This is a genomic window from Paenibacillus zanthoxyli JH29 (genome assembly GCF_000520715.1).
Taxonomy (GTDB): Bacteria; Bacillota; Bacilli; order Paenibacillales; family Paenibacillaceae; genus Paenibacillus_AQ; species Paenibacillus_AQ zanthoxyli.
On the sequence record NZ_ASSD01000088.1, the window covers coordinates 1 to 50,770 of the forward strand.

Consider the following 50,770-nt stretch of genomic DNA (forward strand, 5'->3'; position numbering starts at 1 on the left):
CGCATGACGCCACCCGGCCAACGGCTCCGTGAACAGAAAGAGGCTGCAACTTCCTTTGCGAACATACTCATAATCTTCTCGCTGAACTTGTCCGGGTTTCATCGTTTGTGGAGGCCGCGAATGATCCAGCAATTGCACAGGCTGCTCGTCCATGCAGATCAGCGGAATTTCCGGGTCGTACGCAAGGGCATAGGTCTCCAGAATATCCTCCATACGAGCCACAAATTCGCTGCTTGATTTGGCGGGGATGCACCACTGTTTTTTCAAGTGAGGCTTAAGCCTTGTTTTTTTAAAGTCGCCCGAATGGTTTCTCGTCCCACAGACTCCAAAATATTCAGTTCGATCACCCGACGGGTCAACAGACGAATCGTCCAGCGAGCATATCTCTTTGGAGGCTCGGAACAGGCCAGCGCAATAATTCGGGCTTCCACCTCGCCAGTGATCGGCGAGGGACGTGCCGGTTCGGCGCGCGTCGGTAAGCGAACCGCCGAACAAATTCTGGCGGAAATCGGGACCGACATGACACGGTTTCCAAGTCCAGGACATTTATGTTCCTGGGCAGGAATGACTCCAGGTCACGATGAAAGTGCCGGGAAAAAGCGGTCAGCGAAGACCCGAAAAGGGAACAAAAAACTGCGAAGTGCCCTGGTGGAAGCGGCACGAGCCGCGGGACGAAAAAAGAATACCTACCTGTCGGCCCAATATCACCGGATCGCAGGCAGGCGAGGAAAAAACAGGGCAGCGGTGGCTGTCGGACATAGCATCCTGACGATCGTTTATATCTTGTTAACGCGAAAACAAGAATATAAAGAACTGGGATTTGATTATTTCGATCAACGAAACCGCGACATGGTGATGAGCCGTTCCATAAAACGATTAGAATCCTTAGGATACCAAGAATATCTGACGGAACAAACGGCCTGACAGCCGATTTAAAAAAATATACAATCCGGGGTTTGTTTTCGTATGCACATTTTTGTGTTCTAGAGCAACTTTATTTTCAGGGCAGACGTTACAGGAATTTACGGTTTGTGCCGAGAATTAATACAAAATGTGCCAAAATAATCTTACAAAATCGTCGGAATAAGCCCTTTTTAGTGCCAAGTTGAATTACAACTCACATCAGTCCTGATAATCAAGAATCCCTTGATTTTCAGGACTTTTGTTCTTTTAATAATGTGTGTTATTTAATGGAGTCCATGTTATGGGGCTTTAACCCACTATTTTGAAAGCGATTGCATATTTGGAGAGGGGGCATAACCCAACAAATAACGAATGAAAGATTTCGGCAGTGAATAGGATGTTTAACGTGTCAAAGTAATGTCCACATTTGCAGGGAAAGGTGTTGATTCCATTTTGAGTAAAAAGGGAAAAACGCTAGCCGCTTTAACACTGGCACTCGCCTTGGCATTTCCGGCTGGCTTGACCGCTAACGCTTCCGGGCAGGCTGCCGACTCAGACTATTACAACGAGGTTCACCGAAATCAGTTTCACTTCTCACCTCAAGCGAACTGGATGAATGACCCGAACGGAATGATTTATTTCGAGGGGGAGTATCATCAGTTTTTCCAATACGACCCTTACGAGAAGACTCAAGGACCCATGCATTGGGGACACGCGGTCAGCAAGGACCTCATTCATTGGGAGCAGCTGCCATTTGCCCTGGCGCCGGATGAAAACGGTGTTATTTTCTCAGGAAGTGCAGTCGTCGACTACAACAATACGGCCGGATTTGGCAAAAATGCGATGGTGGCCATCTTCACTCACGCCAATGGATCAAGGCAGGTTCAAAGTCTAGCCTACAGCACGGACAGAGGCCGGACATGGACAAAATATAAAGGCAACCCTGTTATGCCGAATCCGCCCGCTGCCGACTGGCGCGATCCGAACGTCTTTTGGCATGAAGAATCCAACCAGTGGGTGATGACTCTCGCCTCCAAAGACAGAATCATGTTTTACACGTCGCCCAACTTGAAAGACTGGACCTACCAGAGTGAATTCGGCCCAGACGGCGGCATTCAGGGAACCGGGCAAGCAGGGGGCTACTCCTTTGCCGTATCGACGCAGCGCGGGCAGTCGTTTGTGTACGAAGCCGACGTGATGCCTATTGAGAACAACACGCTAATCGGCGCGGGAGGACTGGTATTCCGGGCGGACCCGGAAATAAAGAGCGGCTATGTCGCCATGCTGAATACGGAAACCGATAAAGTTACGCTCGGAAAAATTGGAAACGATTCAATTACGGAAATTGTCTCCAAGCCCGCCGATCTCCGTGCTTCTACGACGTATCATGTAAAAGTCAAGACGATTGATGAACGGGTAAAAATTTATGTGGATGATAAGCTGATTATCGACCAGCAAGATTCGTCTTTCGGAAGCGGCTACTTCGGACTGTCGTCCTGGAACTCGTCGGCGGTCTTCCGGAACGTTAAGTTTACCAACACCTCAAATTTTGTGACCAATATTTCCGGCTGGACACCCGTTTCGGGAACTTGGGCGAACAACAATTTCGGGAAGCTCGGAAGCTCCGCGGACGATGCCTACACCATGAGCGGAGGGACCGCTTCCGATTTCAGTTATGAGACCGACCTGAGGATTTCCCAATATGACGGGGCCTCCGGCTTTGGCTCGCTTGTATTCCGGGCAGACGCGGACGGGAAAAACGGCTATGAAGCCGTGCTTGATGACGCGAACAACAAAGTCCGGCTGATCAAAACGGTAAACGGCGCAAGCACGGTTATCGCAGAGAAAGAGGCGGTCGTCGAATCAGGCAAAACGTACCATCTGAAAACAAGCGCAGCCGGCAGCGCGATTAAAGTGTTTCTAAATGGTACGCCGGTTATTGACGCGGAGGATGCAGCCTACTCCACAGGCCTGCTCGGTCTGCACGCTTCGGATGCTTCGGTCCAATTTCAGGGCGTATTTAAGACAAAGTATATTGTCACGAAAGCTACCGAGATTGAGAACCATGATTTTGAGACAGGCGATTTAACGGGCTGGAAAATTGTAAGAGGAGACGCTTTTACGAACGCGCATGTCTCGAAAGCGACGGAATATTGGGGCGGACCTTTCGGACAGCAGGGCAACAGCCATTTATGGGGAGCGGCGGTTCCTCCTTATGACGCTTTGACGGGCGAGCTCCACTCCAGTTATTTTAAGCTAAGCGGTTCGGGTGAAATCAACCTGATGATCGGAGGAGGCAATGATATCAATACCCGGTATGTTGCTTTGGTGAGAGCTTCCGACGATAAAGAACTGATCCGGCAAGAGAACAAATACTGGGCGGACGATGAAAAATATCGCCGATTCGTCTGGGACGCTTCGGATTATGTAGGCGAGGTTCTGTACATCAAGGTCGTCGATAATGCAACTGGCGGCTGGGGACATATCAACCTTGACGACGTCAATGTCTACAACACGGGAACAATACCCGCAGCAGTCGATAATAAAGCCCGGGAACCGAAGGAGCCGGAGCAGTACGAGAGCGGTACGATTACCGAATGGAAAGGAATCACCGGAGATTGGGTTCCTTCGACGAACGGCAGGGTGTCCGGCGTTTGGGAATGTCCGGCATTGTTTACCCTCCCGGTAGACGGCAATCCAAGCAACAAAAAGTGGGTGCTGCTGGTCAGTCTGCAAAACGGCTCGATCGGCGGCGGGGCCGGCATGCAGTACTTTATCGGAAATTTTGACGGCAAGCGGTTTGTAAACGACAATCCGGCGGATCAGGTGCTGTGGGCGGATTATGGCGCGGACTTCTATGCCGGTATTCCGTATAACAACATTGAAGGGAAAAACGGGGAGCGATACTGGCTCGCTTGGATGAGTAATTGGCAGTACGCCAAAAAAACGCCGACCACCACGTGGAGAAGCTCTTTGACGCTTCCGAGAGAGATGGAGCTGACTCGGACCAAAGACGGGCTTCGGCTCAAGCAAACACCGGTCAGCCTGGAAAAAATCCGCGACCTCAGCGGCAAAATTACGATGGAAAACCGGGTGATTCCGGCCGGAAGCGCACATGCCATTACCAAGACCTCGGATGTATATGAAATCCTAGCCGAGTTTGATATATCGCATTCGACCGCTTCCGAATTCGGATTTAAAGTGCACAAGGGCGCGATCAAGCACGGAGACACTCTTGAACAGACCTTGGTCGGGTATGATACTGCCAAGCAAAACCTGTTCGTCGACCGCTCGAAATCCGGCAACTTCAATTACGGCATCCATGTAAAAGGCAAACATGAGGCGCCGCTGCAGCCGGAGAACGATACGGTCAAGATGCATCTCTTCGTGGATCGTTCCGCGATTGAAGTATTCGGCAATAACGGTATCGCTGCCATTACCGATCAGGTCTTCCCCGACCCGCGCAGCACGGGGCTTGAAGTGTACAGTATCGGCGGGGACGTAAAGCTGAAGTCGCTGGACATATACCCGCTTAAATCGATTTGGGGCAAATCCCCGGTCAAAACGAACCTGAGCGGATGGACCACGGTAAACGGCATGTGGGCGGATACCCTCTATGGCAAACAGGGAGAAACGGCCGGTATGGACGCCATTACCATTTCGGGCAACACAGGCGGCGACTCTTCGTATGAAGCGGATATCCGGATTCTCGATACCGATTCTCACCCGAATGACCCGAATCAGGACTATGTTCCGAATCCGGTCGGCTCCGGAGATTTGATATTCCGTTCCGACCGGCTGGGCGAGAACGCGTATATGGTAAGATTGGATGTCCGGACGAATACGGTGAAATTGATCAAATCGGCCGGAGGCCAATCGGTGTCCCTCGCCGTTTATGGCGCGGAAGACGGACTCAATCTGACCGCTAACAAGACGTACAACCTGAAAGTAGTAACAGAGAAAGATTCGATTCAGGTCTACCTGGACAAAGCACGGATCATCACGGTCAGCGATCCTTCGTTCACAGGCGGATACTTCGGTTTGGGTGTATCGGGCTCCACAACCGCCTTTGATAACATCATTTACAAAAACAAAACGGATTTTGAGCCCGCTCCTCCGAAGCCCGTTGATACGACCGTCACAGATTTGGTTAATCCGAATTTTGAAACGGGTGACCTGACCGGATGGACGGTAGTAAGCGGCAATGCGTTCAGCGATAAGCATGTCTCGCAGGAGAAAACATTCTTTGGCGCCCTTCCTTTCAACCAGAGCGGCACTTATCATCTTTGGGGATACAATGGGGAAGAGGGCGGCGATAGCGCGACCGGCATCCTGAAATCAAACAATTTCAAGCTGTCGGGAAATGGGGAGATCAGCTTCCTGATGGGCGGCGGAAACGACTATGAGAACCTGTATGTCGCCCTGGTAAGAGCGTCGGATGATCAGGTGCTGCTGAAAACGACGAACGTCGGTTTTGATGATGATGAGACCTATCGTAGAATGACGCTGGACGCTTCCGCCTATCTGGGCGAAGTCGTATATATCAAGCTGGTCGATACCGCTACCGGAGGTTGGGGCCATCTGAACGTCGATGATTTTAAGGTACAATAAAGTCCGTTATCATGATTCGAGTGTTGACAGCCGCATAATGCACAAAGTTAGCGTCCGGTTACTTCTTGTAACCGGCGCTTTTTTGCAGCCTCGTTTCAGGGGTATGGCCTGAGCGTTTAAATCATTAAGTCAATTGTATGGTAGAAATACAGGTGTTGTCGTCTTCAAAAGTAGAGATTTCGGATTCGCTGCTTTTGCCGCCATGCTCAATTGTTACGTGGAAGGTTTGGTCGCGCGGGAGCCAAAAATCGATAAATCCATTGTCGAAAGATTGGAGTACATCTTTAATCACGACCTTGCCGTCCCGATCCGTTATGGTAACGTTGAATTTCTCATTCGCCATTTCTCCCTGGCAGCCCGTCAAGCTATGAGTGGCACAGGGATGCGTCTTATTGACATATGGAGCAATGGAAACGAAAAATTCGTTCTGGGGCAGGCTGTAGGTTGATTTGTCATTGTTGTCTGCGGTCACGGTAAGTTCATGCGATGTAATCGATGCAGATTTCGCGTCAAGTTTTCTCGAGCTGTAGTCATTCACCAATTGTTTGATGTTCGGGGCCGTCTGTTTTGCGGTCTCTTTTGTTTTGTCCCCGCCTGCGATGAGGTATGCTCCCAATACGACTACAATCAAAGCTGCAGCTATAAAAATCTTCTGTCTCATTCTCTAAACTCCTTTTCTCAGGTCGAACTTTTCTTCGGGATTATAACTCACACCCGCCTGTGAATTGTAATTTAGATTGGCACCGATTTGCAATATCGTTTAGCACAATAAAGTCCGGTCTGATCATCAAGCGGCGATCTTCCGATAGTAAATCTACAACCTTGCCGCTTGATGCCCAAGGCAGAAAGGTATGGTTAAGCACAAATAAGCGCCCTCTGCCTTTATGCAGGTTCAGGCGCTTATTTTTCATTTTACTTGAATCTCCGATAGAGAATGGATTAAAAAATCTGCATGCGGAGACAAATCCTTTTCCGAGCCTTCGTACGTAATGAGGCCGATTCCGACGCTGCCGGCAGCTTTCGCCATTTGGACGTCCGCTACGGAATCACCGACAATGGCCAGCTCCCCAGGTGAAATCTTCAGCATCGCGCAAGCTTTATGCACCATTTCCGGGTCCGGTTTTCCTTTGCTTACTTGCTCGGGGGTTATGACAAAATCAAGCAAATGATCGACTTTCAGCATCTGCATGAGCCGTGATGTGCGTTCATAAGCATCCGATGTCATGATCCCGGCAGATATCCCTTGGGAATGCAAATGATGAAATATATCAGGCACGTTATCCGTCGAGTGGAAAGCATGCTCCAATTGAAGCTGCCGGTCGGCGTTCGCGAAAATTTGCTGCGCCCTTTGCTTGCATTCGAACCAGGACCATCCCTTCAGACGATAAAGGAGCCCCGCAGTCAGAATGATTTCCTCCAGCGTCGTGGCTACCGCCAGCACCCCGGTGTAGTCAATGTGATCCGGTTGTGTAAACCCCATCATGGCGCTCCACTCATCACCGTATTCGGGACCTGCAAGACGTGTAAATTCGCTCTTTCTTAATTCATCAATGTAAGACCAGAATTTCACGGAATCGAACAAGGTGCCGTCTTTGTCGAAAGCTACCGCCCGAACATGTAAGATTTCGGAACCAACCCATATTTTTTTGCCATCCTGCATCTAAACTCATGCCTCCTTATGCTACTTGATGTGTGTCTGCAAATGCTGTTCGATGCGTTCTTTATCTCCACTGCGAATCAGTTGAAGCATCTCGCGGTGTTCTTCCACTACGGTTTGCAAGGAGGAATGGCTGTAGCCCTGAATGAGAAAACGTGCGTGGAGCTTGCCGGAGATGCTGTTCCAGATGCGGAACATGGCAGGTGAAACACATTGTTCTACAATCCTTTCGTGAAATTTCAGATCCAGATTCGAGAGACGGTCCAGATCATCCTGGTCGCTCGCTTCCTGCATATTCAGAATAATGTTGTCCAAAAAGGCAAAATCGTCGGCTGTCAGCACGCTGACAGCCTTCTGTGCCGCAAATAATTCGAAATGGCGCCGGGTAGGTACGAGCAAATGAATAACTTCCTCTTCGGAAAGGTCAACAACGACCGTCTCCCGGTAGGGATGGGAAATGACCAAGCCTTCTTGTTCCAAAATTCGGATTGCCTCGCGAATCGGACCGCGGCTGACGTTCATCTGCTTGGAGATCTCCACCTCGCGCAATCGGGCCCCCGGTTCGAGATGCCCCTTGATTATGGCTTCGCGAATTTCCTGGTAAACAAATTGACGCAAAGAAACGGTATCATTTTTTTTAAACTGAAAGCTTTCCAAATCATTGGGGTTTGTCATAAGAATCTCCGATCTGATTATTGTTTACAATAAACAATGTACTTGCTTCAATAAAATACTGTCAACGAGATTAATTACCCTGTGAACAGTGATAAGCATATTATACACCAAAATAGATTGTTGACAATCTACAAATGACACTCTATATTATTGTCATGAAACATCACACCCAGCAGGAGGAGATATGACGTGAAGATCACGAAGGTTGAAGCAATCCCTGTAAGACAAAGCAGCACGATTGAATTAATCAATGACAGCGCCCAGGATGGAATCATTATTAAGGTGCATACGGATGAAGGAATTACCGGGATTGGCGAAGTGGATTCGGCTCCGTGGGTAGTCAAATCAATTATTGATACGCCTTCCTCCCACCGCATTTGCCGAGGACTTGGGGAAATGCTCATTGGAGAGAATCCTTTCGAAATCGAACGCATCTGGGAGAAGCTGTATGTGGGAAGCACCTTCTATGGAAGAAGGGGAGTCGTCATCCATGCCATCAGCGGGATTGATATTGCGCTGTGGGATATTATGGGCAAGGCACTCAATCTGCCGGTGTACAAGCTGCTTGGAGGCGCTCAGCGCGGCAAGGTTCGGGCGTATGCAAGCACGCTGATGCCTTATACCCCGCAGGAAGCCTATGACGAAACGAAGAAGTGGGTCGAGCACGGCTACACGGCGATCAAACTGGGTTGGGGCGGATTTGAAAAGGGTAACCGGGAGATTGTGGAATTGGTAAAAGCGTCCCGCGAAGCGGCGGGCCCGAACATTGATTTGCTGTTCGACCTCGGCTTTATTCCCTCCGACGACCACCCGATCGACGCCGCCTCGCGTATGGCGCTCGCCAAAGAGCTTGAGCCTTTCACTCCTTACTGGATCGAAGAACCGCTCTTTGCCGACGATTACGAAGGATACCGCAAATTGGCGGAATCAACCTCCATCCGCATTGCCGGAGGAGAAAATGAAACGACGCGCTACGGCTTCAAAGAGCTGATCGAGCAAGGCGGAGTCGACATTGTCCAGCCGGATGTGACCCGCTGCGGAGGACTCAGCGAAGCGAAGAGAATTGCCCAGCTTGCCCATGCGCATCATATTACCTGTGTGCCCCATGCCTGGAGCAGCGGAATCGTTGTGGCCGCCTCCCTGCATTTGGTCACGGCCATACCGAACGGCGCTTTGCTGGAATACTGTGTAGCCGAGACGCCAATCCGTCAGGAAATGCTGCTCAGCGACGTTACCGTCAAGGACGGGTATGCCGAAGTTACCGACAAGCCCGGTTTGGGCGTTGAGTTGAATGAAGAGGCGCTGGAGAAATACCGCTGTGACCGATAGAACCAGGGGCTTATTTCCGTAAAACCGTCAATTGAAAGCCAGAATGCCAATGGAGGAGATATAATGGCGGGCATGATGAGAGCACTTATGTGGGAAGGGGACGGGATTCTGGCTCTAAGAGAGGTCCCGATTCCCGAGATTCGTCCCACCGAGGTACTGGTTCGTGTAAGTTATACCGGTGTCTGCGCCACGGATGTTGAAATCATAAAGGGCAAGTTCCCCTATTCCCCGCCTTATATATTAGGCCATGAAGTAACCGGGAAAGTAATTGAGACGGGCGGTAATGTCAAAGAATTGAAAGAGGGAGACAGGGTCGTAATTGATCCGGGAGTGCCCTGCGGCGAATGTTTTTTCTGCAAAGCTTCACAGCCGGAATTTTGCGCGAATTATTGTGAGCTTGGGATCAACGAAAACGGCGGATGGGCCGATTATGTCAGGGTTCCGGCAAAAAGCGCACACAAAATTCCGGTTGAAATGAGCGATGTTTCGGCTGCGATTTTCGAACCTATGGCTTGTCCCTTTGGAGCTGTGGATCATGCAGGCCTCCTGCCCGGGGAGCATGTGCTCATTTACGGAGACGGTCCCGCCGCCTTGTATTTTACGCAGATCGCCAAAATGATGGGAGCCGGACGCATCTGCGTCGTTTACAAACTTCCGGAGCGCGCGGAATTACTTCAAAGATTCGGAGCAGACGACCTGATCCCATTCGATGGACAGGCCGCCGCGCTCAAAGAGCATCCGAGCATACGTGACAGGGGCGGCTTTCAGTTGGTCATCGACGCCGTCGGTTTGTCGGATACCGTCAAAGATGCGGTTCAATATGCCAGCACAGGCGGAAGGATTATCTTGTACGGTTTTAATGATAGTCATACCGATCATTTTCCGCACAGAGAAATCATTTTTAAAGGCATCCGTATTTTTGGTCGGACCAATTCCCCTGCCGTCTGGTCCAGGGCGATCGAATGCGTGGCACGTAATCAAATCGAGTTGAATCCATTGGTCGAACGGGTGGTATCTCCGGAAGAGGCGAAAGAGATTCTGCTTGCCGGCAACCTTACCGGTCTAAAGACAATCATTTCTTGGGCAGATTAATTAAGGAGGAAGAACATGAAACTGAAACATGTACTGATTGTTCTGATGTCTGTAGTCATTCTGGTTGGGCTCAGCGGATGTGGCGGCAGCGCAAGCTCCACAAATGCAGGCGCCGGAACGGCAAGCTCTGCTGCTCCCGCAAATGGCGGCGAGGATCTGGCGAAGTTCAAAGGTGAGACGATTAATGTGCTGTCCTGGGAAGGATATCAGGAAGATGAATGGGTGAAGCCTTTTGAACAAAAATACGGCGTAACCGTTAAAGTCACTTATGCCGGCAGCGTTGATGAAATGTTCGCCAAAGCAGCGTCCGGTTCGGTAAAGTACGACCTGATTTTCATGGATGGCGGGTCCGTAAACCGTTACTACAAAATGAATTTGATTCAACCGATTGACTTGGCGAAGCTCACGAATACAAATCAGCTAATCGCAAATATGAAGTCGCTCAACGATAAGCATGTAGTAAAGGACGGAAAGACCTATGCGGTTCCGTTTGCCTGGGGTTCGCTGCCTATGATGGTTAACACGGATAAAATCAAAGAACCGATTGACTCTTGGAACGCATTGTGGGATCCGAAGTACAGCGGAAAAATCGTTACTCTGGACGATGCGGCTAATCAAACGGCAATGACAGCGATGCTTCTTGGCTTCAAAGATCCGTATAACCTGACGGACGAGCAGCTGGATCAAGTGAAGAGCAAATTGCTCGAACAGAAACCGCTGGTTCGTACCTATTACGCCGGCTTTGAAGACGGAAAAAATCTGATGGCAAGCGACGAAGGCTGGATCGGCTTCTCTATGGGACCGACAATGATTACAGATCTTCAAAAAGAAGGAAAGAACGTCGTGGAAGTGATTCCGAAAGAAGGGGCTTTGGTGTGGATTGACAATGCGGTCATCGGCAAGGATGCCAAAGATCCCGAACTGGTCCACGTATATATCGATTATCTGATTTCGTCGGAAGTTCAGGCGCAGCTGATCAAGAAGACGAGCTACGGCGGGGTGAATGCCGATTCGGCAAACAAGCTGACCGACGAGGAGAAAAAGGTTTCGCATATGGATGATCCGAATTATTTCAACAATCTTGTGTACGTAGCTTTCCCGGAAAGCTTTGAAAAACGCGTGAAGTTGTGGAATGAAGTCAAAGCGGCCCAATAACCGATTCATCTGCATGAAAGGGTGCGGCTTGGCGGCCGCAGCCTTGCTTTGGAAAGGAGAAACCTCATGATCAATCAAGAACAGGCTGTAGTGGAGCTGCGCCAGGTATCGAAACGATTTGGCAATTACGAGGCAATCAAAAATTTAAACTTGTCGATCAGAAGAGGGGAATTTTTTTCCATTGTGGGACCGAGCGGTTGCGGTAAAACGACAACGCTGAAAATGATAGCGGGATTCGATCATGCGACCGAGGGGGCGGTGTATCTATCCGGAACCTCGGCTAACCATATTCCTCCCTACAAGCGGAATGTGAACACCGTGTTTCAAAACTATGCCCTTTTTCCCCATATGACAGTCTATGACAACGTGGCCTATCCTCTGAAACTCAGGAAGGTGCCGAAGAATGTGATTCGTTCCAGAGTGATCGAAAGCTTGAAGATGGTAAGTATGGACCCATTTCTTGACCGTTCTCCGAATCAGCTCAGCGGCGGACAGAAGCAGCGTGTCGCGTTAGCCCGGGCACTCATTTCCAAACCGGAAGTTCTGCTGCTGGATGAGCCGCTTTCCGCGCTCGATTTTCATCTAAGGCAAGAAATGCAGCGGGTGCTGAAGCATCTGCAAAGGGAAGTGGACATCACTTTTGTGTACATCACGCACGATCAGGGGGAAGCGCTGAGCCTGTCGGACCGGATTGCCGTAATGAAGAACGGCGTGCTGCATCAAGTGGGTTCGCCAGAGGAGATTTACGAAATGCCCCAAACGAGCTTCGTTGCCGGTTTTATCGGAAAATCCAATCTGATTAAAGGAAGAATGGAAGGGCCAACCCGCTTTGTGAGTGACGCCGGGCTTCAAGCGATGACAAATGAGGCTTCGAATCTCTCGGGAGAGCCGCATGTTTACATTTCAGTCCGTCCGGAGAAGCTCCGGACCTCCAAAGACGATGAACGGTATGTTAACCGTCTCAGCGCGGTCTTCGTGGAAGAAACCTATTATGGCGCGGATAGAGAGTTGACGTTCAGAGAGGCCGGAGGAACACATATTCTATTGAAGCAGCAGAAGGATGGCGGGAACGTGAAATTCTCTGAGGGAGAGAGCGTGGATCTGTTCTTCCGTCCGGAGGATGCGGTTATCGTCAAAGATTGGAGGAGCTAAGATGTACGGGAAAAACCTGATGCTGATTATGATTTCCATGTGGGTACTCTTGTTCATCGTCCTGCCTGTTTCTGCGATGCTGCTGTTCAGCTTCTGGAGTATTGATAATTTCCAGATCGTTCACAGCTTTAGTATTCAAAATTACTCGAAAATTTTCCAAGATCCGATTTACTTGTCGTTGCTTTGGAAAACGATCAAGCTGGCTTTGATTGTCGCGGTGCTGTCGGCGCTTATAAGCTATCCGTTGGCATTGTTCGTCAATCACCGGAGAGGAACCTTGAAGACGATCCTGTTTCTTGGGGTGCTGGCTCCTTTGTGGGTGGGGTATTTAGTGCGGATCTATTCCTGGAGGTCGATTTTGGGAGAATCCGGGTTCATTAACTCGCTCTTGGTATTGACGGGGATCTTAAAACAGCCTTCCTCGTCGCTATTGTTCAACAGCTCCGCGGTCGTCATCACGATGCTGTGCATCGCGATACCGTTCACTTTTATCCCAATCTATAGTGCTATCGAGAAAATTCCCGGCAATCTGCTGCAGGCCGCGGCAGATTTGGGAGCAGGCGGATCAAGGGCATTCTGGACAGTTGTCTTTCCCCTCAGTATGCCGGGTGTCGTGACGGGGTTTATGTTCGCCTTCATCACCTCGTTCGGAGACTACATGACACCCTCACTGGTCGGAGGCACATCGGGAATTATGTATGGAAACATGATTCAAACGCAATTCGGCAACAGTTATAACTGGCCGCTCGGCGCTGCGCTTTCGATGATTATGCTGCTGTTCATATTGTTGGTTATTGCGGCAGCGCGCAAAATCGGGAACGTACAGGCTATCTTTGAGGAGTAGGGAGGCTGTTCATGAAGTATTTGAAATATGTAGGGGCGCTATTATTTGCGTTCATCGTATACACCTTCTTGTATCTTCCGATTCTGGTGACGATCCTGTTCTCCTTCAATGAATCGAAAGTCCAGGTGCTCCCGATCAAGAAGCTGACATTTGATTGGTACAGGGGGTTGTTCTCGAATACGGAGCTCTGGGTTGCCGCGAAAAACAGTTTAATAGTTAGCTTGCCTGCCACGTTGTGCGCCATTGTCTTTGGTACACTGGCGGCCTACTTGTTTCAGCGGTACCGGATACGCGGGGGAACATTCCTGCAATTTTTGATTCTTCTTCCGTACATTTTACCGGGAATTATTATTGGGACATCACTCAATCTGCTGTTCAAGTTTCTGAAGGTGGATGCTTCTCTGATGACTGTCATTATCGGGCATATCACGTTTATTACACCAGTTGTAATGTTTCTGGTTATGGACCGTTTGAAAAGATTTGATCGGAATCTGGAGTTTGCATCTATGGATCTGGGCGCCTCGCCGATGCGGACCTTTCTGCTCATTACACTCCCGAATATCAGAAGCGCGGTGCTGGCCGGAGCACTGCTCGGGCTGACGATTTCATTCGACGAAGTAGTTGTATCCTTCTTTCTGATTGGAACGGACAATACCCTGCCTATGCTCATCTGGTCCATGATCCGTCACGGCTATTCGCCGCAGATTAATGCGGTCTATACGTTGATCGTCTTATTTTCGTTAGGCTTGATTGCGATCGCGGGCAGCAGACTGTTTGCGCAGCGGAATTCGAAGGCTATTACTGAGGAATAACTTGCGAGGGGTTCAAAATGGCAGAGCTATGCGTGCGGCCTATTATTTATGGGAACTATGGAAAATGTGTGGAAGTTACAAACGGCACGATAAGGCTCGTCGCTACGGTAGAGTTCGGACCGAGAATTATCCGCTTTGGCTTTACTGGCGGCGATAATGTATTCTTTGAAGATACCGAGCGGCAGTTTAAAGAAACAGGCGGGGATTTCTCGGTTGTCGGCGGAGGCGAATGGCATATTTACGGAGGACACCGGCTGTGGACGAGCCCGGAGTCTGTCCCCCGAACGACATACCCGGATAATGGACCCGTGCGATGGCGAACGGCCGGAAATGGCATTATGCTGACCCCTGATGCGGAAACCTGGACCCATGTGCAAAAAGAGATTGAGGTGCAGATGAATCCCGAAAGCGGCGAAGTTACGATTCATCATCGTATTACCAATACGGGGGCCTGGCCGGTCACCTTTGCTCCCTGGGCTTTGTCGGTCATGGCTGAGGGCGGTAAGGCGATCATTCCCCAGGCGAAACGAGAGACGCTCGAACTTCCAAATCGTGTGCTCGCTTTATGGCCCGAAAGTCAAATGAACGACCACCGTGTCTATTGGGGGGAGCAATATATCCTGCTGCAGCAGGATGCAACAGCGAAACCTTTTAAATTCGGAACCAATAATGATGAGGGCTGGGCTGCCTATTACAACAAGGGCCATTTATTTATCAAAAGCTACCAGCACAACGTTCATGCGGTTTATCCGGATTATGGAGTTTCGTTTGAATGCTATACGAATCATCTTTTTCTGGAGTTGGAGTCGCTTGGTGAATTAAAGACCGTAGCGCCGCAGGAAACGGTATCGCATACGGAAAGTTGGAAATTGATTGGAAATGCAAGCTTGTCCATGGACAATGAAAACGAATTGGAATCGACGATCCGTCCGTATTTGAACAATGAATATAACAATGGCCCGGAACTAAAGAATCCGGATTAACAATAACCTGCTGCAAACCGCAAGCGTGAATGCCGTAAGAAGGCTAAGCCATGTGGTGCGGCAGGTTATTTTGTCGGGCTTATTAACCGGAGATTCTGAATTCAACAAATGCACATTTTAGTTTACATTTTATTTCGTTTTATTGTGCAAAACGGTCATGTTTATTTCTGCTAGTTTTAGAGGTATTAGGAGGATTTAATAGATTAATTTAGATAAAATATTGCATTTTTTGCACTTTAACGGAGAAAATTGCGCTTTTTAGTAAACGTTTTAATTGGCAAATGAACAATTCATTTTTTACAAAATGTATTGACGCCCGCTGAAGTCTTTGATAAATTGTAAGTGCAGAAGGAAATAAGTGTTAATGAAAGCCCTTTATTTTGTTCTCTTACTGCATTGAAATATAAAATTGTACAAGAATGGAGGTAAAGGCAATGCAGAACTCAGTACAAGTGGATTACAGAAAAAAAACGGTGATAAGACAAAAGAGCAACACGTTTGAATATTTGAAGAAGCATTACTTTCTTTATTTAATGCTCGCACCGGCTCTAATCCTGACCCTTATTTTTAAATACGGTCCTATGTATGGTGCAATTATCGCCTTTAAAGATTTCAGCCCGATCAAAGGAATTATGGGAAGTGAATGGGTGGGTTTGCATAACTTCGAGAAATTCCTATCTTCCCCTAATTTTACAGATATATTTATGAATACGCTTAAATTAAGTCTTTTTGGTTTGATTTTAGGCTTTCCCGTCCCCATCCTGCTTGCTTTGATGTTGAATCAGGTGCGCAGGGCTGGAGTCAAAAAGAACATTCAATTGTTATTGTATGCCCCTAACTTCATTTCCGTCGTCGTCGTGGTTGGGATGCTGTTCATCTTTTTGTCCCCGACAGGACCCATCAACCAGTTGTTTAGCTTGTTTACCAATGAACCGATTATGTTCATGTCTCGTCCAGAGTACTTCCGCTGGATCTATATTCTTTCGGATATTTGGACAGGGGCAGGATGGGCTTCAATAATCTATGTAGCCGCTCTTGCCAACGTTGATCCTGAGCTGCATAATGCGGCAAATCTGGATGGCGCTAATCTTCTTCAAAGAATCCGCCATATTGATCTACCAACCATTCGCCCGATTATGGCCATTGTATTTATCCTTGCGGCGGGGAACATTATGTCGATTGGTTTTGAAAAGGCTTACTTAATGCAAACGGCAACGAACCTGCCGACAGCGGAGATTATTCCGACTTACGTTTACAAGATTGGTTTACAGGCCGGCGACTATGCATACTCATCCGCAGTAGGGTTGTTTAACTCCGTCATCAACGTTATTTTGCTGGTCACGGTTAACTTCATTGTGAAGAAACTAAATGAGGGTGAAGGTCTTTACTAAGAAAGGAGTCACAAGTTATGTTCATCAAACATTCCCGGCTGGACCGTTTTATTCTCGCGCTGAACTCCACCTTTTTGATTCTGGCCGTACTGATGGTCGTTCTTCCGCTCATTTATGTGGTCATTGCATCCTTCATGGACCCGTCGGTACTGCTCAACCATGGATTATCGTTTAACATCTCGGACTGGTCATTGGAGGGATACAAAAAGATTCTGAGCAATCCGGCCATGATACGAGGTTTTGGAAACGCTGTCTTTTACGCCTCTGCATTTGCTATTCTTACGGTTATGGTCTCTATTTGCGCAGGATACGCCTTGTCGGATGAAAGGCTAAAGGGAAGAAGCTTCTTTATGACCTTGTTCCTCATTACGATGTTCTTTGGAGGAGGACTTGTTCCAACTTACCTGCTGGTCAAGAATCTGGGGCTTCTTAATACAGTTTGGGCTGTGATCATTCCCGGGGCGGTCAACATATGGAACATTATTTTGTCCAGAACCTTCTTCAAAGGAGTGCCCAAAGAACTGAGGGAAGCCGCTAATGTGGACGGGGCGTCGGAGATGAAGATATTCCTCAGCGTTGTATTGCCGCTCTCCAAACCCATTATCTTCGTGCTTGCTCTGTATGCCTTTGTCGGCCAGTGGAATTCCTACTTTGATGCCATGATCTATCTGGATAATCCGAGCCTTCATCCGCTGCAGCTCGTGCTGCGTTCCATCCTGATTCAGAATCAGGTCGATCCAAGCATGATCAGTGATCAGCTCGCCATGGCGGAAATGAAAAAATTGTCTGAAATCATCAAATATGCGGCGATTGTTGTGTCCAGTTTGCCTCTCCTTATTATGTATCCGTTCTTTCAAAAGTATTTTGAAAAGGGTGTCATGGTCGGTTCCCTTAAATAGGAATCGAGCTGCACATAGATGGAATATTTTCATTCATCCTAATTTGGAGGTCATATGCTATGAAAAGATTAAAGAAATCAAAAGTTTTAGCAAAAGCAGCTTCCGCAACCGTACTTGCTTCTCTCGTAATTCTTACTGCATGCAGCAGCGGAGGGGGAGGGAGTGCGGCGAGTGAAAAACAAGATCCCAACGGTAAAATAACCCTGAATTTTATTACGCAAAGCTCACCGCTTGCACCAGCCGATCCCAATGAAAAGCTGATCAATAAACGTCTCGAAGAAAAAACAAATGTGCATATTAATTGGAAAAACTTTACCAAAGATGTGTTTGTGGAAAAAAGAAATCTGGCGGTTGCAAGCGGCGATCTTCCCGATGCGATTTTCAATGCGGACTACAGCGACTATGAGCTGCTCAAGCTCGCTAAGAACGGCACCCTCATTCCGCTGAATGATCTGATCGACAAGTATATGCCCAACTTAAAAAAAGTGCTGGAAGAAGCCCCTGAATACAAGGCCATGATTACGGCGCCGGACGGCAACATTTATGGATTTCCATGGATTGAAGAGCTGGGTGAAGGAAAAGAACGAATTCAGGCTGTAGACAGCATGCCTTGGATCAATGTGGATTGGCTCAAGAAGCTTGGACTGAAAATGCCGACAACAACGGAAGAACTGAAGAAAGTACTGATCGCGTTCAAGACACAGGACCCGAATGGCAACGGTCAGGCGGATGAAATTCCATTGTCCTTTATTAACAAGCCGGGTGCGGAAGATCTGACTTACCTCTTCGCTGCTTTCGGAGAAGGCGAGAACCCTGACCATGCGATCGTAGGCAATGATGGCAAAGTGATCTTTGCGCCGGCGGATGAAGGCTACAAAAACGCGGTTTCCTATATCAATGAGCTTTATAAAGAAGGCTTGATTGATGTGGAAGCGTATACACAGGACTGGAGCACTTACCTGGCCAAAGGGAAGGCCCAAAGATACGGCCTTTACTTTTCCTGGGATAAAGCCAACATCTCCGGAGCAAACGAGTCTTATCAAGTATTGCCGCCGCTCGCAGGTCCAGATGGTCAAATTAACGTAGCCCGTACCAACGGTCTTGGCCTTGCCCGCGGTAAAATGGTTGTTACAAGTGCGAATAAAAACCTGGAAGCGACTGCAAAATGGGTCGATCAGCTGTATGATCCGGTTCAATCCGTACAGGACAACTGGGGAACCTATGGGGACACCAAGCAGCAGAATATCTTTGAATTTGATGAAGCCAAAGGCATGCTGAAGCATCTGCCGCTCGAAGGCGCGGCTCCCGTTGAGCTTCGCGAAAAAACGAGCATCGGCGGACCGCTGGCTGTCCTTAACTCCTACTATGGCAAGTACACGACCGTACCGGATGACGCAAAGGGCAGAATGGATATTATCAAGAACATCATGGCCCCGCACATGAAAGAGGAGAACGTAATGCCAAGCGTATTCAACTCGATTGAAGAACTGGACCGCCTCACAACAATTGAAGCAGACTTGTTCGCCTACGTGCTCAGAATGCGTACGGAATGGTACCAGAACGGCAAAGTGAACGAGCAGTGGGGAGATTACCAGAAAGAACTTAAACGCCTCGGTTTGGATGAATGGCTGAAGATCAAACAGGACGGTTATGACAGAGCGACGAAAAAATAAGCGATAGAACGATAAAGGCCGTGTTCCATGCAGTTATACTGCAGGGACACGGCCTCGTTCTATAGCTCGTATTTTCAATCCGTCTCAGTAAACCATAGAGGGTCATCGCAATCAACATCACCGTTATAATTGATTAGTATCTCATCCCCTGCATTTATCTCCGTATACGCATAGAAGTCAAATGTGTGATTCTTAAAGTTAATATCATACGTGGCGTTAGGGGTGTATGAATGGTTAAACAAACTGCCATATCCTAAAAGGACGGCAGTGTGGTTAGCGCCATACTCAAATACATAATCTGAAAGTATTGTTTTCTCTATGAACTCATGATCTTCATTAGGATAAGGAATGACCGGTGCTTCATGTATAAGTTCACCCTTTTCGATATCCCGTGTTGCAAATAATCCTCTGTTGAACTCCCCATTGCTAAGTTTGGAAATTTTTATCTCAATCATAATTTGTCACCTGCACGTTCTTTAGTGTATTGAATCCTATTGACCATTTGATCACGTTTAAGGAATAATTTTAACTTACTCTCGGCAGTACGGCAAGCAGAAGAGTCATTAACGGGAAACGAGAGCTGAATAACCCACACAGGATTGTTCTGTTAACCCTTCCGCCGGTAATAAGAAGGGCTTTTGCCTTCGACGGTTTTGAAAAAGCGGCTGAACGCGTGGATGCTGGAGAACCCCATGTTCTCGGCGATGATGGTCAGCGGGTCGGCGGTGAACTGGATCATGTGCCGGGCCGCGTGCGCGCGCATGAGCTGATGATACTGAATGGGACTCATGCCGAAAGCTTGCTGAAACAGGCGGACCAGATAGTGCTTGCTGATTCCGGACATTCTTGCGATTTCATCCAGGCTGACTTTGCGGTTCGTATTGTGCATCAGATATTGTTTAATGTGCATCAGGGTATGCATGTTGGTTTCGACATGGGAGTTGAGGCTCCAATAATTTTCGCGGAGCAGTTGAGTCCACAACTGAATGAATAAGCCTTTAACTTTGAACTCGTAAAAAGGCATTTTCGTTTCGTACTCGTAGATGATGTCCAGCAGCATTTTTTCAATAAACACCGGATTCTTCAGCCGGAGGTGGCTGGATAAGGGAACGGGCATTTCATCGATAATATCCGGGCGGAAATAAGCCAATTCCTCGGATTCGATTTCTTCAATCGGCCGAAACGACACTTTCACCTTCTCGCTGTCCTCCGTATAGAAGAAGTCGAAATGGATATGAGGTTGGCGGAGTCTCTGTTTGCCGACCTTCTTAATTTTATGCCGCTGCTTGGGACGGAACAGAAAAATATCGCCGCGAACCCCTTCATAGACCGTATCCTCGATCGTCACGATCACCTTGCCCTCCATAATATACAGCAGCTCATAATCGAACAGCTGTCTCTCTTTTATGACCCAAGAACCTTCAACAATATTATCCATCGCTACACGAATGTAAGGCGAAATTTGGTGCAGAATCATGATGATCAACTCCTTTCCCCTTTAATGAAAGCGTATCACAAAAGCAAGAAATGATAAATAAAAAATAAGCCATGCTAAATACGCGGCTTAAAAATAGGGTTACGATAAAGATGTACTTCAAAGGCATAAGCAATATTTGCCATCTTTGAAGAATAACGATCCAGAGGGGGATATACAAACCATGAAGAACAGATTTTCGATTATTCTGATGGCATGTTTGTTAATTCTCAGTTTGGCGGCCTGCGGCAGCAATTCCACCCCTAAAAATGAAAACGCTTCATCGGGGGCGGGTCCGGTTACGTTATCGATCGCCATGCACGTAGCCAACGTCAAAGAACAAGAACCTTATATGTATGGCATCATTCAAAAGTTCCAGGAGAAATACCCTGATATCAAGATCGATCTTACGGGTGCGGAAACCCAGGAGCATGTCAAGAAAATGAAAATGATGTCCCAGTCGGGCAATCTTCCGGATATTTTCTGGATGCTGCCGGCTCCGGCCAAGGAAATGAATAAGGCGGGATTACTGCTGGACTTGACCGATTTCCTGAAGAGCAACCCGGAGGTTGCCGCAGGCATTGATTCCCAAATGGTAAGCGATTACCAGGATGGGGGTAAGCAGTTCGGGCTGCCTTATCAGGCGCTCGTGACCGGGTTATGGTACAACAAGGCATTGTTCGATCAATACAAAGTCAAAGTGCCGGAAACATATGAGGAGCTGCTGGCGGCGGCAAAAGTGTTCAAAGCGAACAATGTCGTTACCATTGCGAAAGGCTCGAAGGATACGTTCAGCACATGGGCTTTCCTCGGCATGCTGACCCGGTATGGATTCTTTGACAAAATCGCCGATATTGAGAGCGGCAAAGAGAAATTCAACAATCCCGACTTTTTGAAGCTATTCAACAAGATTGACGAGCTGCGGGTGAACGGGGCTTTCCCGGAAAATGTCTCGACGCTGTCGTATTTTCAGGCGGTCGAAATGTTTACCGGAGGCAAGGCCGCCATGCTGGATGCCGGTGTGTGGGAGACGAAGAAGATTGAAGGCAGTCCGATTGCCAAGACGGCAGGCTTCTCCTGGGGCCCGACCTTCTCCGACGGCGTCGGCAACCAGAAAATTGCCATGGCTGTCGCCGCAGCTCCGCTGGTCGCAAGCGCGAAAGTGAAGGATGACCCGGCCAAGTATGATGCGGTTCAGAAGTTTTTCGCTTTCTTTTACAGCCAGGAAGGCGCGGCGGTGATGGCCGAGAATGAGGCGCCGCCGGTCGTGAAGTATACGGGAACTGTGGACAAGGCGAAATATCCGGTATACGCGGAAGTCATCAGCAAGCTGAATGAGCCGGGATGGGAGCGGCCAAAGGCGCAGCCCGACCTGGTGGTGAGCGAAGCGGTGGCCAACCAGCTTAACGACAGCATTTATGGCGTCATCAACGGCATTTACAAACCGGAACAAGCGCTCGATCTGATCGACCAGAAAGTGGCGAAGTAACAGGAAAGCATCGGCTGCTGCCTTCATTCAGGTGCCTGGCGGCAGCCAAATAAACCTTCGGAAAGGCGGTTGATGTCATGATTAGAAGCTTTGCTCTGGGAGCGCTGATCCTCTTACTTCTTGCAGCGGCGAGCTCCATGCGATCCGAAGCCATTTTACAGGTCTGGGGGAGAAAAAGATGATTTGGCTCAGTAAAAGAAGAACCATTTTTTTCATGCTGATCCCCACGCTGATTGTCTATTTAGGCTACATCATCATGCCTGTACTGATTTCCTTCTATTATAGTCTGACCGAGTATACGGGAATCGGGGCGGCGAGATTTATCGGATTGGATAATTTCAACAGGCTTTTGAATGATTCTCTATTCTGGATATCGCTTAAGAATACGCTGATTGTTCTGGCCGTCGCCTTGCTGCTGCTCCTGCCGGGAGCTTTCCTGCTCGCCCTGCTGCTTAACGTAAAGGTTAAAGGAGGCAATGCCGTAAAAGCGCTGAATTTCGCCCCCAGCATTGTCGCTCCGATCCTGGTGGGCCTCATCTGGGTGTTTATTCTCGACCCGCAGATGGGGATGATCAACGTGATTTTGACCAAGCTGGGTCTCGGGCAGTTCGCCCTGTCCTGGATTGGTGGGAAGACTTTGACCCCGTATTCGATCGGCATTGTGTTTACTTGGCAGATGATCGGATTTCTGGCAACCATTTTCCTGGCCGGACTCAAGATGATTCCAAGGGATGTCTACGAATCCAGCTCCATGGATGGGGCCAGCAAGGTCCAGCAGATGTTCAGGATCACCATTCCGATGATGAACGAAACGGTCAAGATTAATGTCATTCTGATCATTACAGGCGTATTCAAAATCTTTGAAACCGTGCTGCTGCTGACGAACGGAGGACCCAACCATCTATCCGAGGTCATGGTTACCTACATGTACAATGTAACCTTTACCTCGGGCGAGTATGGTTACGGCATGGCCATCGCCACCGTTACCTTTCTGCTGACCTTGATCTTTTCCCTGGTCTATATGAGCTTGAGCAGAAAGAGCATTGAGGAATAGGGGGAGAGCCTGATGAATTCTATATCCGGTGCTACGACAAGCTCTGTTGCGAAGGAAGCGAAACGTATGAAAAAGGGGCGTATAAGCGGCAATGCGGGTATGACCGTCTTAGCTTACATCATCACCCTGCTGATGTTGTTTCCTTTCCTATGGATGCTTCTGCTGTCGTTCAAGACGAACAGCGACATTCTGAATAATCCGTTTAGCCTGCCCGAGACGCTGAGCTTTGACAATTACGAGCGGGCGCTTACGACGCTGAATATGGGACTGCTGTATAAAAATACGTTCATCATCGCTGTCATCACCATCGTAATCGAAGTCTTGATTACGTTTATGAGCTCTTATGCCTTGACGCGGATGGTGTTTCGCTCCGAACGCTTGAGACGGTCCGTAACCGCTTTCCTGCTGGCCGGATTAGCCATACCCGCGTTCATCCTGCTGTTCCCGGTATACCGGCTGACCCTATCCTTCGGGCTGCTCAATACGTACGCTTCGCTAATCATTCCCTATATCGCGACTTCGATTTCCTTCAATACGCTGCTGTTTACCGGCTTTCTCTGCGGATTTCCGAGAGAGGTAGAGGAAGCGGCGATTATCGACGGAAGCGGTCTCCTTACGCTGGGCAGGTCGGTCGTATTCCCGATTATTATGCCGGTGGTCGCTACGGTGTTTATTTTTAACATGCTGTATATCTGGAATGAGTTCCCATTCGCGGTCACCTTAATCAGCGATGAGACGATGACCACGATCTCGCTTGGCATTTCCCAGTTCAAGGGCCGCTTTAACATTGATTACGGCGGCATCATTGCGGCGAGCACGCTGCTCATTATTCCGCAGCTGGTGTTCTTCGCCGTCTTTCAAAGATTCATTATCGAAGGCATGACAGCCGGGGCCGTAAAGGGTTAACCGGCAGCCTGCCGGGTGCGTGCTAACAACCTGCGGCAACAACTCTTTTAATATAGAAAATTTATTTATCGCAAAGGAGAAATCACGCATGCATACTCAATCGTTGAACTTGCTAGGTCAATTAACCCAGGTGAAGGAGGTGCGCTCGGCGCGCGTATCGAGCTGGGATCAGGACGGGCGAAATCAGGACTATTGGATGATTCCGGCCGGCGGCACCGTCGTGCTTGGCGATATGGACGGACCGGGCAGCATCAATCATATCTGGATGACCTCATTCTGCCGCCGGGTACATGGTCCAAGCGTAATGCATCCCGAGTGGGGCGGTAATATCGCGCCTGTTAACGAGATTCACAACGCGCTCGGCGTCACCTGGGAATCGGCCGATCCGGCCTGGTACCGCAAGGTGCTGATCCGCATGACCTGGGACGATGAGTCTCATCCAAGCGTGCTTGTGCCGTACGGCGATTTCTTCTGCATCGGCCATTCCATGCCCGGCAACTTCGCCTCCCTTCCGTTTACCGTGTCGGTGAAGCCGGAGGAGCAGTTCAAATTCGGCGGCGTCGCTTCGGTCAACTGCTATCTGCCGATGCCGTTCAACAAACGGGCCAAGATTGAGATCATTAACGAGAACGATGTGCCGTTCGGCTTGTACTTCCATATCGATTATGAGCTGTACAAGCAGCCGCTTGGGGATGATACCGCTTATTTCCATGCGCAGTGGCGGCGCGAGAATCCATGCGACGGCTGGGGGCCGGATCTTCAGGTGAATACGCCGGAGGTCAACCGGGTCGCCAATCTGGACGGTGAGGGCAACTACGTCATTCTGGAGGCGGAAGGCAAAGGCCACTATATCGGCTGCAACCTCTCCGTTACTCATTTCCAGGGCAGCTGGTGGGGCGAGGGGGACGATATGATCTTTATCGACGGAGAGAAGCTGCCAAGCATCGTCGGCACGGGCGCCGAGGACTATTTCAACCATGCCTGGGGGATGCAAAAGAATGCGTTCCCGTTCCACGGCTCCATTGTGCATGAGAGCGATGTGCCGGGCTACCAGGTATCTTACCGGTTCCATATCACCGACCCGGTTCATTTCTCGGAGAGCCTGAAGGTGACGATTGAGCACGGCCATGCCAATCACCTGTCCGACGACTGGTCGTCGACCGCTTACTGGTATCAGACTCTGCCTTCCAAGCCGTTCGGCATTCTGCCGGTGGAAGAGCGGATTCAGCGGATGCCGCAATTCCCGAGCCCCGGCGAGCTTAAGAAGGCCATCCTGAACGAAGAGATGGAGGAGTCCTACAGGCTGGCCGAAGAACGAATGGACGGCTATGCCAAAGGACGCGAAGAGCAGGTTCAGAAAAAAACGGACCGGGTGTCCTGGCATTCCGAAGGCAATATCCTGCAAAGCAAGAGCGTGCGAGATTCATTCTTGTCTAAATAAAAGAGAAGGTTGGGCGGAGCCTTTGCAGGCTCCAGATTACCAATTGGGAGGGATAACGGTGGAGCTGCCAACACAAGGAGCGTTATTGCATCGGGAAGCGTTGTTGAAAGCGGAACAGTCCATTTCCAGGATCAAGGACATTGTCGGCAAGGACCCCAGCCGGCTGAAATATCATTTTATGGCCCCGGCCTATTGGATTAACGATCCGAACGGCCTGATTTTTTACAAAGGTGAATATCATCTGTTCTATCAGCATTATCCTTACGCCGCCAAATGGGGAGCCATGCACTGGGGCCATGCCAAAAGTAAGGATCTCGTCCACTGGGAGCATCTGCCGATCGCGCTCGCCCCAAGCGAGCCTTATGATCTGGATGAGCGGGGAGGCGTCTTTTCGGGCAGCGCGGTGGACGACAATGGTGTTCTGTCCGTCCTCTATACGGGGACGATCATTAAAGATGGCGCTCTGATCCAATCTCAATGTCTCGCCACCAGCCAGGACGGAATCACCTTTGAGAAATACGAGCGAAACCCGGTCATTGCCGGTCCGCCGGAGGACGGCTCCGCTGATTTCCGCGACCCGAAAGTGTGGAAGCATGACGGAACGTGGTACATGGTCGTTGGCTCCAGTAAAGACGACATTGGAAAGGCCCTGCTTTACAAATCGCCGGATCTTCGCGAATGGAACTACATTGGCGTGCTGGCCGAAAGCGACGGAACGATGGGGACGATGTGGGAGTGCCCGGATTTCTTCCCTCTGGATGGCCGCTATGTGCTCATGTTCTCGCCGATGGGCATGGGGGAACGCAAGACCATCTATCTGGTCGGAGACATGGACTATGAGACCGGCCGCTTCACCTGGGACACGATGGGCGATGTGGATCACGGCTTCGAATACTACGCTCCGCAGTCCTTCCTGGACGGCCAAGGCAGACGGATCATCATCGCTTGGCTGAACGCCTGGGACTGGATGCCGTGGTTCAAAGACTTCGGACCGACCGCTGAAAACCACTGGTGCGGCGCCATGTCGGCGCCGCGCACTGTGGAGCTGGACAGCGACGGCCGGCTGAAGTTTATGCCAGTCAAGGAATTGAAGGTTCTGCGCAGGGAGCATTACCATATTGAGCAGACCGCGGTCACACCGGGAGTTCCGGTGATCCCCCGGTATGTGGGCAGCGACTGCCTGGAGATTAAGGCGGAGTTCGAGATGTCCAACTGCACCGCCGAAGAAATCGGATTCGTGCTGAGAGGCGCAGGTGACAGCGAACAGCAGACGCTGCTTGTGTATAATACGAAGACCGGCGCACTGCGTTTTGACCGCACCCGCTCCGATGGTTGGAGCGAAGGCGTCCGGTCAGCGGTTCTGGAGAGAACGGGGGAAGAGCCGCTCAGGCTGCATATTTTTGTCGATACCTGTGCAGTAGAGGTTTATACCGATCAGTATCGTACCGCCATGACCAATAATATCTATCCCGAGCCCGCTAATGTCATGCTGGAAGTCTTCGCAAGCGGGGGCAGTGTCAATCTCGCGTCGCTGGATGTCTGGAAGCTGCGGTCGGCGTGGTAATCGGCATCATATTCCAGTAACGATCTCACTTTGTGACATTAGCGCAGTCAGCCCGCTTTCCCGATAAGGAAGGCGGGCTGCTGTGCGCTTGGCAGCGCATCACATTAACGTGGTAATTGAGCTCCTTTATCACTAGGGGCAGCGCAAATCTTTGATATGTGATCGAGAACGTCAAAGGGGAGCTTCCGTATTTGCACATGGCGTCACAATCGCAGCGAAGATCGGAGAACAAAATATAGGAAATGGGATGGACGTTCTCCTGTCGCAGTGATGGGCGGAGCAACTGAGCTTGGACTTCTTTTTCCCGGTTATCGGGGCAAATCAGGTAAAGCCGGCAATTGTGATTTCCGAGCGATAACGATAAATCATGCAGCCTTAGTCAAATATTTGCTTCTGTTCACATATCGCCGCCAGTACAAATTCAAGCGGAGACCCTTTAAAATCATTTTCCTCCATAATGAGACTTGAAAAACCATACTCCGAATTATAATGCGGAACTTGCGCGGCAGCTGTGCGTTTTAATTATCTTGAAAAACATTCTTTCCTCATGGTTTCTTCATACTTTCCCCAAAGTGAATTGGTATTCTTGAGCTGCAAACAAGACATCGATGTACTCTACATAAAAAGGAGGTGAGCATGTTTTGAAAACCATTCGGAGCATTATTGGTTTTGTTCTCATCATCATTATTTTATCCGGCCTTGGCTATATCGGATGGTTCGTTTCAAAGAGCGGTCTCATATCTTGGAATAACTTTGGAGCCGCGGCAAATGAAACAAGCGCGCACAGCCAGCACGCTGCCATGCAGCAAGCAGAGACGACTTCGAATATGGATGTGAATCCTTTGGATGCGCTGCAGGAGAAAGTATCGAGCGCGAATCAAACGGTTAAGCAGATGGCGGATTTGATGTCGGAATACCCTTATGCTATCCCGGCGAGTGCAGCTACTTATGGTAACAATGGATCAGGCGGAACCGGCGGTCAGGCGGAAGTACAGCATCCGGTACAGGTTCAGAACAATCAGAAGGGCATTTATATTTTGTCTGAAAGTGTATATCTGTTAAATCAGCTGGATCAAACGCTAAAATCTCAGACCGGATCGACCGAATCAGCCAGTCCAACGTATCAGACGTATGTTAACCGCTACAATTTGCTGGTTCAGAGCCGGACGACGCTTAACAGCGTATATCTGAAGCTCAATGATGCCAAAGATTTGTTCCTGTCCAACGTCTCGGGAGCACAAGCAGCAGCTTATAGTGGGCTCAGTGATATCCAGCAAGCGAACAAAGCCATTTATCAAATGGCACAAACCGTTATGGAAATGGATAGCCTGAACCGGTGGGTCAACAATGAAATGGAACAAACCGTTGTACAGGCCCGGAATCTCTCTGCCGGAGAAGCATCCAATGCAGTTTCCCAGAGCCAATCCAACGGATTCAGCATTAAGGGCATTCAAGTTCCCGGGCTTATGACGTTGATTGCCGTATTCTTCATTGTTTTGCTGGCGGTCGGAATCATTGGAATGATTCGAAGCCTGGCCGTACCCCGGCCGGAACCGGCTAACTCGGAAGAGAACTTTTGACTTAGAAGGAGGAGAAACAAGAAATGATGGATATGGATATGTCCGGAAATGTTCAAGGCTCAATGAATATGGGGGCTTATGGAGGCACAGGGAGCGTCATCAGCGGAATACTCTCGGCTGTAACTCAACTGCTGTTGGTGGCTTTGGTCATCAGTCTTGTTGTCGGACTTACCGTATGGCTTAAGAACACATACTTCAAAGAGTCCTATAACAAAGGAAAACAGGTGATTAGCAATGATCCGATGTTGAAAACGATTTTTGTGCTGGCATCCACGTTTATCGGGGTAATCATCATTTTGTATCTGCTGGGCATTTTGATGAACGGCGGATTTAATCCGAACCGGATCGGGTTTGTATCCGCTTGGAGCGTTGCGGGAATATTGACCTTTTTTATAAAACTGCTGACCGTTCTGTTTGTAGTAGCGTTGATTGCGTTCTTGTACAGTTATGTGAAGGACAATATCAATAAGACTCCTGTCGCCTCTTCTAATGGGGCAGTACTTCCAGCGGGAAATGAAGTGAAATCCGATCAAAACGAGGAAGCGCCAGGTAATGAAGTTTGATTTTATCCTTCACTGGCTATGGGCGCTTGTGTTCTCCATCTTGGCACTGAGCGGAATTGCAATGGCGGGAGCGAAATATGGTTGGGTGATGCAGTATGATATTGCGACGGCGGATATCGTACACCGTTTGGCTGCGGTTGTGTATGTCTTGCTGACCGTGATTGTCATCCTCTACGAAATTATTCGTATCCTAAGACGGGATAAGACCAAAAAGCCATGGCTTGTGTTCGGCCCATCCGGTTATGGACTCTTTACCTTCATTACCACTCTGATTTTTATTGTTACCGGGGCTGTGATCTGGCTTTTCATGGACAGCAACCACGCCGCAACGGCTTTTACACTATGGATTCATGAAAAATTGACTTATCTGGCAGTTGCGAGCGTGATCTGGCACATCTATATGAAGTCCCATGCATTAAAGTGGCCTAAGAACAAGGAACGGAAGGCAAGATGATCGAAGAAGGGAGGGGCCTTTGTCATGTGGATGCAGAAAAAATGGTTTAAGCTGTTTACCTGGTATGTGACTGCCTCATTTTTCTTTGCTTTTGGCGCAATAGTGATCTCGATGTTCCGCTTCGGACCGACGGAGCAGGAGACTATGAACTTCATGATGGGGATGATGAAGGCCATGGAAACCTCCTTGATGGGCTTGTCAATGCAAGTGAAGGAAGATGCAAATGTACAAAGGTTGGTGTATGAGAGCGTTCAATTCGCATTCCCTCTATTAGCGATCAGCATTGCAGGCGGCGTCTACGTACGGTGCAGAAGAAAGGTGTAACCCATGTTCAACAAACAAAAACGTCCGTTCTGGCAGCTCAGCTCCGTGTTTGCAGTTATCATCGTGCTAGTGCTGGCGCTTTCCTGGAGCAATCGGGCAGAAAATGCGGCGCAAATGGATGCTTCCATGGCAGTCATGATGAGCAATGAGATTTTGGATTCTGCGACCATTCCCGACCTGTTCACAATCGGTACAATAGAGAGTCCGGAAGCATTATCAGGCAATGGCGAGCATGCTGGTCACCATGACCAATCAGGAACACTATATGCCATCCATCTGATAACAACAGGATTACTTCTGTTTACATTGCCTGTAATTCTGGCGGGGGCCTTATTTCTTGCCATCGTATGGCCGAACTCAAGCAAACGGAGGAAAACAAATTGAATGTTCTCGGAGCCTTTGGAAACTTGTATATGGCATCTCTGCTGATTCTTCTCGTCGTTGGTTTGCTCTTTGCGGTTTATTATCTGTTAAAAAAAACGTATGGCTATATTAGCGGTGCAAGCGAACAAAAAGGAAGTAAAACAACGGGCACAATTGGAGGAATATCAATAATGAAAACGAATGGTTGGTTGAAATTGGCAATTTTCTCGTTCGTCGGTTTAATTATCTCTGTAGTACTGCTTAATGTAACGAATCCTGCAAACGCTGGTTCTACTACGTCAACGAATAATCTGCATAATGCTCATGTTAACGGAACGGCCGGAGTCGGAGCGACCATGCAGGGGACAATGGGCGGCGCCGGATCGATGGATCAAATGAATGAAATGATGCAGCGTATGAACCAATTGCAGCAGGATATGATGCGGATGCAGCAGCAGTACATGAACGGCGGGCAGTCCAATATGAATATGGGCAATTCGGGCGGTATGGGATCGTCCGGCAGCATGGGCGGCTCGGGCGGTATGATGGATGACATGGACATGATGAATATGGGCGGCGGCAGCAACATGAACAACGGCGGCATGAACAATATGAATAACGGCGGCAGCATGAATAATATGAATAGCAGCAGCGGCGGCGGAATGGGAATGATGTAACTGGAGGTATGAGGCTTGAGCAATAAAACACTTATTGTATTGTTCTTCTTGGCCTTGATCATCGGCGGGACGGCAGCCGGTATCTTTATCACTGAAACAAACCAACCGATGAACCATAGTTCCCATGCCATGACCAATACAGCTGCACCTGGCAGTGAAGGTGGAAAGTACGATCATGAAGGATACCGTTCTAGTTAAACCGGCGATAAAATCGTTGTCGCTTTCAAGGCCGATAATCCCGGAAACTGGATGATTCACTGCCATGAGCTTCACCATGCCGCGGGAGGAATGGCGCAACAATTGGTGTACACCGATTATAAGCCCGCTTACGCTCCTCCTTCTAATAAAGCGAATAAACCGGAATAGAGGATAACAAAAACCGGAGGCCAATTAGCCTTCGGTTTCCTGTTTTAAGCGGCGTATTAATCATACGGTTTATTCGGATTTAACACGAGTCTGCGGACGATGGAGCCCATCAAGGTTACGTTCTCCTCAATGATAAAACCTGCTTTTTCAATATTTTGCAGCGTTCTGCGGTTGATGTTAGCTCCCCAGAGTCTGACTGTAATTGGATTGAACACATCCATTAACAATCCTGCAAACGGCTGCTCGCTGCGCATATGCTCCAGCAGAAGCACCTTGCCGCCCGGCTTGCATACTCTTCGGATTTCCAGTAAACCGGCTACAGGATCAGGCACAGAACAAAAGACGCAGGTCGCTATAACATAATCAAATGAATTATCGGGAAAAGTCATATGCTGGGCGTCCATCTCCAACAGGGTTACCGGAAATGGAGCGTGGATTGCTTTTGGTTGGGCATAGCGAAGCATGCCCGGACTGAAATCAATACCGGTAACGCCCGCTGTGTGAGCCGGGTAATAGGACAAATTGGCTCCAGTTCCCACGCCTACCTCCAATACCTCACCGTCCACACTATTAAGCAGTTCAGTTCGCCATTCTTTTTTGATCATCCGGTCCATTAAATCAAAGATTCCCGATATCCGGTCATATCGTTTTCTAATAGTGTCAGATCTATTTGTTTTCATGCTTCATGACTCCTCCTGCTACTTGTCAACGGGAATTATTTCATGTTCATCATAGAATGGTTTGGATGCTTAGGGCTAGGAATTATTGTATCGGGTGAACTGCCGGTAGAGTAAAGAAAAATGAAAGCAGCAATAGCCAGATACATAAGGAATGGAGTACGAAAGATCCAAGCGGAGCGTTTCAGAACGGATTCCTCGATCTGACCTTGGAGCATCAGAGTGTGAACAAATTGAAGGAAACCGCTAACGGCCATAAAAATAAAAATCACTCGATTCCACTCGGACGAAGGCAGCATAACAATGAGCATCGCCCCCATCAACCCGGCCATCATGCCGGATAGTGCCCCGTTCAGAAATGCTCCGATATGGATAATCGAGCCGATGATCCCTCCTGCGAGAATGCCGATTAGCACACTGTATAACATTGACAGGAAGATGTCCGATGAAACCCCCGCGCCAATGATCGTCCCGCTGCCAAAGCCAGCAATCATCCCGTTTGCCATTGGCGAAATCATTGCAATTGTGCCCGTTACGGCGGAACGGAAGCGATAAATAAAGCCAAACGACCAGCCCATAATAAAAGTATAGAAGATGGCTGCGATTATCCAGTTGGACATGAGTACAACCCCCTGCTTGTTTATGTTTTATTGTATGAGCCCAAGTACATGGATACCTCATTTTTTCAACATATTTTCTCCATAATCACTCCTTACAATAAGGGTATAAATACAAAGCGTATGGGAGGCATTTATTATGAATTGGTCTTGGCTGCTGACGCTGATTTGTCCGTTAATGATGATATTTATGATGTTTGGAATGCGTGGCGGACATCACCATGGAAGCCATAAGAAGCAGGTGACGACAGAACAGCTTCAGGAAGAACTGACGGAATTGAAGGCACAAAATGAGCTGATGCGCAAAGAAATACAGAGCTTGAAATCATAGAGAACGAAGAAGGTGGGCATTGTGCCGAAGCTTCAAGTGCTGATTGTGGATGATGAATGGAATATGAGGAATCTGCTCCGGATTTATCTGATGAAGGAAGGATTCCAGATTCAGGAGGCGTCTACAGGGCTGGAGGCGTTATCCATGGTCAAGAAGCATTCCTTTGATATTATTTTGCTCGATGTCATGATGCCTGATATGGATGGCTGGCAAGTATGCAAGGCGATTAGAGAAACGGAAACGGTTCCGATATTAATGCTGACGGCGCGTACTGAAACCAAGGATAAGATTCATGGATTGGGGATAGGTGCGGACGATTATTTAACCAAGCCGTTTGATTCGGAAGAGCTCCTGGCCCGAATATATTCGTTAATCCGCAGATCCACGATTACACAGACTTTGCTGCCTCAGCAGTGGGTGCTGGAATTTCCGCAAATGACCATATTCCCCGACGCGCGGGAGGTTCGGATTCAAGATGAATTGATTGAGTTTACCCCGAAAGAGTTCGATCTGCTGGCTGTATTAGCCCAAAGCAGGCAGCGCGCCTTCAGCAGGGAGGAGCTCGTCGAAAGGTTATGGGGATATGACTACGAGGGCGAAGTCCGGGTGGTGGATACCCATATCAAGAATATACGTGAAAAACTGCAGAGAGCGGGAATGACCTACAATCCTATTCAAACGGTGTGGGGAGTTGGCTATAAGTTCTATGTTTCCGGAGAACAGGATTGAGAAACCAGCCGTAGCGGATTGCCTTGAAATCCGGTGTGCCCTGCAATCAGGGTATGGGGAGGGGAGCACATGAAAAAAATAGAATGGCTGATTGCCATTCTGTTCATAGGGATGGGTATAACGTGCATGGCCATACCTGCGCTATCTTACCAAAGCGATGCTCTAATGCATGTTGGCGGTTACATCAAAACGTTCTTAATCTGCGCTGTAATGCTTATCGCACTTATATTTCTGCTGGCAAGCTGGATTCGTCAGAGGAAAAAACGTTGAAAGAGGCCCTTAAAGCCGGCCAAATGGCTGGAAGGGCCTCTTTTGGACGTTCAGTTCTTATTTATACGTTTTGGCAATCGCGTTGGCTGTGACAATCGCGTTATAGACATCCTCCGGTTCGACTGGGAACGGCATATTGCCCATGGTATCCCCTTCCGCGCAAGCAGTTTCCGCTACCTGACGCCATTCGGATTCGATGAATTCCGTGCATCCCAGATCTTCGAGCGTCAAAGGCAGACCTACATCCTTAACCAGCTTAATGACCGTTTCGAGCTCATCGAGCGGCGCATTCTCAAGCACAAGTTGGGCTAGAAGGCCAAAGGTTACTTTCTCGCCATGCTGGGCTCTATGTAGTGAATGCACAGCTGTCATCCCGTTGTGAATGGCATGTGCGGCCGCCAGGCCGCCAGATTCCGCCCCGACTCCGCTCAAATAAATCGTTGCTTCGATCGTTTCTGCAACCGCGCGGGTATACACCTTTTGCTCGACAGCGCGTTGTGCCTTAACCGCATGCTGAAGCAGCGTTTCATAGCACATTTTGGCGATGCCGAGCCCTGTCGTGGAAGGCTTCATGAGCACAAGGTTATCGCCATTTGCGGCATAGCAAGCGCGGGCTTCAAAATAGGTTGCGAGCGCATCGCCGATGCCTGCGGCAAAGAACCGTGCCGGCGCAGCCGACAAGATGCCTGTATCGGCAAGCACAATATCCGGATTACTCGGCAGGAAGAGGTATTCGTCAAAGGAGCCGTCTTTCTTGTAAATGACGGACAGGGCCGTACAAGGGGCGTCTGTCGATGCCAGAGTAGGAAAAATAACAACCGGTAATTTTTCGTAATAGGCCGTTGCTTTTGCGGTATCCAGCGTTTTTCCCCCGCCGATTCCCACGATAATATTGGCCCCGGCTTTACGGGACAGCTCACGATGAAGCTCAATTTCTTCCTTGGTGCATTCATAGTTGAATTTTTCAAACGTTGCCTTATTGCCCGCCGCAGCAATGGATGCGCCTGCTTCGTTCTTTGCGCGCTCCAGGATGAACTCGTCGCAAATGACATAGGCGTTGTCGCCGAAGCTTTGGATGTGTTCATTCAAATGGGCAAGCAAACTATTTCCGCAAATAAACTTTTTGGGTGAAGTGATAGATCGTACAAATGATGTCATGGTTACCAATCCTTTCAATTCAATTTTGTGTATTTAAACATTTTTTATTATAAAACTTACCAATTGATCTGGCAATTATTGTGTTATATATTTTTTCTACAAATTAATATATTTGTCACAAAATGTACCATTTTTCAGTTTTGGGTTCCATCCAGCTGGAATCATAACAAAAAAACTGCCGAACTCTGATGAGGGCGACAGTTTTATAAAAAGATAAGAAAGTATAAATTTTTTTAATAGGTGCATTAAGATGGCGGTAGCCGGGAGAACGAGGGGCTTTGAGGGGGATAAACCACGAACGAAAAACTGTTCTCCCACTGCCTCCAATGACCATGATTGAGCTGGTAGGGGCAATAGATCCCGCATCACAAGCGAAGCTATGGGTTTGGAACTATCGTGGGAGTGCCGGCGAATACATCAAGAGTAGAGAAAACATAGAACCGGTAATTGGAGTGGATGTGTCGAAGGGAAGCAGTGTGTTTCAAGCCTTTACAGGGCGGAACGAAGCGTTAGGGAAAACCGAGGTCATGATTCATGATGCGAAAGGGTTTGGAAAGCTACAAGCATGTGCAGAGCGGTTACACGAACAGAGCGGCCAAATGCCCATGGTTATTTTGGAGGCGACCGGGCATTATCATGGAGGACTTGTAACCATCTTGGTTCAGGAGGGGATTCCGCACTGCATCGTCAATCCCTTGCAGTCCAAGAGAGCGAGAGGAACTAAACTGCGATTCTTTCCTTTCAAGAACAGCTAAAGCACCTGGAGAAGCGGATGCAGGAACTTTCGGCAAAGTTCCCGGAAGCGGAGGTCGATATCCTGGAGAAAGGGATTGGTCGGAAGCTATATAAGTAAAAAAAGCCAACCCCACCCGACGTGGAATTTGGCCTCTATCTAATTTATACCATGTTAACTATCAAATCCCCGTGGGGGTCTGCAAAGCTAATGGAGAAACTCCTTTTGTAGAAGGCCCTTACCACGTTATGCAAATGCCACCACCACTCGTCTTCTGGCTTATTGCTATTCTGAAAGTCATGAATGAGCTTCAGTTTATCGTAGAATCCCTTGACGTTAGACAGGAGGATCAAATCATATCGATTAACTTCCAGCTTCTCTTCGTCGGTCAATTCTCGGAAATACGAATGAATCTTGCTCCGCAGCCGGAGCATCTCGACCATTTCAAAGGGGCTGGCATCCAAGTCTTTCACATCCATCCCATAATGGTCAATATCATTTTGCCTAAACATATCGGAGCACCTCCTTGATTGTTCCTAATAATTGATAGCCATCTTCCGGGGCCAAGTAATTGGAGTAGGAATCCGGCGGAAATGCTGTCTCCAGTACTCCATTCTCTCCAATGATAGCGATCCAATAAACCCCGTCACCGAACACATAATAATCCTGATCAAAGCCCTGCAGGTGATACACATAGGCTTCATGCTCATCGGACGTACATAGCTTTCGAATCAAGCTGTTATAGTTGTCCATCGTAAAGTCATCCGGAAGATGACCCTTACGCTTTCTCCGCTTCAAGTGATGCTGATCTGAACCCGGCTTCCATATGGGATCATTCTGCTTCATCAAGGCTACAAGCTCCGCGGCCTTCTTCTTTTTATCAACCAAGTTCATAATAAGCATCATCCTGTTACGGGGAATAGATTATCTCCATTATATCATCGGAGAGAACTCACGCCTATTATGAATCCAAGAATGCCATGCGGCTCAACTACACTTTTTGGTGTTATCATATTATGATGCCGCTTCCCTAAGCTTTGCAGGTCAGCACCCGTACGTTTAAATCAGACCCCGGACCCAGATGAATCGACCGGTCGCTGATCGCCTCGACATCCTGCTGGTCATGGGTGACGAACAGGCAGGTCATCTGCGCTTTCTTCAAAATCGTCCGCAGCTCGGAACGGATCGCGTCCTTCAGTCCCGCATCGAGGTTGCTGAAGGGCTCATCCATCAGCAGAACGGCCGGCTTCTGCGCCAGCGCCCGGGCGAGCGCTACCCTCTGCTGCTGTCCGCCGCTCAGCTCATGCGGGTAACGATCCTTGAATTCGCCGAGCTGGACTAGACCGAGCATGTCTTCCAGCCGTTTAGCCCGCTCTTTGCGGGGGAGACGGTGCAGGGCGAACTCGATATTTTTGCGGACGGTCATATGAGGGAACAGGGCGTAGTCCTGGAACACCATGCCGACGCCCCGCCGCTCCGGCTGGATGTAGCAGCCTTTATTCACAACGGGAGCCCCATTGATCCGAATCTCCCCGCCCGAGGGGATCTCCAGACCCGCGATCAGCCGCAGCAGTGTGCTTTTTCCGTTACCGCTTGCGCCTACGATCCCGACGATATCCCCTTTTTCAATGGAACAGGAGAACCGGTCGATCACCGGGGACTTGCCCCGCTCATAAGAGAAGGATAAATTACGGATGTCTACGATACTCATTGCTCCCACCTCCTGTCTAAATGATGCATAACGTAAACCGAGATCAAGCTGATGCCAATGATAAGCAAAGAGGGAATGGACGCCTCGAAAATCTGTTCATCGCTCGCATACCGGTAAGCTTTTGTAGCCAGGGTCTCGAAATTGAAGGGTCTAAGGATCAAGGCCAGCGGCAGCTCCTTGCAAATTTCCACAAAAGTCAGGATGCATCCGCTCATCACCGCCCCTTTGATTAAAGGCAGATCCACTTTGAAAAAAGTACGGGTCATTCCGTGCCCCAGCATGCGGGACGCTTCCGTAAATTTTCGGCCCATTTTCTCAAACCCGACTTCCACGGCGTTGTACCCCGTAGCCATAAACCGGATCACATACCCCGCGATCAGCATCGCGAGAGTCAGGCTGAGCACCAGAGGGATTCCCCCAAGCGTGAGCTGATGATGGAAGGCCGCCCAGAGTTTATCCAGCTTCAAAAAAACAACCAGCACACCGATGGCGATAATAGCCCCGGGCATCGAATATCCGGCGGTTACCGCCTTAGAAAGGACAAATGATACCGTGGAACGTGTCCGGTTCGCCGCTGCGGCAATCAGCGAAAAAATCATGATGATCAAGGTGGAGACGACAGCCACGAACAGGGTTTGGTAGATCAGCCGGAACAACCCTGCGTTCCACATGCTGTCAAACGTCCAGCCCGCCCATACGATTAACTGCAGAAGCGGGAACAAAAACGCCGCACACCAAACGATCATACAGAACAGGCTAGCCGTCCACCCGCGAACTCCCGTTAAACGCCTCGGCACAAGCGGTCTCGATTTACTCGTCGTCGAACTGTAAGCGCGCCTTTTGCGCAGCAGCATTTCGACCAGGAACAAGCCGAGGACAATAATCATGAGCCAGGCGGCAAGGCGCATCGCCGAATCCGCATCATACATCCCGAACCAGGTCTGGAAGATCGCTGTGGAGACGGTCTGTAGGCCAAAATAGCTCGTTACCCCGTAATCGCTCAGCACCTCAAATATCACCAGGCTTACACTACCGGCAAGCGCCGGCCGGGACAAAGGAAGCGCAATTCGCAGGAATATCGACAGGCCGTTCCTTCCGAGCAGCCGGGCGTTCTCAATATATGAAGCACTCTGTTTTTCCAGAAACGATTTAGTAATCAGGTATACATAAGGAAACAAAAACAAGGTGAATACAAGAACAGCGCCCCGCATGGAGGAGATGGTAATCAGCTCCTGATTGGGAACAATCCCGAACCGGTTCCGAAGCGTTGTCTGGACAACGCCGGTGTAGCTGAACATCGTGCTGTATGTAAAAGCGGCAATGTATGGAGGAATGGCTAAAGGAAGAACCAGCGCCCACCTTAAGAACCGTTTTCCCGGAAAATCATAGACCGCCGTAAGCCAGGCCAGCGTTACCCCGAGCAATGCTGTCAGCACGGCAACCGTCAGCGTCAGCTGAACCGTCTGGGCGATATAATCTTTTACGAGGTACTGCCTGATTTGAACCCAATTGTCATTCGGCGGATTAAAGATCGAGAGCAGTACAAAAAGAATGGGCAGCAAAATAACTGCCGCCCCCGCCAAGCTTACGATTCGCCAACCGCTAAGGCGTCTTTTTATCTGTACCTTAACTGTGTTTAGATGCATATGTTATTTCCAACCTGTTTTGTTCATGATTTCAATCGCTTTGGCATTATGAGCGCCCAATTTGTTGAAGTCAATTTGCTGCGTTTTGAACGTTCCCCAGGATTTGAGCAGCTCGGGTAGCTCGGCTTTGGCATTGACTGGGAACTCGAAGTTTTCATTGGTAACCATCGTCTGCGCTTCGGCGCCAGTCAGGAATTCGATCAGCTTGACAGCGTTGTCCTTGTTCTTACTGTACTTGGTTACAGCCGCGCCGCTGATATTCACATGGGTGCCTGTCGTTTTCTGGTTCGGGAAGAAGACGCCGATGCTTTTTCCGACCTTCACTTCTTCCGGATCATCCGAATTGATCAGCAGGCCCACGTAGTAAGTATTCATCAGCGCCACATCGCCTACACCGGCGACAATTGCCTTAGCTTGATCGCGGTCGTTGCCTTCCGGGGTACGAGCTAGGTTGGCGACAAGACCCTTGGACCATTCTTCCGCTTTTTCTTCACCGTTCAATTCAATGAAGGAGGACAGCAGGGACTGGTTGTACAAACTTGCGGCAGGACGGACAAGCACTTTGCCTTTCCAGGCCGGGCTGGTCAGGTCCTCATAGGTGGAGAGCTGCTCCGGCTTTACGCGATCCTTGGAGTAGACGATGACGCGGGCGCGGGTGGAGAGTCCAATCCATTGATTATCCGGGTCGCGCAGCTCTTTCGGAACATTCTGGTCGATCGTTGCCGAAGTGACCGGCTGAAGAAGTCCAGCCTGCTTGGCATTGTTCAACACGCCGCCGTCGACGGTAAGGAACAGGTCGGCCTGCGTGCTTTCGCCTTCACGCTTCATGCGCTCAATCAGTTCCTCCGCCTTGCCTTCGATCACGTTCACTTTGATTCCGGTTTCTTCCGTAAATTTCTTATACAGCAGCGCGTCCACATCATAGTTCCGGGCGGTATAGATATTCACTGCTTGTTCCGTTGCCTGTGCGCTCGGCTTAACCGTCGCTTCTGTATTCGCCGCACCACCGGCTTCACTCGCCTTGTTCGCTCCGCATCCGGCCAACAGACCGGCAGCAAGTACTCCCGTAAGCAATGGAGCAAAGAATTTACGCTTCATCATGTTCAAGCATCCCCCTAAAGATAATGATTATTATTCTCAATTAGCAACATGATAACTTCAGTACTTTCTTTATGTCAATAAGATTAACTTTAAATGTTTTAGAATTTATTATAGTGATTTTAAATAAGCACATTTTCGTCACAATCTCGCCAACGGAATTCCACATCCTGGGGTTAGGGGGATATAGTTTACAATTTTGTTCTTTTTAACGAAATGAACATATGCCTGGACAGTGCCGTTTTCCTTATAAAAAACGAGCTTACAAAGAGATTGACAGTCTTGTTTTCCATAGATTAAAGTATTAATAGTTACAAAATATTAACTAATTGAAGCCCTCAGCTAACGCCGCAGGCATAGAAAGGGAGAACAACTCTGAAGAAAGTCATCCTATCGCTGATAGCAGCCGCTGCTATATTTACTTCCGCCGCACCCAGTACATATGCAAGTGAAGTTAAGCTTGCGAGTGTCGTGAACCAGGTTTTGGGGACACCTTACCAATATGGCGGCACTACAACCTCAGGTTTTGATTGTTCCGGATTTATCCTGTATGTATTAAAAAAATTTGATGTTGATGATCTGCCGCGCACCTCCCAGTCCCAGGCTAGGATTGGAACTTCAGTGGCCAAAGACGATCTGCGTGCCGGTGATTTGGTGTTTTTTGATACGTTCGGCAAGGGGATTTCCCATGCAGGAATCTACATAGGCGATGGTCAGTTTGCTCACTCATCCAGCCGCAAGGGAGTCAGAATAAGCAAGCTGTCCGATTCGTATTACCAGGACCGTTATGTTACCGCCCGCCGGGTGGTTGATGAGCAGAGTTATTCTAAGATGGTTAGTGAATAGAAAATAAGGACAAGCCTTTGGCATTTCACCGGGCTTGTCCTTTTTAAATTCCACGGGAATCCCGGTCTTGTTCAAGTTCCGGATTCTCCCGGTCACACCTCTCCGACAATCTCTCCGCAGCTTGAAAAATCATACCCGCCGAGCCCGCTTACTTCATGCTTGAATTCGGGAGACCGCAGAGTTGCCAGAAGCGTCTGGAAATGCGGCTTGTCCATATCCTCCTTGTAAAAGACCAGATCATACCGCTCCTTCTTGAGCGGAATGAAATCGACGCCGGACACCTGCTGCGCCGCTTTCTCCGTGCCGATCCCCACATCGGCAATTCCCCGCGCGACAGCGCTGGCCACGGCGATATGGCTCATCTCTTCATGCCCGTAGCCCTGAATGGAATGAGCATCCGCGTTCATACTACGCAGCCATTCGTCCAGCATGATGCGGGTGCCCGAACCTTTTTCCCGGTTAGCCATGACGATTCCCGGTTTAAATAGACTCTCCCAGGAGCGCATATTCTTCGGGTTGCCGGGAGCGACATAGAATCCCTGATTGCGGAACACCAGATTAACGATGACGCACCGGTGCCCGGGCAGCAGTCTCCTCTCTTTGGGTGATGTTGTTCTGGTAAACACCATTCTACCAAAGATTTGGAGGCCTTTTTCGTTTTTTTAGCGATGGTTACTTTCGTAATTCAGGTTTAATCTTTTTTATTTTCTTTTTTGATTGCCTTTAATAGTCATTATCATAACCACAAAAATAATAATTAAAATTATAATAATCAAATTGAAGTCACCCAATTTAATTCAACCTCCTTAAGTCTATTTAATCATTATTTAAAATTAATATCCGAAATGAGCCTATTGCTTGTTGACTTTTATAATTTTTACTACTCACTTGGTAAGGATAAGGGAATGCTATAAATTGAAAATTCGTATCTTTTGTTACCTTCGGGATTTTGAAATTATAAATATTTCTTTTATTAGGTACTACACTTGAATAAAAGACTTCTTCTTTATTATCTATACTAGGAACCTGTTCCCAATTATTCAAGGCAATTATGGCATATTGAATTGGATACTTTTGATCATTTCCTACAGACAAAAACAAATTACTTTGTTCCTTATCCGCCTCGATAAATTGTAATACTTTTTCTTTTTTACTAAGAAACAGACTTTCGTTGATTTGCGTCTTTAAAACCTCATTAGGAACTGCATTATTGATTTGTTTTTTTTCAGTATCCTTTTTAAGAGGAAATCTCAAACTTAAGACTTCCTCAAGTATACCAGCTTTAGTTAAATCTTTTTCTCTCAGCTCATAACTAGGCTTTTTAATTATTAAAAAAGCAATATCAATCGCGTCTTTACTTATTGGAACCATTACTTTTATATCTTTTTCAGAATTGGCTTTCATAGTAAAAAGAAACTTATCAATTTTCTCATTATTTATAATTTTAAACTCAGTTTGCTTATAGTTTTCTAATACAATTAATCCATATTCTCTTTCTTCATTCATTAAATGCTGTAATGAAACTATTACATTTAACTCATTATTATGTATGTATCCATTAAGTGAACTTCCATTATCTATAATCTCATTATTTAAGTTTTTTAATCCATAAAAAATCATGTTTGAGTCTTTATTATTACTCGATGAAGTTTTAGGGACAATTGTTTTTTTATTAACTACTGGTGACAGGTTTTCTTTGTATGGCTTATATACAAAAATCATCAATATTATAATTAATACACACAGTATTGCTATATGATATTTTGGTTTCTTTAAAAAGGACATTTTTTTGATTTTATGTAGTATGCTCATTTTTCAAATTTCCTTCTATAAAATTCAAATATTAATTCGAAGCCGTGCCAAATATATTATTATCAAAGTAAAAAAGATATGCTTTTGTTGCATATCTTTTTTACTTTGATAAACATTTAAAAATTATTCTACCATTCGACACGTGTTTCCTTAACCATGTCTGAGTAACCAGCTTGTTTAAAGGTATGATTTCCGATTGCATAATCATCACCGTAATAAAAGTCAGTAGGTTCTGCTTTAGCACTTGCTATAGAAGACCCCTTTTGCTCATCCAACTTAGTATCCAGAAGTGTCTCATCATCATCAAAAACTCTTGCTTTGGCACTAATGTAATCAATAGGTGCGTTAGCAGTCGATTGGCTAACCACATACGGATCACCCAATACTGGATCATATGCATTCAATTTCCAGTAGTAATGCAAGTCCTCTGAAGCAGTAGCCGCAAAAGACAAAGTTTCTGAAGTTTTATCGATGTTTTGAACAGGTACACCACTTCCACTATCAAAATCAACAGTTACTACTTCGTCGGCACTTCCTTCATTAACAATACTCGCTGCGCTTGCAACACCTGTCAATGAAAAAGCAGCCACTCCCAAAGCGAAGCCTAGTAAAACTTTGTTAATCTTCAAAACATACACCATCCTTTATAATATTTGTAATAATATTCCATAATGTTACTTTTTATTATTTCTTTCAACATTTTCCTTTACTAGATATAGTTAAATTTCTGTGACATTCATCTATTTTAGTAAAAAACCGAACTCTCATAAATATTAAGGAATACTATTATCTTGGTTATAAATAGCTATAGAAATATATCAATATTTCCACAAAATATTTTTTTAATTAATATGATAAACTATACTTATTATTTTAAGTATCACTTACACAATCTATTGGGTAGAGACCTATCTAATAGATTGTGGTATGGACACATTTTGCTTATGAATTACACAATCCACTCAACAGACTGCGGACATAAGGAGTATTGAATTCGTCGGTCTCTGCGTCCCATAAATGAGCGGCGGCGAGATTCGCAGTCCCCCGGTAAAGGGAGAGAAGGCCGTCAAGACTGCCCACATAGGAACGGAGGGAGCGGATGGAGGAATTTCTTTTTTCAATATGCCGGGAAAGCACGTCAAGAACAATGTCCTGACCGCATATGATGAGTCCGTGATTATCCAGAATCAGCTTCTCCATGGAAATTACCGGCGCTTCGGGCTGATGCTTTGGAGCGGCATAGGAAGGGCGGGTGTATGCCTCCAGATCGGCTGGGGCGACCCGCAGTTTTTTTCCGATCCGGTAAGATGGAAGCTCCCCGCGCTTAATGAGATCATACACGGTGCCTTTGGAAATTTTGAGAATTTTGGAAACCTCTTCGGGTGAATAGGAAAGGGTGTTATCGGACATGTGGAAGATCACCTCGTCAATATTCGTTCAAATGTTGCTCTTGTCAATTATTATAGGCTAGGATACACTTTTTTTAAATCCGGTTTTGTTGTGTTTCGTAGCGTTTTGTTCGGTTTTGTAAGAGAGGAGCCGTTATTAATGAATGAAAAAGGAAAAAAATCACTGCTTGCACTGCTAACGGGAGCGCCAATCGGCTGTCTGGGCGGGTTAATCGGACTCGGCGGGGCGGAATTCCGTCTCCCTGTGCTGGTAGGATTGTTCAAATATTCGACGCGGCAGGCGGTTGCATTCAATCTGGCCGTCAGCTTGATCACCCTGATCTCCTCGCTGGCCATTCGTCTTCCTCAGGCTCCGCTTAAAGAGCTGACGGCCATTCTGCCGGTCATTGCCTCTTTTATTGTCGGGGGGATGATTGGCGCTTATACGGGGGCGAACTACTCCAAACGGCTGTCCGAACGGACGCTTGAGAAAGTCATTCTCATTCTCCTTGTTTCCATTGGCGTACTCCTTGTTGCGGAAGGCATCTCTCCGGTTGTCTCCAGCGGTATTCCGATGCCGCTGCCGGTTGCTGTACTGGTCGGGATTGCTTTTGGGATAGGCATCGGGATTGTAAGCAGCTTGCTCGGGGTTGCCGGAGGGGAACTGATCATTCCGACTCTGCTGCTCGTATTCGGGGTGGATATCAAGATAGCGGGCACCGCCAGCGTTCTGATTAGTCTGCCAACGGTGGTGATCGGGATGATCAAGCATGCTGCCAACGGGGCCTATGCGGAGAAAAAAGAATGGAGGGAACTGGTCGTTCCCATGGGGCTCGGTTCGATTCTCGGTTCGTTCATCGGCGGGCTCTTAATCGCTTACATCTCTTCCAGCCTGCTAAAATTGGTGCTGGGCTTCATTCTGATTCTGTCTGCTATCAAAATGTTTACCAAAGCGCTCAAATCCGCACGGATAAGCACGGTTGCCGTTACGCCTCCCGCCGATGGGAAGCGATGATTTCCCGGACGCGCTTCAGCGTCTCCGTGAAATCTGTGCCGTCGTTATTCCACAGGACGGCGTCCGCAGGCTGCATATAGGCTTCGGTGAGCTCCTGCTCACGGGCCTTGCGCAGTCTGTTTGCCGTTTCGGCCGAGTCTCCGCCTCTTTCGGCCAGCCTTCTGGCAAGAGAGGAGAGGTCCGCGCCGATGTAGATCACAAGGATATGCTCTTGGTAGCGCTCTTTCAGCGCAAGCACGCCGGCAAGATCCAGGATGATATTGGCGTTCGCCGGACCGTTTATAGCTTCCTCGATGCTCAAACGCAGCGTTCCGTACCATTCTCCGTTATACTCGGTCCACTCGATCAGCTCCCCGCGCGTCATTTTTTCCCGGAAGCTCTCTTTGTCCAGGAACAGGTAATGCACGCCATCGAGCTCTTGCGCCCGCGCCGGGCGGGTGGTCGCCGTGATGATTCGTGGAAATCCGGGACCTGTAAGCTGCCGCTGAATTTCGCTTTTCCCGGAAGCGGACGGACCGTACAGCACAACAATGCGTCCCAATGCCAACACTCCTTTGTAGGGAAATGGATGCGGAAAGTCGTAATCGGGTTAGTTATCCAACCGGACGGACAGACCAAACGGCTTATTCTTCCGGCGAAAGAAGCATTTCGATATGCGGAATTCCGTCTTCCAGAAAGACGTCCGACACCGGCTCGAAGCCAAAGGAAGCATAGAAGTCTTGAAGGTAAGCCTGCGCGTGGATTTTGACGCGGGTTTCCCGTAAATGCTCCCTGACAAAAGCAAGCCCCCTGCCGAACAGCTCTCGGCCAAGACCCGTTCCCCGGAGCTTCGGATCGACGATAAACCGGCCGACGGACGCTTCGGGATAAGCCACGCCGGGGGGCAGAATGCGCAGGTAGGCGATAATCTTGCCTTGTTCCTCCAGGAACAGATGATGGCAGGCCGGGTCCTTGCCGTCCACCTCGGAATAAGGGCAGTTCTGTTCAACGACGAAAATATTGGTTCTTGCCTTCAAAATATTGTACAGCTCCATATTGGACAGCTCGTCAAATGCTTTCAGATGCCAGTTCATCAGCGCTCACCTCGTAAAGTCTTGGGATTTCAGGCCGCAGTTCAAAAATTGCCGCATCCGCTTCTGGCTTTCCGCTTCGGATCGGGTCATAATGGAACTAAGGGATGTCTTAATGTCTAATAGTATAAGTCTATTTTGTTGTATTTACAACAAAATATCGGAAATAGGAGCGTTGAAATGAGCGAAGTTTTACGTGAGATCGGGATGATTGCCAGAGCGTTCGACTCGATCAGCAATATCGAATTCAAGGAATTGGAGCTGACGAAGGGGCAGTATTTGTACCTGGTCCGCATCTGTGAGCAGCCCGGGATCATCCAAGAGAAGCTGGCCGAGATGATCAAGGTCGACCGCACGACCGCAGCGCGCGCCATTGCCAAGCTGGAGCTTCAAGGGTTGATCGAGAAACGCAGCGATCCGGACAACCGGAAGATCAAGAAGCTGTACCCAACCGCTAAAGGGGAAGAAGTGTATCCTTTTTTGAAAAGAGAAGCCGACTATTCCGACCAAACAGCCCTGGCGGGCTTGTCCGATGAGGAGATCGAGACGCTATACAAGCTCCTGAAAAGGGTAAGGCGGAACGTGGAACAGGACTGGGAATATGTAAAAAAAGGCAACAAGCGCAGCTATTAAGCTGTCCGCGCCTGCGCTTGACCGCGCTTGTCCGCAGAGGAACAGCTAGGGGCGGGCAGCGGCTTTTGCGGCAAAAATAAAGACGATGGCAGCCTCGCGGCCAAGCTCCATCGCCTCCGTCCAAAAGGAAAACCTATTCTTCCTTTGGAATCAGTTCAAAGATTTTACCAGTTTCGAGAGCCACGATCAGCTTCAGCAGCCAACGGTAATATTTCATCGCGTCCCCGATTTTGTCCTCATCCTTAGTAAGCAGAGCAGCCAGCGCTTCATCCCCGCTGTACTCTTCTTTAATCGCCCGGATCTCGTTCAGAGATTTGGCTAGAGCATTCATGTTGCTTTCTACCGCTTTTCTCCACTTAATCGAGAAATAATCACTGAAATTCTGGTACCAATCGGATGAGGCCTCGAACAAATCCTTCCGTGTTCCTTTCCCCCATACCTTATCGATCATCTTCAGATCAAGCAGCGTCCGGACACCGGTGCTCATGGACGTCTTGCTCATGCCCATCGATTGGCTCAGCTCGTCCAGCGTAACCGGACCCTGCTTGAAATACATATATCCATACAAATGGCCGATGGACAGAGTCACGCCGTACAGATCCATGTTCTTGCCGATGGAATCGATGACGCGCTCGCGGGCCTTGCTTATTCTCTCTATTTGCTCGGGCGCCAGCCCTTCTAAATCATTCATGCTGTCTCCTCCTGCAGGAAGCTTTATAACTGCACAATCTCTCCTAGTGTATTGTAATCAGATCCCCCAATGAAGTAAAGAACCCGAACCGGAACGGAATTTGGAGTAAAGCAGAGTTTTCTTTATGAAAAGTACGTAAAGTAAAAACTGTACGTTAAATTATAACGGTATATGCGCTTTGCTTCTCCTTCCGGTCGTCCGTTAGACTGAAACGAGTGAATTGACCCGGAAAAATACGGGAGAAGGAGGTCCATATGCCTATACTTGAAGTGAAGCAGCTTACGAAAATATTCGGTCAGGACGCCCGCAAAGGGCTTACGCTGCTGGAGCAGGGATGGTCCAAGGAAAAAATCGCGAAGGAAGCCAAGCTGACGGTCGGAGTGAATCAGGCCGATTTTCATATTAACGAAGGAGAAATATTCGTCATCATGGGTTTGTCGGGCAGCGGCAAGTCGACGCTTGTCCGGCTGCTGAACCGGCTGATCGATCCTACGGCGGGGCGAATCTTGTTCCGGGGGCAAGATGTGGTCAAGATGAATGCCGAAGAGCTCCGTCAGTTCCGCCGCAAAAATATCGGCATGGTCTTCCAGAAGTTCGGCTTGTTTCCGCACCGGACGGTGCTCGGGAATGCCGAATACGGCCTTGAGGTGCAGGGTGTCGATAAAAAGAAACGCAGAGAGCTGGCGCAGCAGGCGCTGGAGCTGGTCGGCCTCGGCGGCTGGGAGAACCATCGTCCCGATCAGCTGAGCGGTGGGATGCAGCAGCGGGTCGGGCTGGCCCGGGGCCTTGCGAACGACCCGGACGTTCTGCTGATGGATGAGGCGTTCAGCGCGCTTGATCCGCTGATCCGCAAGGATATGCAGCAGGAGCTTCTGGAGCTGCAGGACCGGGTGAAGAAGACGATTGTCTTCATTACGCATGATTTGGATGAAGCGCTGCGGATCGGCGACCGGATCGCCCTGATGAAGGACGGCGTTATTGTGCAGATCGGCACGCCGGAGGAAATTCTCATCCAGCCTGCCAACAAATATGTGGAGCGGTTCGTGGAGGACGTGGATTTGTCAAAGGTGTTGACCGCAGCCCATGTGATGAAGCAGCCGGAAATGATCCGGCCTGAACGCGGACCTCGCGTGGCGCTGCAACTGATGCGCGACAGCGGCGTGTCCAGTCTGTATGTGACCGACAAGGAGATGAAGCTGCTGGGCGTGATTACCGCCGATGACGCTGCGCGGGCAATTAAAGAGCAGCAGTCGATTACGGATGTGATGCGGCGGGAAATCCCGCAGGTTCGACCCGATGTGCTGCTGAACGAATTGTTCGAGCTTATGGCGGAGTCGCATTTGCCGCTCGCCGTGGTTGATGAACGTGACCGGCTGAAAGGTATTGTGATTAAGGGAGCCGTGCTGTCCGCCCTTGCAGGCAACGCGGTGCCAGAAGGAGGGCTTGCCTGATGAATATTCCGAAACTGCCGCTCGGCAGAATGGTGGAGAAGCTGGAGGAATGGCTGACCTTGTATTTCGGTCCGGTCTTTGACTTCATCCATTCTGTCATCGGAGGGATGGTCGTGGGGATTGAAACGCTCCTTACCTTTCTTCCCTCACTGGTTGTCATTCTGCTAATAACGGCGCTTGCTTATTGGATTGGCAAATGGCGGCTTGGGCTGTTCGCGCTGATCGGTCTGCTGCTCATCGACAATCTCGGGTTGTGGGGGCCCTCGATGCAGTCATTGGCGCTCGTGCTGGCATCATCCGTGCTGGCCGTGCTGATCGGTGTACCTATCGGCATCCTATGCGCGCAGAGCGGGAAGGCAAGAAATATCATCACGCCTGTTCTGGACTTCATGCAGACGATGCCTGCGTTCGTTTATCTGCTTCCGGCAGTGTCTTTTTTCTCGCTGGGCGTCGTTCCGGGCGTAATCGCTTCAATTATATTCGCCATTCCGCCGACGATTCGCCTGACGAATCTCGGTATCCGCCAGGTCTCAGAGGAGCTGGTTGAGGCCGCCGACGCATTCGGCTCGACACCGAAGCAGAAGCTGTTCAAGCTGCAGCTTCCGATTGCCATGCCGACCATTATGGCCGGGATCAATCAGACGATCATGCTGTCTCTCTCGATGGTCGTCATCTCGTCCATGATCGGCGCGCAGGGAGTCGGAGCCTATGTGTACCGCGCCGTGTCGCAGGCCAAGACCGGCGCCGGCTTCGAGGCGGGACTTGCGATTGTCGTGCTCGCTATCCTGCTGGACCGCCTGACGCAGAACGTGCTTAAAATCAAGCATAAATAGGAGGATTTACATTAATGAAAAAGAGAAATCGCCGAAAGCTCATGTCCATCACCCTGCCTTTGCTCCTGCTGGCCGCTGTTATACTGGCAGGCTGCTCGTCCTCAGGTAGCGGCTCGCAAACCGTCAAGCTGGCTTACGTGGCCTGGGATTCCGAAATTGCCAGCACCTATGTCGTCAAGGAAGTGCTGGAATCGAAGCTGAACAAGACGGTTGAGCTGCTTCAGGTTGACGCCGGGCCGATGTTCGCCGGGGTAGCGGGCGGAAGCGCTGACGCGATGGTCGCGGCCTGGCTGCCGAGCACGCATGCTTCCTACATGGAGAAATACGGTAAAGACCTCGAAGATCTGGGCGCCAACCTCAATGGAACGAAAATTGGACTGACGGTTCCGGCTTATATGAAAGTGGATTCGATTGAAGATCTGACTGATAAAGCGGTCGCAGATTCGCTGGACCATAAAATTATCGGCATCGAGCCGGGCGCAGGCATTATGTCGGCAACGGAAAAAGCGCTGAAGGATTATAAGCTGGACGGCTATACGCTGGTGGAAAGCTCGTCGGCGGCAATGGCGCAGGAGCTGCAAAAGGCATATGACGCCAACAAGCCGATTGTCGTCACCGGCTGGGGGGGGC

General features: G+C 48.8%; 56 protein-coding genes and 3 pseudogenes. 36 read left to right on the forward strand and 23 right to left on the reverse strand.

The window, feature by feature from the left end:
• Window positions 1-267, reverse strand: a pseudogene (locus L691_RS27705) (IS630 family transposase); the annotation flags it as partial.
• A complete protein-coding gene (locus L691_RS31020) occupies window positions 264-521 on the reverse strand; it encodes a helix-turn-helix domain-containing protein (protein ID WP_232229081.1) in 258 nt (85 codons plus the stop codon). The pseudogene L691_RS27705 and the gene L691_RS31020, both read right to left, overlap by 4 nt.
• Here L691_RS31020 and L691_RS0103260 point away from each other — a divergent pair.
• From L691_RS0103260 to L691_RS33310, 3 genes and pseudogenes are all read left to right on the forward strand, one after another.
• Window positions 472-924, forward strand: a pseudogene (locus tag L691_RS0103260) (transposase); the annotation flags it as partial. The gene L691_RS31020 and the pseudogene L691_RS0103260 overlap by 50 nt on opposite strands.
• 396 nt (window positions 925-1,320) lie before the next feature.
• Window positions 1,321-2,424: pseudogene (locus L691_RS34050) on the forward strand (GH32 C-terminal domain-containing protein); the annotation flags it as partial.
• A gap of 30 nt (window positions 2,425-2,454) precedes the next feature.
• On the forward strand, window positions 2,455-5,514 hold the full coding sequence (locus L691_RS33310) for a glycoside hydrolase family 32 protein (RefSeq protein ID WP_332249025.1): 3,060 nt from the start codon (window positions 2,455-2,457) through the stop codon (window positions 5,512-5,514).
• Between the two features lie 124 nt (window positions 5,515-5,638).
• Here L691_RS33310 and L691_RS0103270 read toward each other — a convergent pair whose 3' ends face one another.
• The 4 genes from L691_RS0103270 to L691_RS0103285 are packed head-to-tail and all read right to left on the reverse strand — an operon-like array spanning window position 5,639 to window position 7,846.
• Window positions 5,639-6,175, reverse strand: a complete 537-nt coding sequence (locus L691_RS0103270) for a CueP family metal-binding protein (RefSeq protein ID WP_025688767.1) — start codon at window positions 6,173-6,175, stop codon at window positions 5,639-5,641.
• A gap of 40 nt (window positions 6,176-6,215) precedes the next feature.
• Entirely contained in the window at window positions 6,216-6,425 is a 210-nt protein-coding gene (locus L691_RS0103275) for a hypothetical protein (protein ID WP_025688768.1), read from the reverse strand.
• The gene (locus tag L691_RS0103280; RefSeq protein WP_025688770.1) at window positions 6,422-7,174 is read right to left on the reverse strand and encodes an HAD family hydrolase; all 753 of its coding nucleotides are present in this window, start codon (window positions 7,172-7,174) and stop codon (window positions 6,422-6,424) included. Before L691_RS0103280 ends, L691_RS0103275 begins: the two co-directional genes overlap by 4 nt.
• A 21-nt stretch (window positions 7,175-7,195) precedes the next feature.
• Window positions 7,196-7,846, reverse strand: a complete 651-nt coding sequence (locus tag L691_RS0103285) for a GntR family transcriptional regulator (protein ID WP_025688771.1) — start codon at window positions 7,844-7,846, stop codon at window positions 7,196-7,198.
• A gap of 189 nt (window positions 7,847-8,035) precedes the next feature.
• Between L691_RS0103285 and L691_RS0103290 the strand changes: the two genes are divergently transcribed.
• The 10 genes from L691_RS0103290 to L691_RS0103335 all read left to right on the forward strand — a co-directional run bounded on the left by L691_RS0103290 (window position 8,036) and on the right by L691_RS0103335 (window position 19,176).
• Window positions 8,036-9,175 carry a mandelate racemase/muconate lactonizing enzyme family protein gene (locus tag L691_RS0103290; protein WP_025688772.1) on the forward strand — a complete coding sequence of 380 codons (1,140 nt, stop codon included), beginning with the start codon at window positions 8,036-8,038 and terminating at the stop codon, window positions 9,173-9,175.
• Window positions 9,176-9,238: 63 nt separating this feature from the next.
• Complete coding sequence (locus tag L691_RS0103295) at window positions 9,239-10,267, forward strand: zinc-dependent alcohol dehydrogenase (protein WP_025688773.1); 1,029 nt, start codon at window positions 9,239-9,241, stop codon at window positions 10,265-10,267.
• A gap of 15 nt (window positions 10,268-10,282) precedes the next feature.
• Window positions 10,283-11,422: an ABC transporter substrate-binding protein gene (locus tag L691_RS0103300; RefSeq protein WP_025688774.1), complete on the forward strand. Its 1,140-nt coding sequence runs from the start codon at window positions 10,283-10,285 to the stop codon at window positions 11,420-11,422.
• A gap of 66 nt (window positions 11,423-11,488) precedes the next feature.
• Window positions 11,489-12,574 carry an ABC transporter ATP-binding protein gene (locus L691_RS0103305; protein ID WP_025688775.1) on the forward strand — a complete coding sequence of 362 codons (1,086 nt, stop codon included), beginning with the start codon at window positions 11,489-11,491 and terminating at the stop codon, window positions 12,572-12,574.
• 1 nt (window position 12,575) lies between these two features.
• Window positions 12,576-13,418, forward strand: a complete 843-nt coding sequence (locus L691_RS0103310) for an ABC transporter permease (RefSeq protein ID WP_025688776.1) — start codon at window positions 12,576-12,578, stop codon at window positions 13,416-13,418.
• A gap of 11 nt (window positions 13,419-13,429) precedes the next feature.
• Window positions 13,430-14,230, forward strand: a complete 801-nt coding sequence (locus L691_RS0103315; RefSeq protein WP_025688777.1) for an ABC transporter permease — start codon at window positions 13,430-13,432, stop codon at window positions 14,228-14,230.
• Between the two features lie 17 nt (window positions 14,231-14,247).
• Window positions 14,248-15,213 (forward strand): hypothetical protein, encoded by a 966-nt coding sequence (locus L691_RS0103320; RefSeq protein ID WP_025688778.1) that lies wholly within the window; start codon window positions 14,248-14,250, stop codon window positions 15,211-15,213.
• A gap of 533 nt (window positions 15,214-15,746) precedes the next feature.
• Complete coding sequence (locus L691_RS0103325; protein WP_408634729.1) at window positions 15,747-16,604, forward strand: ABC transporter permease; 858 nt, start codon at window positions 15,747-15,749, stop codon at window positions 16,602-16,604.
• 17 nt (window positions 16,605-16,621) lie between these two features.
• The gene (locus tag L691_RS0103330; protein ID WP_025688781.1) at window positions 16,622-17,503 is read left to right on the forward strand and encodes a carbohydrate ABC transporter permease; all 882 of its coding nucleotides are present in this window, start codon (window positions 16,622-16,624) and stop codon (window positions 17,501-17,503) included.
• Between the two features lie 59 nt (window positions 17,504-17,562).
• Window positions 17,563-19,176, forward strand: coding sequence for an ABC transporter substrate-binding protein (locus L691_RS0103335; RefSeq protein ID WP_025688783.1), 1,614 nt, complete (start codon window positions 17,563-17,565; stop codon window positions 19,174-19,176).
• 74 nt (window positions 19,177-19,250) lie between these two features.
• Here the strand turns inward: L691_RS0103335 and L691_RS0103340 are convergent, their stop codons facing one another.
• The gene (locus L691_RS0103340; RefSeq protein ID WP_025688784.1) at window positions 19,251-19,631 is read right to left on the reverse strand and encodes an SET domain-containing protein; all 381 of its coding nucleotides are present in this window, start codon (window positions 19,629-19,631) and stop codon (window positions 19,251-19,253) included.
• A gap of 152 nt (window positions 19,632-19,783) precedes the next feature.
• The gene (locus tag L691_RS0103345; protein ID WP_025688786.1) at window positions 19,784-20,653 is read right to left on the reverse strand and encodes an AraC family transcriptional regulator; all 870 of its coding nucleotides are present in this window, start codon (window positions 20,651-20,653) and stop codon (window positions 19,784-19,786) included.
• Between the two features lie 181 nt (window positions 20,654-20,834).
• On the opposite strand from L691_RS0103345, the gene L691_RS0103350 reads away from it, so the two are divergent.
• The 13 genes from L691_RS0103350 to L691_RS31025 all read left to right on the forward strand — a co-directional run bounded on the left by L691_RS0103350 (window position 20,835) and on the right by L691_RS31025 (window position 31,431).
• The gene (locus L691_RS0103350; protein WP_025688787.1) at window positions 20,835-22,139 is read left to right on the forward strand and encodes an ABC transporter substrate-binding protein; all 1,305 of its coding nucleotides are present in this window, start codon (window positions 20,835-20,837) and stop codon (window positions 22,137-22,139) included.
• Window positions 22,140-22,317: 178 nt separating this feature from the next.
• Window positions 22,318-23,193 carry a carbohydrate ABC transporter permease gene (locus L691_RS0103360; RefSeq protein WP_025688788.1) on the forward strand — a complete coding sequence of 292 codons (876 nt, stop codon included), beginning with the start codon at window positions 22,318-22,320 and terminating at the stop codon, window positions 23,191-23,193.
• Window positions 23,194-23,205: 12 nt separating this feature from the next.
• Complete coding sequence (locus L691_RS0103365) at window positions 23,206-24,099, forward strand: carbohydrate ABC transporter permease (protein ID WP_025688790.1); 894 nt, start codon at window positions 23,206-23,208, stop codon at window positions 24,097-24,099.
• An 88-nt stretch (window positions 24,100-24,187) separates the two neighbouring features.
• Window positions 24,188-25,540, forward strand: coding sequence for a glycoside hydrolase family 172 protein (locus L691_RS0103370; RefSeq protein ID WP_025688792.1), 1,353 nt, complete (start codon window positions 24,188-24,190; stop codon window positions 25,538-25,540).
• Window positions 25,541-25,598: 58 nt separating this feature from the next.
• Window positions 25,599-27,104 (forward strand): glycoside hydrolase family 32 protein, encoded by a 1,506-nt coding sequence (locus tag L691_RS0103375; RefSeq protein ID WP_025688794.1) that lies wholly within the window; start codon window positions 25,599-25,601, stop codon window positions 27,102-27,104.
• A gap of 641 nt (window positions 27,105-27,745) precedes the next feature.
• Window positions 27,746-28,684, forward strand: coding sequence for a hypothetical protein (locus L691_RS0103380; protein ID WP_025688795.1), 939 nt, complete (start codon window positions 27,746-27,748; stop codon window positions 28,682-28,684).
• A 23-nt stretch (window positions 28,685-28,707) separates the two neighbouring features.
• Window positions 28,708-29,247 carry a hypothetical protein gene (locus L691_RS0103385; RefSeq protein WP_025688796.1) on the forward strand — a complete coding sequence of 180 codons (540 nt, stop codon included), beginning with the start codon at window positions 28,708-28,710 and terminating at the stop codon, window positions 29,245-29,247.
• Window positions 29,237-29,701 carry a cytochrome b/b6 domain-containing protein gene (locus L691_RS0103390; RefSeq protein WP_025688797.1) on the forward strand — a complete coding sequence of 155 codons (465 nt, stop codon included), beginning with the start codon at window positions 29,237-29,239 and terminating at the stop codon, window positions 29,699-29,701. The genes L691_RS0103385 and L691_RS0103390 overlap by 11 nt, the downstream gene beginning before the upstream one ends.
• 24 nt (window positions 29,702-29,725) lie before the next feature.
• Window positions 29,726-30,025 (forward strand): hypothetical protein, encoded by a 300-nt coding sequence (locus L691_RS0103395; RefSeq protein ID WP_025688799.1) that lies wholly within the window; start codon window positions 29,726-29,728, stop codon window positions 30,023-30,025.
• Window positions 30,026-30,028: 3 nt separating this feature from the next.
• Window positions 30,029-30,409, forward strand: a complete 381-nt coding sequence (locus L691_RS0103400) for a hypothetical protein (RefSeq protein WP_025688800.1) — start codon at window positions 30,029-30,031, stop codon at window positions 30,407-30,409.
• Between the two features lie 170 nt (window positions 30,410-30,579).
• Entirely contained in the window at window positions 30,580-31,065 is a 486-nt protein-coding gene (locus L691_RS0103405; RefSeq protein WP_156934147.1) for a hypothetical protein, read from the forward strand.
• Between the two features lie 15 nt (window positions 31,066-31,080).
• Entirely contained in the window at window positions 31,081-31,263 is a 183-nt protein-coding gene (locus tag L691_RS0103410) for a hypothetical protein (protein WP_025688803.1), read from the forward strand.
• Between the two features lie 51 nt (window positions 31,264-31,314).
• Window positions 31,315-31,431, forward strand: a complete 117-nt coding sequence (locus L691_RS31025; protein WP_084653790.1) for a hypothetical protein — start codon at window positions 31,315-31,317, stop codon at window positions 31,429-31,431.
• A 56-nt stretch (window positions 31,432-31,487) separates the two neighbouring features.
• Here L691_RS31025 and L691_RS0103415 read toward each other — a convergent pair whose 3' ends face one another.
• Complete coding sequence (locus tag L691_RS0103415) at window positions 31,488-32,111, reverse strand: class I SAM-dependent methyltransferase (protein ID WP_025688804.1); 624 nt, start codon at window positions 32,109-32,111, stop codon at window positions 31,488-31,490.
• A 35-nt stretch (window positions 32,112-32,146) separates the two neighbouring features.
• Window positions 32,147-32,728, reverse strand: a complete 582-nt coding sequence (locus L691_RS0103420) for a hypothetical protein (RefSeq protein ID WP_025688806.1) — start codon at window positions 32,726-32,728, stop codon at window positions 32,147-32,149.
• Between the two features lie 136 nt (window positions 32,729-32,864).
• On the opposite strand from L691_RS0103420, the gene L691_RS0103425 reads away from it, so the two are divergent.
• From L691_RS0103425 to L691_RS0103435, 3 genes are all read left to right on the forward strand, one after another.
• Entirely contained in the window at window positions 32,865-33,056 is a 192-nt protein-coding gene (locus L691_RS0103425) for a DUF2933 domain-containing protein (RefSeq protein ID WP_025688808.1), read from the forward strand.
• 21 nt (window positions 33,057-33,077) lie between these two features.
• A complete protein-coding gene (locus tag L691_RS0103430; RefSeq protein ID WP_025688809.1) occupies window positions 33,078-33,785 on the forward strand; it encodes a response regulator transcription factor in 708 nt (235 codons plus the stop codon).
• A 69-nt stretch (window positions 33,786-33,854) separates the two neighbouring features.
• On the forward strand, window positions 33,855-34,055 hold the full coding sequence (locus L691_RS0103435) for a hypothetical protein (RefSeq protein ID WP_025688810.1): 201 nt from the start codon (window positions 33,855-33,857) through the stop codon (window positions 34,053-34,055).
• A 57-nt stretch (window positions 34,056-34,112) separates the two neighbouring features.
• Here L691_RS0103435 and L691_RS0103440 read toward each other — a convergent pair whose 3' ends face one another.
• Complete coding sequence (locus tag L691_RS0103440) at window positions 34,113-35,213, reverse strand: glycerol dehydrogenase (protein ID WP_025688811.1); 1,101 nt, start codon at window positions 35,211-35,213, stop codon at window positions 34,113-34,115.
• A gap of 278 nt (window positions 35,214-35,491) precedes the next feature.
• On the opposite strand from L691_RS0103440, the gene L691_RS0103445 reads away from it, so the two are divergent.
• Entirely contained in the window at window positions 35,492-35,968 is a 477-nt protein-coding gene (locus L691_RS0103445) for an IS110 family transposase (RefSeq protein ID WP_025688812.1), read from the forward strand.
• A 142-nt stretch (window positions 35,969-36,110) separates the two neighbouring features.
• Here the strand turns inward: L691_RS0103445 and L691_RS0103455 are convergent, their stop codons facing one another.
• The 5 genes from L691_RS0103455 to L691_RS0103475 form a co-directional block, all read right to left on the reverse strand.
• Complete coding sequence (locus L691_RS0103455; RefSeq protein WP_025688813.1) at window positions 36,111-36,458, reverse strand: hypothetical protein; 348 nt, start codon at window positions 36,456-36,458, stop codon at window positions 36,111-36,113.
• Window positions 36,451-36,840 (reverse strand): hypothetical protein, encoded by a 390-nt coding sequence (locus L691_RS0103460; protein WP_025688814.1) that lies wholly within the window; start codon window positions 36,838-36,840, stop codon window positions 36,451-36,453. The genes L691_RS0103455 and L691_RS0103460 overlap by 8 nt, the downstream gene beginning before the upstream one ends.
• Window positions 36,841-36,976: 136 nt before the next feature.
• Complete coding sequence (locus L691_RS0103465; protein ID WP_025688815.1) at window positions 36,977-37,657, reverse strand: ABC transporter ATP-binding protein; 681 nt, start codon at window positions 37,655-37,657, stop codon at window positions 36,977-36,979.
• Window positions 37,654-39,219 carry an ABC transporter permease gene (locus tag L691_RS0103470; protein WP_456320003.1) on the reverse strand — a complete coding sequence of 522 codons (1,566 nt, stop codon included), beginning with the start codon at window positions 39,217-39,219 and terminating at the stop codon, window positions 37,654-37,656. Before L691_RS0103470 ends, L691_RS0103465 begins: the two co-directional genes overlap by 4 nt.
• An 87-nt stretch (window positions 39,220-39,306) precedes the next feature.
• Window positions 39,307-40,404: a Fe(3+) ABC transporter substrate-binding protein gene (locus tag L691_RS0103475; RefSeq protein WP_025688817.1), complete on the reverse strand. Its 1,098-nt coding sequence runs from the start codon at window positions 40,402-40,404 to the stop codon at window positions 39,307-39,309.
• 372 nt (window positions 40,405-40,776) lie between these two features.
• On the opposite strand from L691_RS0103475, the gene L691_RS0103480 reads away from it, so the two are divergent.
• Window positions 40,777-41,247, forward strand: coding sequence for a C40 family peptidase (locus tag L691_RS0103480; RefSeq protein ID WP_025688818.1), 471 nt, complete (start codon window positions 40,777-40,779; stop codon window positions 41,245-41,247).
• 92 nt (window positions 41,248-41,339) lie between these two features.
• Here L691_RS0103480 and L691_RS27715 read toward each other — a convergent pair whose 3' ends face one another.
• The 4 genes from L691_RS27715 to L691_RS0103505 all read right to left on the reverse strand — a co-directional run bounded on the left by L691_RS27715 (window position 41,340) and on the right by L691_RS0103505 (window position 44,469).
• Window positions 41,340-41,876: a substrate-binding domain-containing protein gene (locus L691_RS27715; RefSeq protein WP_051459289.1), complete on the reverse strand. Its 537-nt coding sequence runs from the start codon at window positions 41,874-41,876 to the stop codon at window positions 41,340-41,342.
• 187 nt (window positions 41,877-42,063) lie between these two features.
• Window positions 42,064-43,059: a hypothetical protein gene (locus tag L691_RS0103495; protein ID WP_051459290.1), complete on the reverse strand. Its 996-nt coding sequence runs from the start codon at window positions 43,057-43,059 to the stop codon at window positions 42,064-42,066.
• 128 nt (window positions 43,060-43,187) lie between these two features.
• On the reverse strand, window positions 43,188-43,688 hold the full coding sequence (locus tag L691_RS0103500) for a hypothetical protein (RefSeq protein WP_025688820.1): 501 nt from the start codon (window positions 43,686-43,688) through the stop codon (window positions 43,188-43,190).
• 313 nt (window positions 43,689-44,001) lie between these two features.
• Window positions 44,002-44,469 (reverse strand): helix-turn-helix domain-containing protein, encoded by a 468-nt coding sequence (locus L691_RS0103505; RefSeq protein ID WP_025688821.1) that lies wholly within the window; start codon window positions 44,467-44,469, stop codon window positions 44,002-44,004.
• Between the two features lie 138 nt (window positions 44,470-44,607).
• On the opposite strand from L691_RS0103505, the gene L691_RS0103510 reads away from it, so the two are divergent.
• Window positions 44,608-45,462 (forward strand): sulfite exporter TauE/SafE family protein, encoded by an 855-nt coding sequence (locus L691_RS0103510; protein ID WP_025688822.1) that lies wholly within the window; start codon window positions 44,608-44,610, stop codon window positions 45,460-45,462.
• Here the strand turns inward: L691_RS0103510 and L691_RS0103515 are convergent.
• Together L691_RS0103515 and L691_RS0103520 are read right to left on the reverse strand one after the other, a co-directional pair.
• Complete coding sequence (locus L691_RS0103515) at window positions 45,434-46,003, reverse strand: guanylate kinase (protein ID WP_025688823.1); 570 nt, start codon at window positions 46,001-46,003, stop codon at window positions 45,434-45,436. The genes L691_RS0103510 and L691_RS0103515 overlap by 29 nt on opposite strands.
• Window positions 46,004-46,085: 82 nt before the next feature.
• Complete coding sequence (locus tag L691_RS0103520) at window positions 46,086-46,535, reverse strand: GNAT family N-acetyltransferase (RefSeq protein ID WP_025688824.1); 450 nt, start codon at window positions 46,533-46,535, stop codon at window positions 46,086-46,088.
• A 177-nt stretch (window positions 46,536-46,712) separates the two neighbouring features.
• On the opposite strand from L691_RS0103520, the gene L691_RS0103525 reads away from it, so the two are divergent.
• On the forward strand, window positions 46,713-47,165 hold the full coding sequence (locus L691_RS0103525; RefSeq protein ID WP_025688825.1) for a MarR family winged helix-turn-helix transcriptional regulator: 453 nt from the start codon (window positions 46,713-46,715) through the stop codon (window positions 47,163-47,165).
• A gap of 133 nt (window positions 47,166-47,298) precedes the next feature.
• On the opposite strand, the gene L691_RS0103530 is transcribed toward L691_RS0103525, so the two are convergent.
• Window positions 47,299-47,856 carry a GbsR/MarR family transcriptional regulator gene (locus tag L691_RS0103530; RefSeq protein ID WP_025688826.1) on the reverse strand — a complete coding sequence of 186 codons (558 nt, stop codon included), beginning with the start codon at window positions 47,854-47,856 and terminating at the stop codon, window positions 47,299-47,301.
• A 254-nt stretch (window positions 47,857-48,110) separates the two neighbouring features.
• Here L691_RS0103530 and L691_RS0103535 point away from each other — a divergent pair, with 254 nt between their 5' ends.
• From L691_RS0103535 to L691_RS0103545, 3 genes are all read left to right on the forward strand, one after another.
• A complete protein-coding gene (locus L691_RS0103535; RefSeq protein WP_025688827.1) occupies window positions 48,111-49,307 on the forward strand; it encodes a quaternary amine ABC transporter ATP-binding protein in 1,197 nt (398 codons plus the stop codon).
• Window positions 49,307-50,140, forward strand: coding sequence for an ABC transporter permease (locus L691_RS0103540; protein WP_025688828.1), 834 nt, complete (start codon window positions 49,307-49,309; stop codon window positions 50,138-50,140). The genes L691_RS0103535 and L691_RS0103540 overlap by 1 nt, the downstream gene beginning before the upstream one ends.
• Window positions 50,141-50,154: 14 nt before the next feature.
• Window positions 50,155-50,770: glycine betaine ABC transporter substrate-binding protein (locus L691_RS0103545; protein ID WP_025688829.1), on the forward strand; the 616-nt coding region annotated here is incomplete at its 3' end.

Bases quoted from the DNA above. Each gene is read 5' to 3' on its own strand.
- L691_RS31020 (WP_232229081.1), bottom strand. From the start codon at position 521: ATGTCGGTCCCGATTTCCGCCAGAATTTGTTCGGCGGTTCGCTTACCG.
- L691_RS0103270 (WP_025688767.1), bottom strand. From the start codon at position 6,175: ATGAGACAGAAGATTTTTATAGCTGCAGCTTTGATTGTAGTCGTATTG.
- L691_RS0103275 (WP_025688768.1), bottom strand. From the start codon at position 6,425: ATGAAAAATAAGCGCCTGAACCTGCATAAAGGCAGAGGGCGCTTATTT.
- L691_RS0103280 (WP_025688770.1), bottom strand. From the start codon at position 7,174: ATGCAGGATGGCAAAAAAATATGGGTTGGTTCCGAAATCTTACATGTT.
- L691_RS0103285 (WP_025688771.1), bottom strand. From the start codon at position 7,846: ATGACAAACCCCAATGATTTGGAAAGCTTTCAGTTTAAAAAAAATGAT.
- L691_RS0103295 (WP_025688773.1), top strand. From the start codon at position 9,239: ATGGCGGGCATGATGAGAGCACTTATGTGGGAAGGGGACGGGATTCTG.
- L691_RS0103300 (WP_025688774.1), top strand. From the start codon at position 10,283: ATGAAACTGAAACATGTACTGATTGTTCTGATGTCTGTAGTCATTCTG.
- L691_RS0103305 (WP_025688775.1), top strand. From the start codon at position 11,489: ATGATCAATCAAGAACAGGCTGTAGTGGAGCTGCGCCAGGTATCGAAA.
- L691_RS0103310 (WP_025688776.1), top strand. From the start codon at position 12,576: ATGTACGGGAAAAACCTGATGCTGATTATGATTTCCATGTGGGTACTC.
- L691_RS0103315 (WP_025688777.1), top strand. From the start codon at position 13,430: ATGAAGTATTTGAAATATGTAGGGGCGCTATTATTTGCGTTCATCGTA.
- L691_RS0103320 (WP_025688778.1), top strand. From the start codon at position 14,248: ATGGCAGAGCTATGCGTGCGGCCTATTATTTATGGGAACTATGGAAAA.
- L691_RS0103325 (WP_408634729.1), top strand. From the start codon at position 15,747: ATGCTCGCACCGGCTCTAATCCTGACCCTTATTTTTAAATACGGTCCT.
- L691_RS0103330 (WP_025688781.1), top strand. From the start codon at position 16,622: ATGTTCATCAAACATTCCCGGCTGGACCGTTTTATTCTCGCGCTGAAC.
- L691_RS0103335 (WP_025688783.1), top strand. From the start codon at position 17,563: ATGAAAAGATTAAAGAAATCAAAAGTTTTAGCAAAAGCAGCTTCCGCA.
- L691_RS0103340 (WP_025688784.1), bottom strand. From the start codon at position 19,631: ATGATTGAGATAAAAATTTCCAAACTTAGCAATGGGGAGTTCAACAGA.
- L691_RS0103345 (WP_025688786.1), bottom strand. From the start codon at position 20,653: ATGATTCTGCACCAAATTTCGCCTTACATTCGTGTAGCGATGGATAAT.
- L691_RS0103350 (WP_025688787.1), top strand. From the start codon at position 20,835: ATGAAGAACAGATTTTCGATTATTCTGATGGCATGTTTGTTAATTCTC.
- L691_RS0103360 (WP_025688788.1), top strand. From the start codon at position 22,318: ATGATTTGGCTCAGTAAAAGAAGAACCATTTTTTTCATGCTGATCCCC.
- L691_RS0103365 (WP_025688790.1), top strand. From the start codon at position 23,206: ATGAATTCTATATCCGGTGCTACGACAAGCTCTGTTGCGAAGGAAGCG.
- L691_RS0103370 (WP_025688792.1), top strand. From the start codon at position 24,188: ATGCATACTCAATCGTTGAACTTGCTAGGTCAATTAACCCAGGTGAAG.
- L691_RS0103385 (WP_025688796.1), top strand. From the start codon at position 28,708: ATGATGGATATGGATATGTCCGGAAATGTTCAAGGCTCAATGAATATG.
- L691_RS0103390 (WP_025688797.1), top strand. From the start codon at position 29,237: ATGAAGTTTGATTTTATCCTTCACTGGCTATGGGCGCTTGTGTTCTCC.
- L691_RS0103395 (WP_025688799.1), top strand. From the start codon at position 29,726: ATGTGGATGCAGAAAAAATGGTTTAAGCTGTTTACCTGGTATGTGACT.
- L691_RS0103400 (WP_025688800.1), top strand. From the start codon at position 30,029: ATGTTCAACAAACAAAAACGTCCGTTCTGGCAGCTCAGCTCCGTGTTT.
- L691_RS0103405 (WP_156934147.1), top strand. From the start codon at position 30,580: ATGAAAACGAATGGTTGGTTGAAATTGGCAATTTTCTCGTTCGTCGGT.
- L691_RS31025 (WP_084653790.1), top strand. From the start codon at position 31,315: ATGATTCACTGCCATGAGCTTCACCATGCCGCGGGAGGAATGGCGCAA.
- L691_RS0103415 (WP_025688804.1), bottom strand. From the start codon at position 32,111: ATGAAAACAAATAGATCTGACACTATTAGAAAACGATATGACCGGATA.
- L691_RS0103420 (WP_025688806.1), bottom strand. From the start codon at position 32,728: ATGTCCAACTGGATAATCGCAGCCATCTTCTATACTTTTATTATGGGC.
- L691_RS0103425 (WP_025688808.1), top strand. From the start codon at position 32,865: ATGAATTGGTCTTGGCTGCTGACGCTGATTTGTCCGTTAATGATGATA.
- L691_RS0103435 (WP_025688810.1), top strand. From the start codon at position 33,855: ATGAAAAAAATAGAATGGCTGATTGCCATTCTGTTCATAGGGATGGGT.
- L691_RS0103440 (WP_025688811.1), bottom strand. From the start codon at position 35,213: ATGACATCATTTGTACGATCTATCACTTCACCCAAAAAGTTTATTTGC.
- L691_RS0103455 (WP_025688813.1), bottom strand. From the start codon at position 36,458: ATGTTTAGGCAAAATGATATTGACCATTATGGGATGGATGTGAAAGAC.
- L691_RS0103460 (WP_025688814.1), bottom strand. From the start codon at position 36,840: ATGAACTTGGTTGATAAAAAGAAGAAGGCCGCGGAGCTTGTAGCCTTG.
- L691_RS0103465 (WP_025688815.1), bottom strand. From the start codon at position 37,657: ATGAGTATCGTAGACATCCGTAATTTATCCTTCTCTTATGAGCGGGGC.
- L691_RS0103475 (WP_025688817.1), bottom strand. From the start codon at position 40,404: ATGATGAAGCGTAAATTCTTTGCTCCATTGCTTACGGGAGTACTTGCT.
- L691_RS27715 (WP_051459289.1), bottom strand. From the start codon at position 41,876: ATGGTGTTTACCAGAACAACATCACCCAAAGAGAGGAGACTGCTGCCC.
- L691_RS0103495 (WP_051459290.1), bottom strand. From the start codon at position 43,059: ATGAGCATACTACATAAAATCAAAAAAATGTCCTTTTTAAAGAAACCA.
- L691_RS0103505 (WP_025688821.1), bottom strand. From the start codon at position 44,469: ATGTCCGATAACACCCTTTCCTATTCACCCGAAGAGGTTTCCAAAATT.
- L691_RS0103510 (WP_025688822.1), top strand. From the start codon at position 44,608: ATGAATGAAAAAGGAAAAAAATCACTGCTTGCACTGCTAACGGGAGCG.
- L691_RS0103520 (WP_025688824.1), bottom strand. From the start codon at position 46,535: ATGAACTGGCATCTGAAAGCATTTGACGAGCTGTCCAATATGGAGCTG.
- L691_RS0103525 (WP_025688825.1), top strand. From the start codon at position 46,713: ATGAGCGAAGTTTTACGTGAGATCGGGATGATTGCCAGAGCGTTCGAC.
- L691_RS0103530 (WP_025688826.1), bottom strand. From the start codon at position 47,856: ATGAATGATTTAGAAGGGCTGGCGCCCGAGCAAATAGAGAGAATAAGC.
- L691_RS0103535 (WP_025688827.1), top strand. From the start codon at position 48,111: ATGCCTATACTTGAAGTGAAGCAGCTTACGAAAATATTCGGTCAGGAC.
- L691_RS0103540 (WP_025688828.1), top strand. From the start codon at position 49,307: ATGAATATTCCGAAACTGCCGCTCGGCAGAATGGTGGAGAAGCTGGAG.